61 protein-coding genes, 1 tRNA gene, 1 other RNA gene and 2 pseudogenes (1 of these 65 cut by a window edge) are annotated in these 56,212 nt (G+C 44.6%); 52 read left to right on the top strand and 13 right to left on the bottom strand.

All coding sequences use genetic code 11. The features are described 5' to 3' along the window. Window positions 1-2: 2 nt before the first annotated feature. The 13 genes from comGC to ADH27_RS10370 all read left to right on the top strand — a co-directional run bounded on the left by comGC (window position 3) and on the right by ADH27_RS10370 (window position 9,185). A complete protein-coding gene (gene comGC / locus ADH27_RS09150; protein WP_239681787.1) occupies window positions 3-278 on the top strand; it encodes a competence type IV pilus major pilin ComGC in 276 nt (91 codons plus the stop codon). Then, the gene (gene comGD / locus ADH27_RS09155) at window positions 247-672 is read left to right on the top strand and encodes a competence type IV pilus minor pilin ComGD (RefSeq protein ID WP_048717508.1); all 426 of its coding nucleotides are present in this window, start codon (window positions 247-249) and stop codon (window positions 670-672) included. Before comGC ends, comGD begins: the two co-directional genes overlap by 32 nt. Then, the gene (gene comGE, locus ADH27_RS09160; RefSeq protein ID WP_048717510.1) at window positions 638-931 is read left to right on the top strand and encodes a competence type IV pilus minor pilin ComGE; all 294 of its coding nucleotides are present in this window, start codon (window positions 638-640) and stop codon (window positions 929-931) included. The genes comGD and comGE overlap by 35 nt, the downstream gene beginning before the upstream one ends. Beyond that, window positions 915-1,367, top strand: a complete 453-nt coding sequence (gene comGF, locus ADH27_RS09165) for a competence type IV pilus minor pilin ComGF (protein ID WP_048717662.1) — start codon at window positions 915-917, stop codon at window positions 1,365-1,367. Before comGE ends, comGF begins: the two co-directional genes overlap by 17 nt. After that, a complete protein-coding gene (gene comGG / locus ADH27_RS09170) occupies window positions 1,333-1,779 on the top strand; it encodes a competence type IV pilus minor pilin ComGG (RefSeq protein ID WP_048717511.1) in 447 nt (148 codons plus the stop codon). The genes comGF and comGG overlap by 35 nt, the downstream gene beginning before the upstream one ends. Window positions 1,780-1,810: 31 nt before the next feature. Next, window positions 1,811-2,764, top strand: coding sequence for a class I SAM-dependent methyltransferase (locus ADH27_RS09175; RefSeq protein WP_048717514.1), 954 nt, complete (start codon window positions 1,811-1,813; stop codon window positions 2,762-2,764). Between the two features lie 48 nt (window positions 2,765-2,812). Then, window positions 2,813-4,009, top strand: a complete 1,197-nt coding sequence (locus ADH27_RS09180; RefSeq protein WP_048717516.1) for an acetate kinase — start codon at window positions 2,813-2,815, stop codon at window positions 4,007-4,009. A 153-nt stretch (window positions 4,010-4,162) separates the two neighbouring features. Further along, a complete protein-coding gene (locus ADH27_RS09185; RefSeq protein WP_239681788.1) occupies window positions 4,163-4,837 on the top strand; it encodes a CPBP family intramembrane glutamic endopeptidase in 675 nt (224 codons plus the stop codon). Window positions 4,838-4,995: 158 nt separating this feature from the next. Further along, window positions 4,996-5,952, top strand: coding sequence for a dihydropteroate synthase (gene folP, locus ADH27_RS09190; RefSeq protein WP_048717520.1), 957 nt, complete (start codon window positions 4,996-4,998; stop codon window positions 5,950-5,952). A gap of 16 nt (window positions 5,953-5,968) precedes the next feature. Beyond that, window positions 5,969-7,273: a bifunctional folylpolyglutamate synthase/dihydrofolate synthase gene (locus tag ADH27_RS09195; RefSeq protein ID WP_048717522.1), complete on the top strand. Its 1,305-nt coding sequence runs from the start codon at window positions 5,969-5,971 to the stop codon at window positions 7,271-7,273. Between the two features lies 1 nt (window position 7,274). After that, window positions 7,275-7,829, top strand: coding sequence for a GTP cyclohydrolase I FolE (gene folE, locus ADH27_RS09200; protein WP_048717524.1), 555 nt, complete (start codon window positions 7,275-7,277; stop codon window positions 7,827-7,829). A gap of 26 nt (window positions 7,830-7,855) precedes the next feature. Continuing rightward, window positions 7,856-8,692, top strand: coding sequence for a 2-amino-4-hydroxy-6-hydroxymethyldihydropteridine diphosphokinase (gene folK, locus ADH27_RS09205; protein WP_048717664.1), 837 nt, complete (start codon window positions 7,856-7,858; stop codon window positions 8,690-8,692). Window positions 8,693-9,029: 337 nt separating this feature from the next. Further along, window positions 9,030-9,185: a hypothetical protein gene (locus tag ADH27_RS10370; protein WP_193389731.1), complete on the top strand. Its 156-nt coding sequence runs from the start codon at window positions 9,030-9,032 to the stop codon at window positions 9,183-9,185. 109 nt (window positions 9,186-9,294) lie between these two features. On the opposite strand, the gene ADH27_RS09210 is transcribed toward ADH27_RS10370, so the two are convergent. Then, window positions 9,295-10,779: a DUF1846 domain-containing protein gene (locus tag ADH27_RS09210; RefSeq protein ID WP_006595123.1), complete on the bottom strand. Its 1,485-nt coding sequence runs from the start codon at window positions 10,777-10,779 to the stop codon at window positions 9,295-9,297. Between the two features lie 158 nt (window positions 10,780-10,937). After that, complete coding sequence (gene pepA, locus ADH27_RS09215; protein WP_048717526.1) at window positions 10,938-12,002, bottom strand: glutamyl aminopeptidase; 1,065 nt, start codon at window positions 12,000-12,002, stop codon at window positions 10,938-10,940. 146 nt (window positions 12,003-12,148) lie between these two features. Here pepA and ADH27_RS09220 point away from each other — a divergent pair, with 146 nt between their 5' ends. From ADH27_RS09220 to ADH27_RS09315, 20 genes are all read left to right on the top strand, one after another. Then, window positions 12,149-12,439, top strand: a complete 291-nt coding sequence (locus ADH27_RS09220; RefSeq protein ID WP_048717528.1) for a DUF4651 domain-containing protein — start codon at window positions 12,149-12,151, stop codon at window positions 12,437-12,439. Further along, window positions 12,436-12,753, top strand: a complete 318-nt coding sequence (locus ADH27_RS09225) for a thioredoxin family protein (protein ID WP_048717531.1) — start codon at window positions 12,436-12,438, stop codon at window positions 12,751-12,753. The genes ADH27_RS09220 and ADH27_RS09225 overlap by 4 nt, the downstream gene beginning before the upstream one ends. 14 nt (window positions 12,754-12,767) lie before the next feature. Continuing rightward, window positions 12,768-13,394 carry a YtpR family tRNA-binding protein gene (gene ytpR, locus ADH27_RS09230; RefSeq protein WP_048717533.1) on the top strand — a complete coding sequence of 209 codons (627 nt, stop codon included), beginning with the start codon at window positions 12,768-12,770 and terminating at the stop codon, window positions 13,392-13,394. Between the two features lie 238 nt (window positions 13,395-13,632). Continuing rightward, window positions 13,633-14,028 (top strand): single-stranded DNA-binding protein, encoded by a 396-nt coding sequence (locus tag ADH27_RS09235; RefSeq protein ID WP_006595118.1) that lies wholly within the window; start codon window positions 13,633-13,635, stop codon window positions 14,026-14,028. A 221-nt stretch (window positions 14,029-14,249) separates the two neighbouring features. Continuing rightward, window positions 14,250-15,236 (top strand): substrate-binding domain-containing protein, encoded by a 987-nt coding sequence (locus ADH27_RS09240; protein ID WP_048717535.1) that lies wholly within the window; start codon window positions 14,250-14,252, stop codon window positions 15,234-15,236. After that, on the top strand, window positions 15,236-16,555 hold the full coding sequence (locus tag ADH27_RS09245) for a sensor histidine kinase (protein ID WP_048717536.1): 1,320 nt from the start codon (window positions 15,236-15,238) through the stop codon (window positions 16,553-16,555). Before ADH27_RS09240 ends, ADH27_RS09245 begins: the two co-directional genes overlap by 1 nt. After that, entirely contained in the window at window positions 16,552-17,238 is a 687-nt protein-coding gene (locus ADH27_RS09250; protein ID WP_006595115.1) for a response regulator transcription factor, read from the top strand. Before ADH27_RS09245 ends, ADH27_RS09250 begins: the two co-directional genes overlap by 4 nt. Beyond that, a complete protein-coding gene (locus tag ADH27_RS09255) occupies window positions 17,235-18,542 on the top strand; it encodes an ABC transporter substrate-binding protein (protein WP_048717538.1) in 1,308 nt (435 codons plus the stop codon). Before ADH27_RS09250 ends, ADH27_RS09255 begins: the two co-directional genes overlap by 4 nt. A 134-nt stretch (window positions 18,543-18,676) precedes the next feature. Continuing rightward, window positions 18,677-19,117, top strand: coding sequence for a PTS sugar transporter subunit IIA (locus ADH27_RS09260; protein WP_048717540.1), 441 nt, complete (start codon window positions 18,677-18,679; stop codon window positions 19,115-19,117). Between the two features lie 17 nt (window positions 19,118-19,134). Further along, entirely contained in the window at window positions 19,135-19,629 is a 495-nt protein-coding gene (locus tag ADH27_RS09265; protein WP_006595112.1) for a PTS system mannose/fructose/N-acetylgalactosamine-transporter subunit IIB, read from the top strand. 62 nt (window positions 19,630-19,691) lie between these two features. Beyond that, window positions 19,692-20,534, top strand: a complete 843-nt coding sequence (locus tag ADH27_RS09270) for a PTS mannose/fructose/sorbose/N-acetylgalactosamine transporter subunit IIC (protein WP_048690546.1) — start codon at window positions 19,692-19,694, stop codon at window positions 20,532-20,534. Further along, complete coding sequence (locus ADH27_RS09275; RefSeq protein ID WP_048717665.1) at window positions 20,518-21,372, top strand: PTS system mannose/fructose/sorbose family transporter subunit IID; 855 nt, start codon at window positions 20,518-20,520, stop codon at window positions 21,370-21,372. The genes ADH27_RS09270 and ADH27_RS09275 overlap by 17 nt, the downstream gene beginning before the upstream one ends. A 102-nt stretch (window positions 21,373-21,474) precedes the next feature. Beyond that, window positions 21,475-21,768 carry a hypothetical protein gene (locus ADH27_RS09280; RefSeq protein ID WP_006595109.1) on the top strand — a complete coding sequence of 98 codons (294 nt, stop codon included), beginning with the start codon at window positions 21,475-21,477 and terminating at the stop codon, window positions 21,766-21,768. Window positions 21,769-21,895: 127 nt separating this feature from the next. Beyond that, window positions 21,896-22,180: a co-chaperone GroES gene (groES, locus tag ADH27_RS09285; protein ID WP_006595108.1), complete on the top strand. Its 285-nt coding sequence runs from the start codon at window positions 21,896-21,898 to the stop codon at window positions 22,178-22,180. Between the two features lie 23 nt (window positions 22,181-22,203). Beyond that, on the top strand, window positions 22,204-23,826 hold the full coding sequence (gene groL, locus ADH27_RS09290) for a chaperonin GroEL (protein WP_048717542.1): 1,623 nt from the start codon (window positions 22,204-22,206) through the stop codon (window positions 23,824-23,826). A gap of 1,084 nt (window positions 23,827-24,910) precedes the next feature. Continuing rightward, complete coding sequence (locus ADH27_RS09295; RefSeq protein WP_048717544.1) at window positions 24,911-26,173, top strand: ABC transporter permease; 1,263 nt, start codon at window positions 24,911-24,913, stop codon at window positions 26,171-26,173. A gap of 15 nt (window positions 26,174-26,188) precedes the next feature. Beyond that, on the top strand, window positions 26,189-26,821 hold the full coding sequence (locus ADH27_RS09300; protein WP_009731296.1) for an ABC transporter ATP-binding protein: 633 nt from the start codon (window positions 26,189-26,191) through the stop codon (window positions 26,819-26,821). Window positions 26,822-26,833: 12 nt separating this feature from the next. Next, on the top strand, window positions 26,834-28,210 hold the full coding sequence (locus ADH27_RS09305; protein ID WP_048717545.1) for an ABC transporter permease: 1,377 nt from the start codon (window positions 26,834-26,836) through the stop codon (window positions 28,208-28,210). Between the two features lie 70 nt (window positions 28,211-28,280). Then, entirely contained in the window at window positions 28,281-28,934 is a 654-nt protein-coding gene (locus tag ADH27_RS09310) for a response regulator transcription factor (RefSeq protein ID WP_048717547.1), read from the top strand. Then, the gene (locus ADH27_RS09315; protein WP_048717549.1) at window positions 28,931-30,256 is read left to right on the top strand and encodes a sensor histidine kinase; all 1,326 of its coding nucleotides are present in this window, start codon (window positions 28,931-28,933) and stop codon (window positions 30,254-30,256) included. The genes ADH27_RS09310 and ADH27_RS09315 overlap by 4 nt, the downstream gene beginning before the upstream one ends. Window positions 30,257-30,440: 184 nt before the next feature. Here ADH27_RS09315 and ADH27_RS09320 read toward each other — a convergent pair whose 3' ends face one another. Then, window positions 30,441-31,130 (bottom strand): ABC transporter ATP-binding protein, encoded by a 690-nt coding sequence (locus ADH27_RS09320; RefSeq protein WP_003011335.1) that lies wholly within the window; start codon window positions 31,128-31,130, stop codon window positions 30,441-30,443. 1 nt (window position 31,131) lies between these two features. Next, window positions 31,132-32,235 (bottom strand): ABC transporter permease, encoded by a 1,104-nt coding sequence (locus ADH27_RS09325; RefSeq protein ID WP_048717550.1) that lies wholly within the window; start codon window positions 32,233-32,235, stop codon window positions 31,132-31,134. A 203-nt stretch (window positions 32,236-32,438) separates the two neighbouring features. Here ADH27_RS09325 and ADH27_RS09330 point away from each other — a divergent pair. From ADH27_RS09330 to ADH27_RS09350, 4 genes and pseudogenes are all read left to right on the top strand, one after another. Then, a pseudogene (locus ADH27_RS09330) lies at window positions 32,439-32,957 on the top strand (carbohydrate ABC transporter permease); the annotation flags it as partial. 9 nt (window positions 32,958-32,966) lie between these two features. Continuing rightward, on the top strand, window positions 32,967-34,286 hold the full coding sequence (locus ADH27_RS09335) for a glycoside hydrolase family 32 protein (protein ID WP_048717552.1): 1,320 nt from the start codon (window positions 32,967-32,969) through the stop codon (window positions 34,284-34,286). A gap of 175 nt (window positions 34,287-34,461) precedes the next feature. Continuing rightward, window positions 34,462-34,932: pseudogene (locus ADH27_RS09975) on the top strand (transposase). An 86-nt stretch (window positions 34,933-35,018) separates the two neighbouring features. Continuing rightward, entirely contained in the window at window positions 35,019-35,282 is a 264-nt protein-coding gene (locus ADH27_RS09350) for a SemiSWEET family transporter (protein WP_048717558.1), read from the top strand. Window positions 35,283-35,515: 233 nt separating this feature from the next. On the opposite strand, the gene ADH27_RS09355 is transcribed toward ADH27_RS09350, so the two are convergent. The 3 genes from ADH27_RS09355 to ADH27_RS09360 form a co-directional block, all read right to left on the bottom strand. After that, window positions 35,516-35,588: transfer RNA gene (locus ADH27_RS09355), tRNA-Lys, on the bottom strand. A gap of 2 nt (window positions 35,589-35,590) precedes the next feature. After that, window positions 35,591-35,784, bottom strand: a non-coding RNA gene (gene ssrS, locus ADH27_RS10565) — 6S RNA. 66 nt (window positions 35,785-35,850) lie between these two features. Continuing rightward, window positions 35,851-37,122, bottom strand: coding sequence for a replication-associated recombination protein A (locus tag ADH27_RS09360; protein WP_048717560.1), 1,272 nt, complete (start codon window positions 37,120-37,122; stop codon window positions 35,851-35,853). 114 nt (window positions 37,123-37,236) lie between these two features. Here ADH27_RS09360 and ADH27_RS09365 point away from each other — a divergent pair, with 114 nt between their 5' ends. The 9 genes from ADH27_RS09365 to dtd all read left to right on the top strand — a co-directional run bounded on the left by ADH27_RS09365 (window position 37,237) and on the right by dtd (window position 45,304). Further along, entirely contained in the window at window positions 37,237-37,707 is a 471-nt protein-coding gene (locus ADH27_RS09365; protein ID WP_048717561.1) for a DUF3013 family protein, read from the top strand. 18 nt (window positions 37,708-37,725) lie between these two features. Beyond that, window positions 37,726-38,799, top strand: coding sequence for a site-2 protease family protein (locus ADH27_RS09370; protein WP_048717563.1), 1,074 nt, complete (start codon window positions 37,726-37,728; stop codon window positions 38,797-38,799). 23 nt (window positions 38,800-38,822) lie between these two features. Beyond that, window positions 38,823-39,365, top strand: coding sequence for a hypothetical protein (locus ADH27_RS09375; RefSeq protein ID WP_048717565.1), 543 nt, complete (start codon window positions 38,823-38,825; stop codon window positions 39,363-39,365). A 29-nt stretch (window positions 39,366-39,394) separates the two neighbouring features. Continuing rightward, a complete protein-coding gene (locus tag ADH27_RS09380; protein ID WP_048717567.1) occupies window positions 39,395-39,829 on the top strand; it encodes an NUDIX hydrolase in 435 nt (144 codons plus the stop codon). After that, window positions 39,826-40,299 (top strand): GNAT family N-acetyltransferase, encoded by a 474-nt coding sequence (locus ADH27_RS09385; RefSeq protein ID WP_048717569.1) that lies wholly within the window; start codon window positions 39,826-39,828, stop codon window positions 40,297-40,299. The genes ADH27_RS09380 and ADH27_RS09385 overlap by 4 nt, the downstream gene beginning before the upstream one ends. A gap of 137 nt (window positions 40,300-40,436) precedes the next feature. Then, window positions 40,437-41,387: a 50S ribosomal protein L11 methyltransferase gene (gene prmA / locus ADH27_RS09390; protein WP_048717571.1), complete on the top strand. Its 951-nt coding sequence runs from the start codon at window positions 40,437-40,439 to the stop codon at window positions 41,385-41,387. A 1-nt stretch (window position 41,388) separates the two neighbouring features. Then, window positions 41,389-42,138 carry a 16S rRNA (uracil(1498)-N(3))-methyltransferase gene (locus ADH27_RS09395; RefSeq protein ID WP_048717573.1) on the top strand — a complete coding sequence of 250 codons (750 nt, stop codon included), beginning with the start codon at window positions 41,389-41,391 and terminating at the stop codon, window positions 42,136-42,138. Window positions 42,139-42,389: 251 nt separating this feature from the next. Next, window positions 42,390-44,609 (top strand): RelA/SpoT family protein, encoded by a 2,220-nt coding sequence (locus tag ADH27_RS09400; protein ID WP_006595074.1) that lies wholly within the window; start codon window positions 42,390-42,392, stop codon window positions 44,607-44,609. Between the two features lie 251 nt (window positions 44,610-44,860). Next, the gene (gene dtd / locus ADH27_RS09405) at window positions 44,861-45,304 is read left to right on the top strand and encodes a D-aminoacyl-tRNA deacylase (RefSeq protein ID WP_048691599.1); all 444 of its coding nucleotides are present in this window, start codon (window positions 44,861-44,863) and stop codon (window positions 45,302-45,304) included. Window positions 45,305-45,597: 293 nt separating this feature from the next. Here the strand turns inward: dtd and ADH27_RS09410 are convergent, their stop codons facing one another. Beyond that, window positions 45,598-46,251 (bottom strand): metal-dependent transcriptional regulator, encoded by a 654-nt coding sequence (locus tag ADH27_RS09410; protein WP_048717575.1) that lies wholly within the window; start codon window positions 46,249-46,251, stop codon window positions 45,598-45,600. A gap of 140 nt (window positions 46,252-46,391) precedes the next feature. On the opposite strand from ADH27_RS09410, the gene ADH27_RS09415 reads away from it, so the two are divergent. Continuing rightward, window positions 46,392-47,417: a DUF3114 domain-containing protein gene (locus tag ADH27_RS09415; protein WP_048717577.1), complete on the top strand. Its 1,026-nt coding sequence runs from the start codon at window positions 46,392-46,394 to the stop codon at window positions 47,415-47,417. 109 nt (window positions 47,418-47,526) lie between these two features. On the opposite strand, the gene tpx is transcribed toward ADH27_RS09415, so the two are convergent. From tpx to ADH27_RS09435, 4 genes are all read right to left on the bottom strand, one after another. Next, a complete protein-coding gene (gene tpx / locus ADH27_RS09420; protein WP_048717579.1) occupies window positions 47,527-48,021 on the bottom strand; it encodes a thiol peroxidase in 495 nt (164 codons plus the stop codon). A gap of 87 nt (window positions 48,022-48,108) precedes the next feature. Further along, the gene (locus tag ADH27_RS09425) at window positions 48,109-49,041 is read right to left on the bottom strand and encodes a metal ABC transporter substrate-binding protein (protein WP_048717580.1); all 933 of its coding nucleotides are present in this window, start codon (window positions 49,039-49,041) and stop codon (window positions 48,109-48,111) included. Between the two features lie 11 nt (window positions 49,042-49,052). Beyond that, window positions 49,053-49,895: a metal ABC transporter permease gene (locus tag ADH27_RS09430; RefSeq protein ID WP_048717582.1), complete on the bottom strand. Its 843-nt coding sequence runs from the start codon at window positions 49,893-49,895 to the stop codon at window positions 49,053-49,055. After that, window positions 49,892-50,614: a metal ABC transporter ATP-binding protein gene (locus ADH27_RS09435; protein ID WP_048717584.1), complete on the bottom strand. Its 723-nt coding sequence runs from the start codon at window positions 50,612-50,614 to the stop codon at window positions 49,892-49,894. Before ADH27_RS09435 ends, ADH27_RS09430 begins: the two co-directional genes overlap by 4 nt. A 148-nt stretch (window positions 50,615-50,762) precedes the next feature. Between ADH27_RS09435 and ADH27_RS09440 the strand changes: the two genes are divergently transcribed. Next, the gene (locus ADH27_RS09440; RefSeq protein WP_048717585.1) at window positions 50,763-52,658 is read left to right on the top strand and encodes a M13 family metallopeptidase; all 1,896 of its coding nucleotides are present in this window, start codon (window positions 50,763-50,765) and stop codon (window positions 52,656-52,658) included. A 221-nt stretch (window positions 52,659-52,879) separates the two neighbouring features. Here ADH27_RS09440 and ADH27_RS09445 read toward each other — a convergent pair whose 3' ends face one another. Beyond that, window positions 52,880-53,656 carry a glycyl-radical enzyme activating protein gene (locus ADH27_RS09445; RefSeq protein ID WP_048717587.1) on the bottom strand — a complete coding sequence of 259 codons (777 nt, stop codon included), beginning with the start codon at window positions 53,654-53,656 and terminating at the stop codon, window positions 52,880-52,882. 129 nt (window positions 53,657-53,785) lie between these two features. Between ADH27_RS09445 and ADH27_RS09450 the strand changes: the two genes are divergently transcribed. The 4 genes from ADH27_RS09450 to ADH27_RS09465 all read left to right on the top strand — a co-directional run. Next, window positions 53,786-54,529 carry a DeoR/GlpR family DNA-binding transcription regulator gene (locus ADH27_RS09450; protein ID WP_048717589.1) on the top strand — a complete coding sequence of 248 codons (744 nt, stop codon included), beginning with the start codon at window positions 53,786-53,788 and terminating at the stop codon, window positions 54,527-54,529. A gap of 14 nt (window positions 54,530-54,543) precedes the next feature. Beyond that, window positions 54,544-55,515, top strand: coding sequence for a sugar-binding transcriptional regulator (locus ADH27_RS09455; protein WP_048717591.1), 972 nt, complete (start codon window positions 54,544-54,546; stop codon window positions 55,513-55,515). 166 nt (window positions 55,516-55,681) lie between these two features. After that, entirely contained in the window at window positions 55,682-56,005 is a 324-nt protein-coding gene (locus ADH27_RS09460; protein ID WP_048691622.1) for a PTS lactose/cellobiose transporter subunit IIA, read from the top strand. Window positions 56,006-56,018: 13 nt separating this feature from the next. Next, window positions 56,019-56,212, top strand: partial view of a PTS sugar transporter subunit IIB gene (locus ADH27_RS09465; RefSeq protein WP_013904534.1) — the 5' portion only. The gene runs 115 nt beyond the window's last position; 194 of the gene's 309 nt are visible here — the first part of the coding sequence; the start codon lies at window positions 56,019-56,021; its stop codon lies beyond the right edge, outside the window.

The raw sequence follows: 56,212 nt of genomic DNA on the forward strand, positions 1-56,212 counted from the left end.
TGATTGAAATGTTAGTTGTTTTGCTCATTATCAGCGTTCTTCTCTTGCTCTTTGTTCCGAACTTGACCAAGCAGAAAGATTCGGTCACAGATACAGGAAATCGAGCAGTCGTCAAAGTCGTGGAGAGCCAGGCTGAGCTCTATGAACTCAATCATCAGAATGAAAAAGCTAGTCTTTCTAAGCTAGTCGCAGAAGGACAAATCACTCAAAAACAAGCAGAAGCCTACCGTGCTCACTATGTGAAGAATGCAGGTGATCACCGTGCGGTTGCAGATTAAAGCTTTCACCCTTCTGGAGAGCTTACTAACTCTAGGTATCGTCAGTCTTCTATGTTGGTTGCTAGCTGGGTCAGTCCATCAAGCCTTTGGGCAGGTAGAAGAAACATTGTTTTTCTCGGAATTTGAACGGGTCTATCAGGAGACACAAAAGATGAGTATTGCAAAAGAGGAGAGAACTCTCCTTTCTATCGACCACGGTGGGGTTCATAGTCCCTATCAAGAATTACCGCTTCCAAAAGGGGTGGAAGTGGTCAGAGAGAAGCAACTGACCTTTGATCCAGCAGGAGGCAATTCAAGCCTGACCAAGATTCAATTTCAGACAGAGAAAGAGGTGGTGACTTATCAGTTGGCAATTGGGAATGGAAAAATTAAAAAATCGACGGCTCCCCGCTAGTCTCTTGTTAGAAGGACTGATTGCCTTAGCGATGTTTGGTGTCCTCACGACCCTTGTGCTGGGAGAGCTAGGGGACTCGCGACAGCAGCGCTTAGAAGAGTTGAGACAAGGAGAAGTCTTGCGAGTCGCAAAAATGGCGATCCAGACCAGGCAGGATCAATTGAACATCAATCAGGTCAGTGTCCAGGTGGAGAGGTCTGCCAAGTCCTTAAAGGTCTATCATGAAGGAAAGGTTGTGATTGCTGTTGAAAAGAACTAAACTGCCAGCCTTTACTTTACTGGAGGCCTTGGTTGCCCTGCTCGTCATCAGCGGTGGTTTATTGGTGTTTCAAGGATTGACAAGCCTCTTGCGTCAAGAACTTCAGTACCAAAGTCACATCAAGCAAGAGGAATGGTTGCTCTTTCAGGACCAGCTGGACATTGAATTGTCTCGTAGCCAATTTGAAGAGGTCAGAGACAACAAACTCTATCTTGTTCAGGATCAAAAACCCATAGCCATTGGACTGGCTAAGGGGGGAGATATCCGAAAGACAGATGCGACTGGCCGTGGCTATCAACCGATGATAGATGGAGTTGAATCCGCCTGGATTGAAAAAAGAGGAGATCTGGTGTCTATTCAACTGCGCTTTGAAGAAGGGTTAGAAAGGGAGGTGGTCTACCGTGTGGTGGAAAAGGATAAAAAAGAAGCAGATTGAGGCAGGGATCCTTCTTTATGCCCTTTTTATGTCGGCGGTTTTTAGTCTCTTGCTTCAGTTTTACCTGAACAGACAAGTGGCAGAGAGACGGATCCTCCTTGCTAGTCAGCACCGGATCCAGGCTTATGCACAAGCTCAATTGGCGATTGATACTTGGGATCGGGAAGAAAAAACCATGACCTTCTCAAATGGCCGAGTCGATTTGGAAGAAAAATCGGGCTTTGCCAACGTAACGAGTCACTTACAAGATGGGGGAAGCTGCCATTTCACCTTTGCTCTACCTCCTCGGGAAAAGAAAAAAACCGACAAGAAGGAAAAGGAGAAGCAGGCTCCAGATTCAGCCACAGACCACCCGACCAAGACTGAGGAAGAGAAGCCTCAGGCCTTCGAAAAGCATAGCGAAAACTCTTAAAATTTGATATGATTAAGAGATGGAGGAAAGCATGAATTTCGAAAAAATTGAGAAAGCCTACGGCTACCTATTAGAGAATACCCAAAATATCCAAAATGATTTACAGACCAACTTTTATGATGCTCTAGTGGAGCAGAATGCCATCTATCTGGATGGGCAAACAGAGTTGACTCTAGTGAAGGAAAACAACCAGCGCCTGAAGGACTTGAACTTAAACAAGGAAGAGTGGCGTCGTTCCTTCCAGTATCTTTTGATGAAGGCTGCCCAAACAGAGCCCCTACAAGCCAATCACCAATTTACACCAGATGGGATTGGATTTCTTCTGGTCTTTCTAGTGGATCAGTTGGCTAGTTCCGATCAAGTAGATGTGCTAGAAATGGGGAGTGGAACAGGGAACTTGGCCCAAACCTTGATGAACAATTGTCAGCGTTCGTTAGATTATTTGGGCTTGGAAATTGATGATCTCTTGATTGACCTTGCAGCTAGTATGGCAGAAGTGATGAAGGCGGATGTGAATTTTGCCCAAGGTGATGCCATTCGTCCACAAGTTTTGAAAGAGAGCGATGTGATTATCAGCGATTTACCTGTCGGTTATTATCCAGATGATGCCATTGCGAGTCGTTACCAGGTCGCTTACCCTCAGGGCCACACCTATGCCCATCATTTATTGATTGAACAATCGCTAAAATACTTAAAACCAGGTGGCGTCGCTATTTTTCTAGCTCCGAATGATCTTTTGACAAGCGAGCAGAGTCCTCTATTGAAACAATGGATGCAGGATCATGCTCAGGTCTTGGCCATGGTGACCTTGCCAGAGAACCTCTTTCGATCCGCCAAACTAGCAAAAACCATCTTTGTTTTCCGCAAGCAAGAAGAAGCGGAGGTCCAACCATTTGTCTATCCCTTGACCGATTTGCAAGATCAGGAAGACCTCATGAAATTCCGTGAAAGTTTTCAAAACTGGAATAAAGAAAGTGAAATTTAAACAAAATTTTGCTATAATAGGAGTGAAAACGCTTAAAGAGGTAAAAAAATGACGAAAACAATTGCAATTAATGCAGGTAGTTCAAGTTTGAAATGGCAATTATACCAAATGCCAGAAGAAACAGTTTTGGCAAAAGGGCTCATCGAGAGAATTGGACTTAAAGATTCCATTTCGACAGTAAAATTCGATGGTCGAGCAGAAAAACAGGTTTTAGATATTGAGAACCACACACAAGCGGTTAAAATCCTTCTCGATGATTTGATTCGTTTTAATATTATTGCTTCCTACGATGAAATCACTGGAGTAGGGCACCGTGTCGTTGCAGGTGGTGAGTACTTCAAAGAGTCTGCTCTTGTAGATGAAGAAGTCATTCAAAAGGTTGAGGAACTTTCTTTGTTGGCCCCATTGCACAACCCTGCCAACGCTGCTGGGATCCGTGCCTTTAAAGAATTGTTACCAGATATTACCAGTGTTGTTGTATTTGATACCTCTTTCCATACAACAATGCCTGAAAAAGCTTATCGTTATCCTCTTCCAACTAAATATTATACTGAAAACAAGGTTCGTAAATATGGAGCCCATGGAACCAGTCATGAGTATGTAGCCCACGAAGCGGCCAAGCTTCTTGGAAAACCAATCGAAGAGTTGAAATTAATCACCTGCCACATTGGGAATGGAGCCTCTATTACAGCGGTAGACAAAGGGATTTCTGTCGATACGTCTATGGGCTTCACACCACTTGGTGGCATCATGATGGGAACACGTACAGGGGATATTGACCCTGCCATTATTCCTTACTTGATGGAGAATACAGAAGACTTCAACAGTCCAGAAGATATCAGTCGTATCTTGAACCGTGAATCTGGTCTTCTAGGGGTGTCTGAGCTTTCTAGCGATATGCGTGATATTCACGAAGCCATGCGCAGTGGAAATGACAAGGCACTTTTGGCCAACGACATTTTTGTTGATCGTATTAAGAAATACATCGGTCAATACTTTGCTGTCTTGAATGGAGCAGACGCCATCATCTTTACAGCTGGAATTGGAGAAAATTCTAAGACGATCCGTGGACAAGTGATTGACGGGCTGACTTGGTTTGGTTGTGAGCTTGATCCAGAAAAGAATGTCTTTGGTGCAGAAGGCGATATTTCAACACCGGATGCTAAAGTGAGAGTCTTGGTCATCCCAACGGACGAAGAATTAGTCATTGCCCGTGATGTTGAACGCTTTAAAAACAAGGGATAAGACTTTTATTCTAAAAAAAACAAGAAAGAAGAGGCTGATTCGAAACGCCTCTTTTTTCTCTTGTGTGACTTCTACTTGGGCTTGCCTCAGTAGCTCATCTATGCTATACTAGAAAAATAGTTTGATAATCGAGGTAAAATAATGGAAAATTGGATGGAGAAAAAATGGGTTTCGAATAGTCTGTGGTTACTAATTGGAATACCGTTATTTATAGCGACTCAACTACCCATGGTCGCTTTGATCTTGGGGATTGAAAATGCTTGGTCAAATTGGACAATCAATAGTCTGGTCCTTGGGGTCACCATGCTCCTCGTCTATTTGCTTTGGTGGTTTATGAAATGGAGTCCACTTGATCCACTAGATTTTTCACGGATTAGAGGCAGAGATATTGGGCGAAATTTCCTTTATTTTCTCCTGTTGCTGGCCAATAATGCTCTTGGGGTCAATCTTCTACGACAGTTAGGAGAGGCGACGACAGCTAACCAAGAGACCATCCAAGGGGTGGCTTCCTTGGCCCCTCAGCTGGCAATGGGTTTGCTCATTGTTGTAGTGGCACCTTTAGGAGAAGAAATTATCTGTCGGGCTGTGATTCCCCGCTTAATCTTTAAGGGACACGAAAAAATTGGTTATTTGGTTGGGGCTCTTGTATTTGCCTATTTACACACACCAAGTAATCTTGGTTCCTGGGTCATCTATGGAGGTATGTCTCTCATCTTGACTTGGGTTGCCTACCGCTACAAACGAGTAGAATATTCGATTTTATTGCACTTTACCATGAATGCTTTTGCCTTTCTGATAACTATTCTGGTTTCTTTTCTTCCCGCTTAAAATATGGTAGAATGATAGGACCAATGGGTTTTATTCAGAAGCTTTGGTAAGCTACCAAAGAAGCATCTAGGCGCAGATAGAGACAAACTCGGAGGTTGGAAAGATTCTAACCTCTTTTCTATGCTTGGTTGGCTTTTCTTAGAAAGATGAAGGAAGATATGTCAAAGAGTGAATGGAGACAACTAGGCAAGGATCGGACTCTTCTATGTGGCATCCTCAATGTCACCCCCGACTCCTTTTCAGATGGTGGACGTTACCAAACGGTAGAAGGAGCTCTCGAGCAAGCTCGAAAGTTAATAGCAGAAGGAGCAAGCATACTGGATATTGGTGGGGAGTCCACACGTCCAGGGAGTCATTTTGTGGAAATTCAGGAAGAAATTCAGCGAGTCGTGCCCGTCATTGAAGCAATTCGAGCAGAGAGTGATATCTTGATTTCGGTTGATACTTGGAAGTCAGAGGTCGCTCGTGCAGCCCTAGCAGCTGGTGCAGACTTGGTCAATGATATCACGGGCTTGCTAGGAGATCCGCAAATGGCGAGGGTGATTGCAGAAGCTCATGCTGGAGCCATTCTTATGTTTAATCCAGTCATGGCTCGTCCTCATCATCCGAGTTCCGTCATTTTTCCGACCTTTGGTTTTGAGCCGGCCTTTTCATCAGAGGAGTTGGCGCAGTTTGAAGGTCTCTCTATTCAAGACTGCATGTGGACCTTCTTTGCTAAGAGCCTTGAGCGAGCAGAGGAGGCGGGATTGAGTCCGGATCAACTCTTCTTAGATCCTGGTATCGGTTTTGGCTTGACTAAACGGGAAAACCTCCAACTCTTGCAGGACTTAAAAAGCATTCATGCTAAGGGGTATCCAATCTTTTTAGGAGTCTCTCGGAAGCGCTTTGTGGTCAATATTCTGGAAGAAGAGGGATTTGAGACTGACCCTGAAACGAAAGAAGGATTCTATAATCGGGATTTGGCCTCTAGTCATTTGACGAGTGTAGCTGCCAGCCAAGGGGTAGAAATTGTGCGTGTGCATGATATCCCTCTTCATAAGATGGCGGTAGCTATCGGTAGTGCTGTCTACCAAGCCGATCAAGCGCAGGACCTTCATTTGAAACAATATCGCTAAAGAAAAGAGAAGAGATATGACAGTAGATCTCAGTTGGTTAGCCACTTATCGTTCTTCCGAGCCTCATTTTGGTTTGGAGCGAATGGAAGCCCTGCTGGCCTTGAGGGGAAACCCACACTTAGCCTGTCCTGTAATCCATCTAGCTGGGACCAATGGAAAAGGATCTACCCTAGCCCATTTACGGTCTTTACTAGAGGCAAAAGGGTTGCGGGTTGGTGTTTTCTCATCCCCCTATCTAGTTTCCTTTCATGAGCAAATCAGTATCAATGGGCTTCCCATTTCAGATCAGGATTTAGAGACTTATCTGTACCTCTATCAGGACTTGCTTGAAAAAAACAGTTCTGATCAGACCTTGCTGGGCTTAACTGAGTTCGAGTTGATGACCGTCCTGGCTTTTGATTATTTTGCAGCAGAAAAGCCAGATGTGGTCATTCTGGAAGTGGGCATGGGGGGCCGTCTCGATAGTACCAATGTTTGTCAGCCTATGTTGACAGCCATCACGACGATTGGCCTGGACCATGTGGCTCTCTTAGGGCCAGATTTGGCCTCCATTGCTCGAGAGAAGGCGGGAATCATCAAGGAAAAGATTCCGGTCCTGCTAGGCCGGATGGAACTGGAAGCTCAAGAAGTCATTGTGCAGCGGGCGAACTGCTTATCGGCACCAGTAGAGCTGTTAGGTCAGGACTTTTTAGTTAGCTACCAAGCGTCTTTGGTTGATGGGGAAGTTTTTGGCTATCGGAGCCAGTATCGGGAAGAAATGCAACTAAAGACAGGACTCATGGGACTGCATCAAGTCGACAATGCTGGGTTGGCCCTGGCTCTATGCGATACTTTCTGTCAAGAAAAGGGGCTCTCTTTCTTAAGTCGAGAAGAAATCCTCCAAGCTTGGGAAGGGGTCCAGTGGCCGGGTCGCCTAGAGGTTATTTCTAACCAGCCCCGAATCATTCTAGATGGTGCCCATAATCCGCATGCAGTAGCCCCTCTTGTAGCCACCATGAAAGAACGGTATGGACAGTTGGACAAACAAGTCTTGTTTACCTGTATCCAGACCAAGGCGATTGAGGAGATGCTGGAACTGTGGAGCGGATTGGAAAAGAGTCAATTAACCTTGACGACCTTTGAGGATTCACGCGCCTATTCCGTGAGAGACATGCAGGAAATAGCCCATCAAAAAGGCCTGCCTTATCAAGAATGGAAGGTGTTTTTAACCCATTATCTAGAAAAAAAATCGCAACAATCTGATCTCCTCTTAGTGACGGGATCCTTGTACTTTTTGGCTCAAGTGAGAGCCTTTCTAATCGAAGAAATCAGTAGGAGATGAAATGGATACAAAGAAAATTCAAGAAGCCGTGAAGATGATTATCGATGCCGTCGGTGAAGATGGAAGCCGTGAGGGCTTGCAAGAAACACCAGAACGCATTGCCAAGATGTACCAAGAGATTTTTGCAGGTCTCAACCAAACTGCGGAAGTCCACCTATCAAAATCTTTTGAGATTGTGGATAACAATATGGTGGTGGAAAAGGATATCTTTTTCCACTCGATGTGTGAACACCATTTCTTGCCCTTCTATGGCAAGGTCCACATTGCCTATATCCCAAATGGGCGCGTAGCGGGCCTCTCTAAGCTAGCTCGGACTGTGGAAGTGTACGCCAAAAAGCCTCAAATCCAGGAGCGCTTGACAGTGGAAATCGCGGATGCCTTGATGGAGTATCTGGGAGCGCAGGGAGCCCTTGTCTGGGTGGAAGCAGAGCACATGTGCATGAACATGCGTGGGGTGCGCAAACCAGGGACAGCTACTGTAACGACAGCAGCGCGTGGCTTGTTCGAGACAGATAAAGACTTGAAAAACGAAGCCTATAAACTGATGGGACACTAATCCCTAGATAAACTGAGGTGACGATGGTGGATCAATTACGGATCAAAGATTTGGAAATTTATGCTTATCATGGTGTGTTTTCCGCTGAAAAGGAATTGGGGCAGCGCTTTGTCTTGGATGTCTGTGTCGATTATGAGATGACAAAGTCTGCTCGGACGGGCGATTTGACGGCTTCAATCCATTATGGAATCTTAGCAGAGCAACTGACAGACTGGGTTCAAGCTGAGAAAATCGATTTGATTGAGACAGTGGCTTTTCAGCTTGTGGAGAAGATTTTTGCGACCTATGACTTTGTCAAAAAGGTTCGACTGGAGTTGAAAAAACCTTGGGCTCCAGTTCCTCTGCCTTTGGATACCTGCTCGGTCACGATTGAACGAGAAAAAAGACGGGCCTTTATTGGTCTGGGAACCAATATGGGCGATAAGGTACAACAGTTGGAGACGGCTGTATCTAGACTAGAAGAAAAGGGGCTTACGATTCTCCAAACCTCTTCTCAGATTGAGACAGCACCTTGGGGAGGGGTCGAGCAGGATAGCTTCCTCAACCAAGTCGTAGAGGTCGAAACTTGGTTTACGCCCCAAGACTTGATTGAGACCTTGCTAGGAATCGAACTAGAAATGGGTCGGGTCCGTGAGATCAAATGGGGACCACGGGTCATCGATTTGGATCTCCTTTATATGGAGGATTTGATCCTCTATAGTCCAGATTTGATTCTCCCTCATCCGTATGTGGCAGAACGGGCATTTGTCCTAGAATCCTTAAATGAAATTGCTCCTTACTTTGTGGATCCTGTCCAAAGAAAACAGATCCGACAATTGTGGGAGGATGTAAAGGAAACAAAAGGTAAACAAACTGTTTCTTAACATATAACAGCCTAAGTGATGCTGAAAAATACAAATGATCCATACTGTTAGGTTCATTCAAACATACAAACATACACAGAAACTTTCCGCTGTGAGAAAAGTGCTTGAAACACTAAAGTTTCAAGCACTCGGGAGTTTTGAAACTTTAGGTTCAAAACTAAGTCATGGAACTTCATAGAAGTTCGCTGACGTCCGTACTCACTTAAGGAAAGTTTCTAAGATGACTTTGTATTCATTCTAAGGTAGTTGATCCAATGGTCAACTACTTTTTTTACCTTGACAGGTTAATTGAGCAGGAGTATACTATGCATAAATAGATTAGGAGCAGGAGGGCGTCATGAAATCTTATCTTGTAAAATGGTTGATCGCGATTATCTTGGCTGTTTTTTTCCTTTGGTTGAGTTTGGAAACGGACTTACTGCCAAAAGAAGTGTATCCCCTTCTCCTTGTCCCGATACTGATTGTGGGCCTCTATCTTTTTAAGGAGAGGTAACTCTCCATCCAATTAAACTATGAAAAATCCCCTGGGTGCCAACTGGTTCAGGCACTCAGGGGATTTTTTGTATATGGAGCTAGGACCAACGGTCTAGCCTTGCTTTTCTTTATTTGCGGTACAAGCGATCGTATTGGTAAACTGGATCCATGGTCACATGAATGCCCAGTTTGCGAAGAACGTTCTTATCTTCGTCTGTCAACATGACTGTTGAATGGGCTTCGCTCCCTTTCAATCGACCCAATTCTTGCATGGCAAGATTTGCCTCTGGATGGTTCATGGCGGTAATGGCGAGGGCGATGAGGATTTCATTTGAGTGGAGGCGAGGGTTGCGACTGCCCAAGTGGTTGATCTTCAAGCCTTGGATTGGTTTCACATATTCTGGCTCAATCAACTTGGTTTCTTTATCAATATGGGCCAATTTCTTGATGGCGTTGATGAGAACAGCTGCCGTTGGACCAAATAAGTCAGAAGTCTTACCTGTCACGGTTTCTCCGTTCGGCAATTCCAGTGCCAAGGCAGGTTCACCGGTTTCTTCCTCTTTTTGACGGGCAAGGACGGTGACTTGGCGGTCTTTTGGTGAAATGCCTAAGTCATTCATCAAGAGTTCAATTTTCTTAATAGCTCCGTTTCCGACACGCTCTGCCTTCACATCTAGAATGGTTTGGTAGTAACGGCGGATAATTTCTTGCTTAGAGGCTTCAATCGCTGCGTCATTGTCCACGATGGCAAAGCCGACCATGTTCACACCCATATCTGTTGGGGAAGCGTAAGGAGATTCTCCAAGGATGCGTTCCAACATCCGCTTCAAGACAGGGAAGATTTCGATATCCCGGTTGTAGTTGACCGTTGTTTCGCCATAGGTTTGGAGGTGGAATGGGTCAATCATATTGACATCGTCAAGGTCTGCAGTAGCAGCTTCATAGGCCAAATTCACTGGGTGATGCAAAGGCAGGTTCCAAACTGGGAAGGTTTCAAATTTAGCATAACCAGATTTGATGCCATTTAATTGGTCATGGTACATGTTGGACATACAAGTCGCTAATTTACCAGAACCAGGACCAGGAGCTGTCACGACAACGAGATTACGGCTAGTCTGAATGTAGTCGTTTTTCCCCATTCCCTCAGGAGAGATGATGTGATCCATATCCGTTGGGTAGCCCTTGATTGGGTAGTGGAGATAAGAGGCGATGCCATTTTTTTCCAACTGCTTGCGGAAAAGGTCTGCAGCTGGTTGACCAGCATACTGAGTGATGACGACAGAGCCAACATAGATGCCCAATTCGTTGAATTTATCGATCAAGCGGAAGACCTCTTGGTCGTAAGAAATTCCTAGGTCACCACGCGCTTTTGAATGCTCAATGTTATTGGCATTAATAGCAATCACAATCTCTACTTGGTCACGAAGTTCTTGGAGAAGCTTAATTTTGTTATCTGGTTCATAACCAGGAAGGACACGAGCTGCGTGGAAATCTTCCAACATTTTTCCTCCAAACTCTAGGTAGAGTTTACCATCAAATTGGTTGATGCGCTCGAGGATGTGATCGCGCTGCAAATTCAAATACTTTTCGGAACTAAAAGCTTGTTTCTTCATTTAAACCTCCAATAAAGAAGCGAGGGTGATCTTTAGCGGTGCTCCGCCTTTCACATAGGGAAAGGGGAGTGCAAAAGAACACCCGTTGCAATATTCATTCAGTATTATATCAAAAAAACCCCAAAATGGGGGTTTAAAACAATTATTTTGGAAAAATATTAATAATTCTTAATTAAATCAACGGTTGAACGATCCAATTTTTTGACCAAGGCTTGAAGGAAGGCTTGGGCTTGAAGGAAGTCATCCATAGCGTAGAGGGTCTGGTGGGAGTGGATGTAGCGTGCGCAGACTCCGATGGTAGTAGATGGCACACCACCACTTCGTAAGTGGGCTACTCCAGCATCCGTTCCGCCTTTTCCACAGTAGTATTGGTACTTGATGCCGGCTTCTTCAGCGGTGGTGAGGAGGAAGTCCTTCATATTTGGCAACATGAGATGACCTGGGTCAAAGAAACGAAGGAGGGTTCCTTCTCCGATAGCTCCTTGGCCTCCGTAGACATCTGCCGCCGGAGAGCAGTCCACAGCCAGGAAGATTTCTGGATCAAACTTGGTCACAGAAGTCCCAGCACCGCGCAGTCCGACTTCTTCTTGGACAGTTGCTCCGACATAGAGTTCGTTTGCTAGGGCTTGTCCAGAGAGGGCTTGTGCCAATTCGCTGACCATCAAGACCCCATAACGGTTATCCCAAGCTTTGGAGATGATGTTTTTCTGATTGGCTGTTAAGATTGCAGTGCTTTCAGGGACCAAGGTGTCGCCTGGACGGATTCCAAAGCTCTCGGCTTCTTCTTTGTTGGCAAAGCCACCATCAAAGACAATATCCCCGATTGCTGGAAGGGCAGGACCGTTTGCGCCACGTGTCAAATGCGGAGGAACAGATCCAGAAATGACAGGGTAGGAATGGCCATCGCGTGTCAAAAGGGTGAAACGTTGGCTGCTGACCACCATAGGGTTCCAACCACCGATTTCCACCACGCGGAAGGTGCCGTCTGTCTTGATCTCACTGATCATAAAGCCAACTTCATCCATATGGCCTGCGACCATGATGCGAGGAGCATCAGCCGCTTCTGAGTGGCGTACCCCAAAAATGCTTCCCAAGCCGTCTGTGACCACTTCATCCACATGTGGGGTGATCTGTTTGCGTAGATAATCGCGAACAGGCGCTTCGTGGCCAGAGATGGCAGGAAGTTCTGTTACTTCTTTGATTTTAGAAAATAAATCAGTCATAAGTTACCTTCTTTCTGATTGTTATTTTATCACTTTTTTAGTCGAGATGGTAGTGGCAGTTGACGGGAATGAAAGCAGATCGTCATGATGGGGAGAACTATTCTCCTTCGTTGTCCCAGCTTGTATTTTGTGTTACAATATGAGGTATGAAAGCTAAAAAAATCATTTTATCCAGCCTTGCAGCAGCTAGTGCAAGTGCTCTTGCCCTTGGGGCCTATAAAATTGCCAAAGATCAAAAACGTCTGCGGACGCAAGAAGAGTTAGTCGCAGAAGTCCGTGAGCAAATGGAGAATATGGGGAAGATTGCGACCCTTTATGTGGAGCTCTATGAATCAAGCGAAGAGCGTCTGGTAGGAGGGATCATTTTTGAAGATGAGCGCCACTATCGCTTTGTCTATGAAGAGGGCCTCCTTCACTATGAAGAGGAAAAACTATGATCATTCCACAGTCTTTAGAGGAGTTAGCTAGCTACGTCAAGCAAGAAGGAAAGAAGGTTTTCTTCTTTTCAGCGGATTGGTGTGGTGATTGTCGGTATATCCAGCCCTTTTTGCCAGAGATTGAAGCGGAAAACCCTGGATTTACCTTCATTTTGGTCGACAGAGACCAGTATCTAGACCTGGCTAAGCTTTGGGATATCTATGGTATTCCGAGTTTAGTGGTCCTAGACAAGGATCGGGAACTGGGTCGTTTCGTCAATCGTGATCGCAAAACCAAGGCTCAGATTTCAGAATTTTTAGCAGGATTGAAGTAGGAGAAAGAGAAAGAATGATTGTAACCTATAATAAAGAACAAGTCGGCGATGTCTTAATGCTTACCTTGAAAAACAGTGGGGATGCCAAGTTAGCAGTAGAGCGCAAAGGCAAAGTAGCTCGTGTCTACCGTGAAGACAAGCAAGAAACCGTAGCCTGGAATATTTTTGAGGCTTCGACTTTCTTTGCCCTTGAAGGCAAGGGGCAAATTTTCTTGAGTGATGAGCAGGTTGCACGCCTCAATCAAGAATTACAGGCTGAAGGATTTGCAGAGGTCTTGGTCAATGACAAGGAGCCTAAGTTTGTCGTGGGGCAAATCGTGGAAATGGTGGCTCATCCAGATAGTGACCACCTCAACATCTGCCAAGTGGCTGTTGGACCAGACAAGACAGTTCAAATCGTAGCAGGTGCACCAAATGCGCGTGAAGGTCTCAAAACGATTGTAGCCCTACCGGGTGCCATGATGCCAGATGGCAGCTTGATTTTCCCAGGAGCCCTTCGTGGAGAAAAGAGTTTTGGCATGATGTGTAGCCCACGCGAATTGCACTTGCCAAATGCTCCACAAAAACGTGGGATTATCGAATTGCAAGATACAGAAGAGGTGGGAACTCCGTTTGACCCTGCCCGTCACTGGCAAGGATAAGAGAGTGGGACAGAAATCGGTAATTCGTCAGCATTCGATTTCGTCGTCCCACCTCCGCACAGTTGAGTAGGGCTGTAAAAGCTGATGAAATCAGCGTAGTAGAGCCCACTCAACCACTGCGTCTTGCTCGATAATCCAAAGAAAATTGAGAGGCTAGGACTTTTGTCCCAGCTTCTTTTTTATTTTCTTTCTCCAAATGGCTAAAAAACTACGAATTATATAAGTAGGAGGAAGAAATATGTACAATAAAGTAATTTTAATCGGGCGCCTTGTGGCTGACCCAGAGCTTCATAAGACCAGTACGGACAAGTCCGTTGCGCGTGCGACCCTGGCTGTCAATCGTCGTTACAAGGATCAAAATGGCGAGCGGGAGGCGGACTTTATCACTCTCGTGGTCTGGGGGAAATTAGCAGAGACCCTTGTCTCCTATGCCAATAAAGGGAGCTTGCTCTCTGTGGATGGTGAGCTTCGAACCAGACGCTATGAGAAGAATGGGACGACCCAATATGTGACAGAAGTACTCTGTCAAGGCTTCCAGCTCTTAGAAAGTCGTGCTCAACGAGCGATGCGGGCTAATGGAGCAGGAGGAGATTTAGCGGATCTCATCCTGGAAGAGGAAGAGCTTCCCTTTTAACTGAAGAGAACGGTGCAGCTGGTCAGTTGTGTCGTTTTTTCTTTTTCGAAACTTCTCACGGAAGTTGCAGGGGTAAGTCATCATATGGATTTATGAGTAAAACGCATTCATTTCCTAAAGACCTTCAAGCTCTTGATAAAAAATGCTATAATACAAGGTATTAAATACGAACAAAAAATCTTTATATAGTAGAATGGTTCGTTTTTTTAAGAGGAGAAGAGATGGGGTTAGAAGAGGAAGCTGTTCAAAAGAAACACAATCGAGTGATGATCTATACGATATTTTGGAGCCTGGTTTTTGTGGTAGTGGTCATCTATTTGAATGCTAGCCAACTAAAACCGGTAAAAGGGCAGATGCGGATTGGTGTGACCTACATGACCATGAACAATGAATTCTACCAAACACTGAATGCAGAGATTGAACGAGTGGCTGACGAAAAAGGGGATTTGCTTCTAGTTCGTAATCCAGAATTGGACGAGGAAAAACAAAGTCAGCAAATAGATTATTTTCGTCAACAAAAGGTCAATGTGATTGTGATTAACCCCGTCAAAGGAGATAGCCCTAAAATCATTGCTTCCCTGAAGCGAGCTCGAGAGGCAGGGATTAAAATCATTGCAGTGGATAGTCAGCTCAGCCATTTCACGGTGGATGCCAGTGTGGTGTCGGATAATTACCAAGCCGGGGTCTTGGTCGCCCAGCGCCTGATGAAGCAGAAAAATGAGGCGAAGATCCTACTCTTAGAGCATAAAGGGACGGTATCGGCAGAGCAACGGATCCAAGGGTTCTTAGATACCATTCAGTCGGATCCTGCCTATCAGGTCGTTGGGAGAGAAGAGACCCGTGGCCAAACGGAACTGGCCTTACCAGCTGTTTCCCAGGTCATTCAGGATGGTCTGGCATTTGATACGGTCGTGGCCTTAAATGATCGGGCAGCTATCGGAGCCCTAGCGGCCATCAAGGAAAACCAATTAGCTCAGCCGATTTCTATCTATGGAATCGATGGCTCTCCGGATATGAAAGTTTTGCTCTCGACGACGGATGATATCGAAGGGACGGTTGCCCAATCTCCTCTTAAAATGGGGAGACAGGTGATGCAAGTGATTGAGTGCATGAGGACAGGAAAAACCTACAAGGAACAATATAAGATTCCAGTAGAGATGATTGATAAGGATAATGTTGACCGATACGATGTCAACGGGTGGCAGTAATGACCAAACTTCGTGGCATTCGTTATAGTTTGATTTTATTAAAAATCATTAATTTTATCGCCATCTTGTTTAGCAGTTCCCTCTACTTGCATGCGACCAATTACATCATTGCCAAGGGGCAAGGCTATCAATTATTGGAACAATTAAGAGAAATACCGAGTTCCCCAGCTCAGAACTTTTGGATTTCCATTCTCCTCTTTGGAGGGATTCTTCTCATTACCTTTTATCGGATGCGCCCAGGGACACAGGAGTGGTCAGTTTTTGACAAGTGGAATATTCTAGAAATTTTACTGATGTTAGGTGTCATGATCTCCCTCAGCTTCTCCTACAATGGGATCATCCTCTTGGTATTTGCCGATATCTTTTATGGCTCCAAAGAGTTTAGCAGTTCCAAGGACAGGCGCTACTGGTTTGCCTTTATCCTTCTGAGTTTCATTGTCCTCCTTGTGACCAACTATGACATCCTCTCTCTCGTCGTGCAGTTGCCGTCGCTAGATACCTATATCGCCTTCTATCCTTCATCGATTCGGATGCTCATCCTATTCGCTAAAAATGCGCTAGCTTCCTTAAATATGGTTGTCTTTATTATTTCTCTTCTCTTTTACATTTTATCGGTAGTAGCAGAGCACCATCGAATCGAAAAAGAGTTAGAAATGGTGTCGCAAGTCAATACGGAATTAAATAGCTACATGGCCCTTTCGGAAAAGATTGCGGAGGACCGGGAGCGCAAGCGGATCGCACGGGAGATTCACGATACTCTGGGTCATGCCTTGACGGGCATTTCTGCAGGGATTGATGCGGTTGGGGTTCTGATTGATATTGATCCTGGTCGCGCCAAGACCCAGTTGCAATCGGTCTCTACGGTGGTACGAGATGGAATCAAGGACGTCCGGGGCTCTTTGAACAAGCTACGGCCAGGTGCCCTGGAGGATCATACCTTGAGGGATGCAGTTTTGAAATTGGTTCACGAATACCAAGCCATTTCCCACCTACAAGTCGATCTGACCTATGACTGGGATGAGGTGGATCTAGATGTCATGGTGGAGGATACTGTCTTTCGCGTGATTCAGGAGTCCATGACCAATTCTGTCCGCCACGGTCATGCCAGCCACATGCAGATTTCCTTTTTGGTGGAAGATGCCTATGTCATGATTCTCCAAGATAATGGGGTCGGCTTTGACCAACTGCAGGTCGGCTACGGCTTGAAGCAAATGCGAGAGCGGGTCTCTATCTTGGGAGGAAGGATCGAATTTGCCAATCGAAATGGCTTTTATACACGAATTGAATTGCCCAAAGAAAAAGGAGGAAATCTCTTATGATTAAAGTAATGATTGCGGATGACCAAGCGCTGATTCGCGAGTCGCTCCAAATTATTTTATCTGCTCATCAAGATATTCAGGTGACTTCTGCGGTAGCAGATGGCCACGAGGTGCTAGAGCGAATCCCCCAAGATCGACCAGATGTCGTACTGATGGATATTCGTATGCCCAAGATGGATGGCGTGATGGCGACAAAAGAAGTCAAGGAACGCTTCCCAGAGGTGAAAATCATCATTCTAACCACCTTCGACGATGATGATTTCATCTTTCGGGCTCTGAAATATGGAGCCTCAGGGTATTTGCTCAAAGGAGCTTCCACAGAGGAGCTCTACCAAGCCATCCAAATTGTCTACCATGGGGGAGCCATGATTAACCCCAATATTGCCAGCAAGGTTTTTCAGATTTTTTCTCAGATGGCTCAGAGCAATTACACAATCTCCGTTTCTGAAGAATATGTGAGCGACTTATCCCTGACCGAATGGCGGATCATCCAGCAGGTTGGTTTTGGGGAGTCTAATAAGGAAATCGCAGCCAAATTGTTCCTATCTGAGGGAACGATTCGGAATTACCTATCAACCATTTTGTCTAAGTTGAACTTGCGGGATCGGACCCAGTTGGCTATTTGGTCTGTTCAAAAAGGTGTGACCACTAAGGACTTTGGAACAGAAAGTGATAGCCGATGAAGAAAAAACGTAAGATTCGAGGCTCCAGATTGTTTCTAGGCTTGCTTTTGCTTTTTCTACTTGCTGGAGGGATTTGGTGGCAGCGTCAGCCTAAGCTTGTCCGCTTGGGGGTCTACGCTGGATCTAGCTGGGATGTGCCCACCCAAACGGAAGAAAAAGTCTTGGACCAAGCGATTGCTCGTTTCGAAAAAACGCATCCAGGGGTAAAGATTGTCTACGAAAGCGGGATTCCGAAGAATCAGTATGCGAGCTGGTTAGCCAATCAGATCCTCCATGGACAGGAGCCAGATCTATATATGGTATCCAGTACTGAGCTCCCGGTGTTAGCTGCGCGTGGGGCGGTAGAAGATTTGACCCCCTTGATGGACAAACAGGTCGATCCTTCTCATTTTTATCCAGTTGCCCTAGAAGCAGGTAAATACAAGAACCGTCAGTATGCCCTCCCATTTGAGAGCAATCCTGTTTTGATGTGTGTCAATAAAGATTTATTGGAAAAGGAAGGGATTGCTATTCCGAAAGAGGGGTGGACTTTGGAGGAATTTTATACGATTTGTCAAAAAGTGACGCGGGATACAGATGGAGATGGTGAGCTAGATCAGTTTGGAAGTACAGATTATACCTGGAGGGAGGCCTTGGCAGCTCATGGTGGCCAGCTTTTCCGTCAGGATAACATTAATCTGACGAGTAAAGAAATGAAGCGCTCGCTCTATTTTGTCGAAAAACTCGAAGCCCTTCATGGGAATTTCAATGTTACTTCTAAGGATTTTGATGAAGGCAAGGTCGCTTTTTATCCGATGACCTTGGCCCAGTACCGAACTTATAAACCTTATCCCTATCATGTTGCCAAATATTCAAATTTCACTTGGACCTGTATCCCTATGCCCGGGGCTTCTGGATCAACTCCGTCAACCTTAGTGGATACGTCCTTGTTTGCTCTGTCTTCTCGGGCCAGTGCTAGCAAGGAGGCCAAGGAATTCATGGAATTTTTGACCCAGGACCAGCAGGTCCAGCAGGACCTCTTCCGGCAGTCGCAGGGGACCTCTGTCCTCCCTTCGGTGGTCAATAGTTCGGAAAGTCGGGACCTTCTTAAAGCGGATGATTTCGGGGTTGATTCCTTGACGAATCGGACCCTGGACCAGATTATGAAAAAGGCTGTCCTAAGTACTCCTGGCAACCTGCCAACTGATATCTGGGATCGGTTGGATTATTTGATCCATAATGCTCTAAAAGCAAAGGATATTGATAATCAATTGCCTCAAATTCAAAAGATTATTGAGGAAATGCTTCGGGAGAAGTTTCGTTAAGAGCAACTAGGCATCTGTCAAGTGACAGATGTCATTTTTTTATTGACAGATGTCAACTTTTCTTTGTGACAAATGACAATAGTAAAACGCTTTCAAAAGCAATACAATAAGGTCATCATAAAGGAGGCGAAAGGATGAAGTATCTGGTATTGGTCAGTCATGGTGGACTGGCAGAAGGTCTGAAAAGTTCACTAGCTATGTTTGCTGGGGATAAGATCGATCAAGTGATTGCGGTCGGATTGAAAGAAGGCAAATCGGTAGATGATTTTGCGCATGATTTTCGTCAGGCGCTTTCCCCTTTGACAGATGAGGATTCTGTCTTAGTTCTAGCGGACATTGTAGGTGGCAGTCCTTTGACAACAGCGGCAATGGTGCTAGAGGAGCAAGGAAAGCTGGGTTCAGCCTTGATCTTAGGTGGAATGAACTTGACCATGGCTCTGACAGCTGTTGTGATGAAGGACATGATGGAGGGGGCTGATCTAGCCCAGGTGATTTTATCCGAAGCTTCCACTGCCTTGCAAGAATTTGCCCTTGCCCCGGTAGAGGGTGACGATGAAGAAGATGATGATATTTAACTAAGGGAGGTTAGAAAATGGTAGTATCATTTGTACGAATTGACGACCGTATGATCCACGGTCAAACAGTAACTCGATGGGCTAAAGAAAAGCCTTGTGATGGCTTGATCGCTGTCAACGACGCGGCGGCTTCTAATAAGGTCTTGATCCAAGCCTATAAAGGGGCTTCGGATAAGAAAACCTTTGTTTGGACCAAGGAAGCTTTCAAAGAAAAATCTGCAAAAGTAACGGAATCAGAAACTCGCTATTTCTTGATTACTAAGAACCCCATCGATATGAAAGAAATTTTGGTAGACCAAGGGTTTGTCCCAGGCGATGTCAAAGAAATCATTGTCGGTCCTGCAAATGACCGTCCGGGTGCTGTGAAATTGGGGAACAACCAATCCATCACCCAGGAAGAAGCAGAAGCCATCGAAGCCATTCAGGCTGCCGGCTACAAGGTGAAATTCCAGTTGCTACCAGATGTATCCATCGGTTACTGGGATGATTTCAAATCAAAATTCGGATTCTAGGGAGGGGAGTATCCTAGCTCTTCGTCACTAAACTATACTTACAAACAAAAGGAGCGTTTGTTATGACAATTTCATGGATTCAAGCAATCTTGCTTGGTATTTTCGCCAGCTTGTCTTCAATGCCTGGTATGGGTGGTTCCAGTATCGGGAACTATACACTTGGTCGTCCTCTGGTCGGTGGATTGATCTCAGGGTTAATCCTTGGAGATGTGACAACCGGTATCATGGTCGGGGTAGCCCTTCAGGTCGTATATATCGCCTTGGTTACTCCTGGTGGAACTGTATCTGCCGATGTACGGGCTATTTCTTATATCGGAATTCCTCTTTCCATCTTATTTGTTCATGCCAACAATATTACTGGTGAGGCAGCAATTGCAGCGGCAGCAGCCCCAATCGGTGCAGCCGTTGGGACTATCGGTACCGTTCTTTTCTACGGTACTGCAACCATGAACTTGCTTTGGCAACACATCGGTTGGAAAGCCGTTGAAGAAGGAAACTTCAAAAAACTCTACGCAGTGGACTGGGTTTACCCATGGATTTCTCACTTCCTCTTCTCCTTCCTTCCAACTATGATTATCACCAAATACGGTGAAAACATGGTGGATTTGATGAAACAATACCTTCCAATGGATGGTTACTGGATGAAAGCCCTCTTTACAGTCGGTGCCCTTCTTCCATGTGTCGGTATTGCCATCCTCTTGAAGCAAATCGTTACAGAAGTGAGAGACTTCATTCCATTCTTTGTTGGATTTACCTTGGCAAAATCTCTTGGCTTGAACTTGGTAGCGAGTGCGGTAGTTTCATTGATCTTTGCAGTGATCTACTATGAACTTGAAGTGATTAAAACAATGAAAGTCGTCCCTGCTGGAGCAAATGACTTTGACGATGATGAGGAGGATATCTAAGATGGCTGATAAAAAGAAAATTTCAAAGAAAACGCTAACCAAAGCATTCCATCATTGGTATTATGGTCACTTGACTTGTTTCTCTCAAGAACATATGCAAACCTTTGGGTATTTGACTTCGATGCTTCCAATCGTGGAAGAAATGTATGATTCCAAAGAAGAACAAAAAGAAGCTATGCAAACCTATACAGCCTTCTTCAACACGGAACCACAATTGGGATCATTGGTTGTAGGGATCACAGCTGGTTTGGAAGAAGCGCGTGCCAATGGAGAAGCAGTAGATGGCGAAACCATCAACGGGATGCGTGCTGGTTTGATGGGCCCAATCGCTGGGATTGGGGACTCCTTGGTTGTTGGGACCTTAATCCCTGTACTTCTCGGGATTGCCCTTGGGCTTTCTAAAGGCGGAAACATTGCAGGAGCTCTATTCTATATCGTCGTTTGGAACCTCTTGGTCTACTTAGGCATGCGTTTCGCCTTCTTCAAAGGGTATCACTTAGGGGACAAGGCTGTTGAATTCCTTGTAGGACCAAAAGGACAAGCCCTTCGTAAAGCGATTAGTGTGGTCGGTGGTATGGTCATCGGTGCCGTAGCAGCGACTTGGGTCTCTGTTACAACAGCCCTCGAATTCAAAAATGCTGACGGAGAAGCCTTCCTTAAAATCCAAGAAAAGATTGATGGTGTTTATCCAGGTCTCTTAACTGCTGTCTTTATCACTCTTTGCTGGTGGTTAATGGCGAAGAAGAAAGTCTCACCAAACAAGGTCATGCTTCTCTTAGTCATCATCGCCTTAGCTGGGGTAGCTCTTGGAATCTTTGATCCAGGTCTCAAATACTAAGAGAAAACTGGAAACAGTTTATTGCAACCGGAGCATTGAGAATGAAGTACGTGACCTCCTTTACGAATACTTCATTCTCAATTTTTATTGAAGGAGGCATCTATGCACACCAGACAAGAATTAATAAAGGGGTATGAGACGGAAATTCGCTACCAACGCCATATGTTGGAAAACTTGGGTCGCTGGTTTAGTGTGCTCTTTCTCATGGCCAGTATTGGTGGACTGCTGATTTATTTCTTTCACAAAACTTCTCTACTATTTTTGATCTTAGGTAGCTTGATAGCCCTATTTGGGCTAGTAGGGATGTTGCTAGTGGGCTATGGGATGTATCGTGGTCGAGCCAACTTGCAAAAAGTCATCCAAGCTTACCAACAAAAGTTGAATTTGGTTGGCTAAAAATCGAAAGCACTTCGAAGAGATTGAGGTGTTTTTTTCTTGACTATTTTTGACCAAGTGATACAATAGAAACATGAGTTAGCACTCGATATAAAAGAGTGCTAAAATACAGGAATGGAGGAACGATATGTTAAAACCATTAGGAGACCGCGTGGTCTTGAAAGTAGAAGAAAAAGAACAAACAGTCGGTGGCTTTGTCATCGCAAAAGCAAGTCAAGCTGAAACCAAAACTGCAGAAGTCATCGCTGTAGGTGAGGGGGTTCGGACCCTCAGTGGTGAGTTGGTAGCACCAAGCGTCAAAGTCGGTGATACTGTCTTGGTGGAAAATCATGCAGGCGTTGAAGTGAAAGACGGCGATGAGAAGTACACGATTGTTGGGACTGCGAGTATTCTTGCCATTGTTGAAGCCTAAAGAATCAGAAAGGAGAAAGATGTATGTCAAAAGAAATTAAATTTTCATCAGATGCTCGTGCAGCCATGGTCCGTGGGGTTGATATCCTAGCAGATACCGTTAAGGTGACCTTGGGACCAAAAGGCCGCAATGTGGTGCTTGAAAAATCATTTGGGTCACCATTGATCACCAATGATGGGGTGACCATCGCAAAAGAAATCGAATTGGAAGACCATTTCGAAAATATGGGTGCCAAATTGGTATCAGAAGTGGCGTCTAAAACTAATGATATCGCTGGTGATGGGACAACGACTGCGACTGTCTTGACCCAAGCTATCGTCCGTGAGGGGATCAAGAACGTTACAGCAGGAGCGAATCCAATCGGTATCCGTCGTGGGATTGAAGCAGCGGTTGCGACTGCTGTTGAAGCCTTGAAAAATAACGCCATTCCAGTTGCCAATAAAGAAGCCATCGCCCAGGTTGCGGCTGTTTCTTCTCGCTCTGAAAAAGTCGGTGAGTACATCTCAGAAGCCATGGAAAAAGTGGGCAATGACGGGGTGATCACGATTGAAGAGTCTCGTGGAATGGAAACAGAGTTGGAAGTCGTGGAAGGAATGCAGTTTGACCGTGGTTACCTCTCTCAATACATGGTCACTGATAATGAAAAAATGGTGGCAGACCTTGAAAATCCTTATATCTTGATCACCGATAAGAAGGTGTCAAATATCCAGGAAATCCTTCCATTGCTTGAAAATATCCTGCAAAGCAATCGTCCGCTCTTGATTATTGCGGATGATGTGGATGGAGAAGCCCTCCCAACTCTTGTCTTGAACAAGATTCGTGGAACTTTCAATGTCGTAGCTGTTAAGGCTCCAGGATTTGGGGATCGCCGTAAAGCCATGTTAGAAGACATCGCGATCTTGACAGGCGGTACTGTTATCACAGAAGATCTCGGTCTTGAGTTGAAAGATGCGACCATTGAGGCGCTCGGTCAAGCAAGTAAAGTGACAGTGGACAAAGATAGCACAGTCATCGTAGAAGGCGCTGGAAACCCTGAAACTATTGCCAACCGTGTAGCCGTGATTAAATCACAAATTGAAACCACAACTTCAGAATTTGACCGTGAAAAATTGCAAGAACGTTTGGCCAAATTGTCTGGTGGTGTTGCAGTCATCAAGGTCGGAGCGGCAACTGAAACGGAATTGAAAGAAATGAAACTCCGTATCGAAGACGCCCTCAATGCAACACGCGCAGCGGTTGAAGAAGGAATTGTTGCAGGTGGTGGTACGGCCCTTGCTAACGTTATTTCTGCAGTTGCAACCCTTGAATTGGAAGGGGATGAAGCAACAGGACGCAATATCGTGCTTCGTGCCTTGGAAGAACCTGTACGCCAAATCGCCCACAATGCAGGATATGAAGGGTCAATTGTTATCGATCGCTTGAAACATGCAGAAGTCGGAACAGGCTTCAATGCTGCAACAGGTGAATGGGTCAACATGATTGAAGCAGGAATTATCGACCCAGTGAAGGTGAGCCGTTCAGCCCTTCAAAATGCGGCTTCTGTAGCGAGTCTGATCTTGACGACCGAAGCAGTGGTAGCCAACAAACCAGAACCAGCTCCAGCAGCGCCAGCTATGGATCCGAGCATGATGGGTGGGATGATGTAACACACTTAGTCTAATGGATGCTGAAGCACCTCATTAGACTACGGCAAGCACTATGGTGCCTTGCCGAAGTGTCTTACTAAGAAAACAAAGAAGGCATTATCGGCCTTCTTTATTTTCTGTCGTAATCTGTGTGCTTGATTGAGGCTTTGCCTCTAATCATTTGACGCCAACCGCTATCAGGCGGTTTGGCTAAACGTCTTACTAGCTCAAAGGGAGGAAAGTATCGTTCCTCCCTTTTTCGCGTCGTAACCTATGTAACTGAAAGCACTATGGTGCCTTGCCGAAGTGTCTTACTAAGAAAACAAAGAAGGCATTATCGGCCTTCTTTATTTTCTGTCGTAATTTGTGTGCTTGATTGAGGCTTCGCCTCTAATCATTTGACGCCAACCACTATTGGGTGGCTTGGTTAAACGTCTTACTAGCTAAAAGGGGTTAGTAGAACCTTTTCAATTTTCGACTAATCATAGGACAAACGGGTTGCTTTAATCTCTTCTTTATGAAGAGAGGATACATATTTATATATATTGTAATAGTTTGTGAAATAAATTTAGCTGGAACCTGTTTTTTCTACAGATCGGTTTCCTTTCTTGACGAAACTAGGATTAATCCGAGGAGGATCAGAGCAGTCATTTGAGGTGCGGGTTTTTGTTTACATATAGTGAAATCACGGAGATGATACCCTTTGAAGCAGGTAGATAGATAGTAGATATTTTGAAGTAACCTGCCTGTTCGATATTTGGAATGAAATTGCAATACAAAATCCTTTATTTTGTAACAAAGATACGTTAAACTATAGGAAGTAGATAATTGTTCTACAATAGAGCAAGGGGGGAATACTTCCCACATACATGTCTAAAGACAAAAACTTGATCGAACAAATTAAAACTTTTTGATTCTTAATTTTTATCGACCTTTTTCATATTAAACTTTTTCATCCACCCCTTGCTAAGGCTCTTCCAGATTTTTCTGGGAGAGTTTTTTTCTATTTCATAAACATTTCACATTTCTCCTCTATAATGAAAGCAACAAATGATGAAAGCGCCCATATTGCATTGCTGTGGGCTTTGAAATGGAGGGTGAGCTCATGCTCTTACAACAGGCAATCGCCTATATTTCTCGAAAAAGAACGAGGAATCTGGTCCTCTTTCTGATTCTCCTCTTGATCCTCTCTTGCTTGTATTTCTGTTTTTCACTGATGCAAGTGGGAGGAAGACTGGAGGACCATATCAAGCAGTCGGCTGGGACCAGTTTTGCCCTGACCAGTAAGCAGGGGGATAGTCCCTTTGCGCTGAGGGAGGCTGAAAAGGTGCAGCGACTAGCTGGGGTAGGAGCCATGGTTCCTCAATATGAAAGTCCGGTTCGTATTCTTGGGAAAGAAGCGGTGACTGGGCAGCAGTCGGTGGAACGGGATGATCTGGGTCAGGAAGCCAAGCAAGCGCTAGGCGCTGTCTTTACCCAGAAGACAGACCAGCACCTGGATTTCCGCAGTGGTAGTTTCCAACTGGTGCAAGGCAAGCACTTATCCGACAAGGCTCGCGGCCAGATTTTGATCCACCAAGAGTTGGCTAAGAAGAACAAGCTAAAGGTCGGAGATTCCTTGACCTTATCCAGCTTTCAGATGGGAGAGACTCCTGCCAAAGAGCAAACCTTTGAAATCGTAGGGATTTTTTCAGGTAAGAAACAGGAAAAATTTACAGGAATGACCTCTGATCTGAGTGAGAATCAAGTCTACCTCCCTTATGAGGATGCGACTAAGCTTCTTGGTCTCAGTCAGCAAGAAGTGACCCAGGTCACCTTTGGAGTCAAAGATCCTGAGAAAATCGATGCCCTCTTGAAGCAAGTTAAAAGCTTGGATCTGGATTGGCAATCGCTACGCGTGGTCGAAGATCGCAAGGCCTTTGACCAGATGAAGGAATCCTCTCAGACCTTAGAAGGCCTGGTACGGATCATGATGATCGTCCTCCTGGTGACAGGAGCCGGTGCCCTATCGCTCTTACTCAGTCTCTGGACACGGGAGCGGATCCATGAAATCGGGGTGCTCTTATCCATTGGGAAGAGCAAGGGCCGGATCTTTAGACAGTTCCTCTTGGAGGTGGTGCTGGTATCCTTACTAGCGGTGATCCCAGCCTTTCTCATCGGACGGATGGTCAGCCATCGTTTCTTAGAGCAGTTTGTCGGAGAGACTGGTCAACAGCAGACCCTAGACTTGCTCAACCAAATCCCTCAAGGCCTTTCCTTAGGAATCGCCTATGCTAGCCTCTTGTGCTTGATCCTTCTGTCGCTCGGTGTAACTACCAGCATGATCTGGCGCAAGACCCCAAAAGAAATATTAACAAAAATGAGTTAAGGAGAAATGACACATATGTTAGAACTCAAGAATGTAGCCTATAGTTACCAAAGCTATAGTGAAGATATCCTCTCAAATGTGAACTATCAGTTCGAAAATGGGACATTTTACAGTATTATCGGTCAGTCAGGAACTGGGAAATCTACCCTCCTCTCTCTCTTGGCTGGTCTAGACAATCCCAAGAAGGGGCAGGTTCTCTTTGATGGGGAGGACATTCAGACCAAAGGGTCTAGCTACCACCGCAAGCACCATGTCTCCCTAGTCTTTCAGAATTACAATTTGATTGATTATTTGACACCACTTGAAAATGTCCGCCTGGTCAACAAACAAGCTGGGAAAGAGATTCTCTTGGAATTGGGATTGGACGAAACGCAAATCAAACGCAATGTCCTTCAATTGTCTGGAGGGCAACAGCAACGGGTGGCCATTGCGCGTGCACTTGTTTCAGAAGCACCTGTCATCTTGGCTGATGAGCCGACGGGAAACCTAGACGAACAGACAGCAGGTGACATTATTGCCATTTTGAAGAAGTTGGCCAAGGAGCGCCAAAAATGTGTCATCGTCGTCACCCACAGCAAGGAAGTAGCAGAGGCCTCCGATGTGGTCTTGGAATTGAGTCGTCGTAGCCTCGTTGAGAAGAGCAAGTAAGGAGGGAATGTTATGTTGCGCAATGCTTTTGCTTATATCACCCGTAAATGGCCCAAGTCTCTCTTGCTCTTTGCCATCATTCTCCTCATGGGGACCTTGAGCTTGATCGGACTCTCTATGAAGGGAGCGACCCAAAAAGCTTCATCGGAAAGCCTGGGATCCATCACCAATAGCTTCTCCATGCAGATCAACCGCCGGACCAATCCGGGAACCCCTCGGGGAGCGGGGAATCTCAGAGGAGAAGATATCGAAAAAATCAGCCAGGTAGAGGGGATCACTTCCTCCATCAAGCGGATCAATGCCATCGCAGATATCCTAGACCACGAGATCATTGAGACCGAAGAAACCCTGCAAAATCAATCTCCAGAGCGGGCTAAGCACTTCAAGAATACCTTGATGGTGACAGGGGTCAATGACTCTTCAAAAGAAGATAAGTTTGTCTCTGGTGCCTACAAGCTGGTCCAAGGGGAGCACCTGACTGATAAAGACAAAAACCAAATCCTCATGCACGAAGATTTGGCGAAAAAGAATGGCCTCAAGGTGGGCGATAAGGTACGTCTCAAGTCCAATCTCTATGATGCCGACAATGAAAAAGGGGCTAATGAAACCGTCGAAGTGACCATTAAAGGCTTGTTCTCAGGGAAAAACCAAGCTCCTCTAACTTACGCCCAAGAATTGTATGAAGATACACTCATTTCTGACTTGGATACAGCTGCCAAACTCTATGGCAATACTGTCCAAACAGCTACCTATGAGGATGCGACCTTCTTTGCAAAAGGGGATCAGGATCTGGATAAATTGATCGAAAAAATCAAAGCCTTGGATATCCCATGGAATTACTATGATTTGGTTAAGAGCTCTTCCAACTACCCAGCCTTGCAAAAATCTATCAGCAGTATGTTCCAAGTGGCGAACTACTTGTTTATCGGCAGCCTCATCTTTGCTAGTTTGCTCTTGACTCTTCTCCTTGTCTTGTGGCTCAATGCCCGTCGTAGAGAAGTGGGTATCTTGCTGGCTCTTGGACTTTCTAAGGTACAGATTGCGGGACAATTCGTGGCAGAATTGGTCATGATTTCCATTCCAGCCTTCCTCCTCTCCTATGGAGTCGCAGGTCTTCTTGCCAAAGCAGTGGGAGATACGGTGCTCAAAAACGTAACCAGTGGCATTGCCAAACAAATGGCTCAAGAATCCTCTGCAGCCAACCTTGGTGGAGGAGCTGAGGCGGAAAGCTTCAGTAAGACCCTGACAGATATCCATATGGATATCCAACCGAGCCAATTGTTGGTAATTGTTTTGGTCGGTGGGCTTCTCTTGATTCTCGTATCCATCCTTTCTTCACAATGGCTCTTGCATAAGAAACCGAAGGAACTCTTGGTGGATGTCGAATAAGAGATTGTTTCCTAAAATAGAAATAGGGTATAATAGGAGGTAGAAGTTTCTTAGATAAAAAGGAAAGTGTATGAAGATACTAATCGTAGAAGATGAAGTCCTGATTCGGGAAGGGATGAGCGACTATCTCATGGAATGTGGCTATGAGGTCTTTGAAGCAGGCGATGGGCAGGAGGCCCTGAACCTCTTTCACAGAGAAGCGCCGGATCTAGTCTTGCTGGACATCCAGCTTCCTATTCTCAATGGCTTGGAAGTGCTCAAGACCATTCGCAAGACCAGCTCAGTCCCTGTCCTCATGCTAACGGCCTTCCATGACGAGGACTATAAGTTGACAGCCTTTGGAGAGTTGGCAGATGGCTACCTGGAAAAACCCTTCTCCTTGTCCCTTTTGAAGGTCCGTATCGAAGCTATTTTTAAAAAGCTTCAACCTTCCCGGGTCTTCACCTATGGAGAGGCACGGGTGGATTTTGAGAGCTACACAGCCAGCCTAGCAGGCCAAGCCATTTCCATGAATGCCAAGGAGTTGGAAATCTTGGAATACTTGCTCCAGCATGAGGGCAAGGCCAGGACCCGCTCTCAGATCCTCGATGCTGTCTGGAAGGAGACGGAGGAGATTCCTTTTGACCGGGTGATCGATGTCTATATCAAGGAACTACGAAAAAAACTAGAGCTGGACTGTATCGTAACGGTACGCAATGTCGGCTATAAATTGGAGAGACCATGACCAAACGGAGTATCTTTGCAAAGATTTTTCTGATTACCTTTGCCCTTTTCAGTGGCTTAGTCATCCTTCTACATGCTTCGGTTTACTTTATTTTTCCATCGACCTATATCGAGTCCCAGCGTCAGGCGATTTTGAAGAAATCGCAAGCTCTGGCTAAGAGTTTCCAGGGCCAGGAAGAAGGGACCATTGAGTCAGTCATCGACCTTTATTCCAAGACCAATGATATCAAGGTGTCTATCAAAGGAAAACAAAAACAAAATGCCCTAGAGGTCAAGGATGACCTGCTCCTGAACCCTGATAGCCAGAACAATTCCCTGGTCATTGAAGAGCGAAAGATTCAGACCAAGGAAGGGAAAGACTTGACCTTGCAATTCTTAGCGACTGTTGATTCGCAAAAGGAAGCGCGGGACATCAGTCTGGGCTTTCTTCCCTATAGTCTCCTTGCTTCCTTTGTTCTGTCGTTGATTGCCTCCTATCTCTATGCCCGCATGATTTCTGCTCCGATCCTTGAGATCAAGCAGATGACCAAGCGGATGAAACGGCTGGATCGGACAGCCAGTCTTCCCATTCATTCGCAGGATGAGATTGGCGTTCTCAAGCAACAGATCAACGACCTCTATCACCATCTTTTAGAGGTGATCGACAATCTAGAGCAGCAGAAACAGGAAAATCTGAAGTTGGAGCAGATGAAAGTCGAATTTCTAAGAGGGGCTTCGCATGAGCTCAAGACTCCTCTGGCCAGCTTGAAGATTATCCTAGAAAATATGCGGGATAAGATTGGCCGCTACAAGGACCGGGACCGCTACCTGGCGGTCTCCCTCGATATTGTCGATGAGATGAACCAGATCGTCCTAGAAATCCTGTCCCTGTCCTCTGTCCAAGAATTGGCCGGAGACAAGGAATGGATCCAGCTGGATCAAGTTTTAGAGCAGATCCTCGACCAGTACAAGGTCTTGGCTCAATCCCGCTCGCTCACGATTGACAATCAGATCTCAGCTAAACCAGTCTATATGGACCCAGCGATTCTGAAATTGGTCCTCTCAAATGTCATCAGTAATGCCGTCAAGCATTCGGATGCGGGTGGAGAGATCCAGCTCCGTCTCGAAGAAGAAGGGACGCACTTGGCGATTGAAAATACCAGCCAGGAAATGGTAGAGACCGCCGAACTGCCAATGACCGCTAGCCGTCAGAAGAAGGAAGGCGGTCTGGGACTCTTCGTGGTCCAACACTTGCTAGACCATGAAGAACTGGCCTATCAATTTGATAAAACGGCTATGGGCTTGCGCTTCCGTATGGAACTGCCCAAAGATCCACAAGAATAAAAAGAGGCTGGGACAAAAGTCCTAGCCTCTCAATTATTTTTGGATTGTTTAGCAAGACGCAGTGGTTGAGTGGGCTCTACTACGCTGATTTCATCAGCTTTTACAGTCCTACTCAACTGTGCGGAGGTGGGACGACGAAATCGAATTCTAACGAATTACCGATTTCTGTCCCACTCTCTTGTATTTAATCAACCTTTTCTACCTTTAGCAATTGGCCGTGTTTTAATTCATAAATGGTATCCACATAGGTCAGGATGGAGCGGTCATGGGTCACCATGATGGCGCTCTTGTTTTTGGATTTGACTTCTTTCTGGATCAACTGGGCGATTTCTTGCCCTCGATCTGGGTCTAGGCTAGCCGTTGGTTCATCGGCCAAGATGACCTGTGGATTTCCGATGAAGGCCCGAGCAATGGCTGCACGTTGTTTTTGTCCACCGGACATCTGATTCGGATATTGGTGGTAACAAGCTTCGATGCCCAGATCTGCCAACAAGGCTTTGACCTCCTCTTGGCGTTTTTTCTTGTCCTTCTCCCCTTTTAATTTGGCCACCAGTTCTAACTGGTCACCGATTTTCATATAGGAGAGGAGCTGGTGATCTTGAAAGATAAAGCCGAGCAATTCCAGCCGTTTTTGCGTCCACTGGCCTTGGTTGAGGCCGGTCAAGTCTTGGCCAGCGATAGAAATCCGCCCCTCGTCCGCTGATAAGAGTAAACCAGCGATAGCTAAGAGAGTGGATTTACCGGATCCTGAAGGGCCCAAGATCGCGACAAATTCGTTGGGTTCGACGCTTAAATTCAGCTGGTTGAGGACATGGTGCATCTGGCTACCATCGGCGTAGGATTTTCTGATATTTTCTAATGCAATAATGGCCATCTTATTCTCCATTTCCACCAATGACTTCGATTGGATCTACTTTTTTGATTTTGACAAGGGACAAGGCACCACACAAAATAGAGGTCAGGATAAAGCTAACCGAGATGGTGAGATTGTCTTTCAGGGTCATAAAGGAAGGGACGCTATTAGGTAAAAATGGTGCCATTATGGTTGCTAAGCCAAGTCCCAGCAACACTCCGATGAGGGAGATAATGGTGAGCTGGGATAGTTGGACATAGGTAATCTGGCTCATGGACATGCCAATAGCCTTCAAGACGCCGAACTGTTTCAACTTCTGCAGGGTCAAGATATAGAAGAAGACCCCAAGGATAGCAGAAGAAGCGAGTAAGAGCACCCACGTAATCATCCGTAGCGTCAGGTTTTGAGCCTTGTAGCCAGGGATTTTATCGATCACTTGCTTCTTATCCGCCACCATTAAGTTGCTGGCTAGATCGCTAGAAGGGATGTCTTTCTTAGTCACAAGGGTTTGGGCTTGCCATTGATAGCTTGGATCTGTCTTTTGCCGCATGCCTGTGTAGGTATCCGAGCTGATAAAACCAATCTCGCTGTAGCCGTATTTGGCATTTTTCGCGAAGGCCACGACCTTGAGTTTTTGCTTAGAAGTTTTGTCAATCACGTGATCGCCGACTTGGATCCCTTCATCCTCTTTGAAAGAATGGTCCAGAATGACCTCGTTTTTCTTTAGGTCGGAGATCTTGAGGTCTGTATCTTCCATGATTGGATTGAGGATTTCTTCTTCGTTGTGATCGGTCGCGAAGTAGGTGATATCCAGAGTATTGGAATCCTCTGTTTTTGAGACGGTTGCCCGCTGGATGGACAAGCCCGAATAGTCCATTCCCTCTATCTTTTGGACCTCATCTAAATCTTTCTCCGTAATGGTTGAGAAGGGGATAATCCCTTCTGAGTCCGTCGAAAGGATGTAGTGTAGCGACCCATAGTTATCGATTTGAGCTGATACCGAACGGCCCAGTCCATTTGTCAGACCGGACAAAAACACCACCATAAACATGAGGATGGTAATGAGAAGTTCAATCAGGATAAACTTCTTGGGTTGGTATTTAATTTCATTCCATGCGATTTTCATATTCGTTCTCCTTTTAGCACGGAGGTGCTCAAGTAGCTTGGCACCTAAACATACTCTACCATCATACCACAAGTGGAGGGATAATATGGGGATGGTGTTTGGGGAAGGGGAAACGGATGTAAAAAGTGCGAGTTCAAAATTTTCAGCCTGTATCACCTTGACAATTCTTGTTAAAACTTGTAGAATGCAAAGGTACTAAGAACCTTTTAAAGTGGTTACTTGCTTTATTTATTATTCCAGTAGAAACTGTGTTAATTCCACAATTTACCATTATCAATTCCTTAGGTTTGGTCAATAATCGTCTTGCGGTTATTATTCCAGGATTGGCGAGTGTATTCAATATTTACTTATTTAGGAATTTCTTTATTGCAATTCCGGAAGGAATTCTCGAGTCTGCAAAGATGGATGGAGCAAGTATCGTTAGAATTTTCTTTAGAATTATGCTTCCAATGTCTAAATCTGCAGTTGCCACAGTTGGTGTTTTGTCATTTATGTCAAGTTGGAATGATTATATTTGACCATTGATGGTTTTGACAGATTCTTCTAAATTTTCAATGCAGGTTGCAATTACAACTACAACTATTAATACAACTCAACCAGTTTATATCAATCAGGTAATGGTTGTATTAACTATTTCAACGATTCCGTTAATTTTGGTCTATGTTATCGCTCAGAAATATATTGTTCAAGGTCTGGGTGGTTCCGGAACGGGAATAAAATAGGATATACTTATGATAAATAAAAAATTTACAGTAGAAAAAGCCAATCGTTTTATAGCAGAAAATAAACATCTGGTCAATACACAATATAAACCTGAGGACCACTTTTCAGCTGAGATTGGTTGGATCAATGATCCGAATGGATTTGTCTATTTTCGTGGAGAATACCATCTCTTCTATCAATTTTATCCTTATGATAGTGCTTGGGGGCCAATGCATTGGGGACATGCTAAAAGTAAGGACTTGGTGACTTGGGATCACTTGCCGGTTGCACTTGCACCTGACCAAGACTACGACCGCAACGGTTGCTTCTCAGGCTCAGCTATTGTCAAAGACGGTCGTCTCTGGCTCATGTATACTGGTCATATTGAGGAAGAAACTGGTGTCCGTCAAGTGCAAAATATGGCATTTTCAGACGATGGGATTCACTTTGAAAAGATTGACCAAAATCCAGTTGCGACAGGAGCAGACTTGCCAGATGAATTAATTGCCTCTGATTTCCGTGATCCAAAACTCTTTGAAAAAGAGGGACGCTATTATTCAGTAGTTGCTGCCAAACATAAAGATAGTGTGGGCTGTGTCGTTCTACTAGGGTCCGATAACCTAGTAGAGTGGCAGTTCGAATCCATCTTTTTAAAAGGAGTAGAACATCAAGGCTTTATGTGGGAATGTCCAGACTACTTCGAGTTAGATGGAAAAGACTGCATTATCATGTCACCAATGCGTTATCAACGTGAGGGTGATTCTTACCACAATATCAATTCTTCTGTTTTGGTAACAGGTAAAGTAGACTGGGAAGCTAAACAGTTCATTCCAGAAAAAGTAGAAGAAATCGACCATGGTCAAGATTTCTATGCACCACAATCATTAGAGGATGATCAAGGTCGTCGTATTATGATTGCATGGATGCAGACATGGGGTCGTACCCTTCCAACCCATGACCAAGGCCACAAGTGGGCATGTGCCATGACCTTACCGCGTGTACTTCGATTGAAGGATGGGAAATTATTTCAAACTCCTATCAAGCATGGGGACCATCAGATTCAAATTGATGGTGATCAGCGTTATCGTTTGGGAAGCGATACAGATTATGTAGAGTTTGGTTATGATAGCACTGCCAAGCAAGTCTATATCGACCGTAGTCATCTGGCTCAGAAAATCCTCGGTGAAGAGGAAGAAGATACGAGCCGCCGCTATGTAGATGTAGAGGCTAAAGAATTGGAAGTATTTATTGATAAAAATTCCATCGAGATTTTTGTCAATCAAGGTGAAGCCAGCTTGACAGCAACCTATTACTTAACAGTGCCAGCTGAGCTAACCCGAATCGATTAAAAATTAAGTTATTTCTCCTAAAGAAAAAGTTCTCTTTCTATGAATGTGGAAAGAGATTTTTTTGTTTGAATGGATAGTAGAGAAAGGGTAGTGTAAAATAAGTTGTGTAAACACAAAAAGGAATAAATCCGTTATAGTAGAGTTGCAACACATTACTAGAAAGAGATTTATTCCTATGACTCGATTTACCACAGAATTGCTTAATTTCCTAGCTCAAAAGCAAGATATTGATGATATTTTTCGTTCTTCTCTTGAAACAGCTATGAATGCCTGCTTCAAGCAGAGCTATCAGCCTTTTTAGGGTATGAGCCCTATGAAAAAGTAGGCTATAATTCTGGGACTAGTCGTAATGGAACGTATTCATGGAAATTTGAAACCAAATATAGGAAAGTCATGGAAAGTCTGGAGAATCCGGATAATCTTTTAACTTTTTATCAGTTTCCCTACCAGATTTGGCACAGCCTTTATTCGACAAACCTCATTGAGTCTCTTAACAAAGAAATCAAACGTCAAACGAAAAAGAAGGTTTTTTTTCCTAACGAGGAGGCTCTGGACCGTTACCTAGTATTATAATTTCAAGCAAAGTCAGCGAATCCGTAAAGGGTTTGGCCAATGTTCTGACACACTTGAAAGCTTATTTGATTAAAACTTCATAACTCTACTAGAGTTTTTACACATAATTATTGACAGTATTTTTCCTTTCTGAGATAATAAAACGTCAGGAGGTATTATATGTCTAAACAAAAAATTAATCGCTTTGTCGGATCTATTGGAGCTTTTATTGGGATTCTTGTCTTTATTGCATATATTCCACAAATTATCGCTAACTTACAAGGAGAAAAAGCTCAACCATTCCAACCACTATTCGCATCAGTTTCTTGTTTAATTTGGGTAATCTATGGTTGGACAAAAGAACCTAAAAAAGATTGGATTCTCATCATTCCCAATGCAGCGGGAGTGATATTAGGTGGTTTAACTTTTATTACTTCTTTATAAAAATTATATAAACAAAACCAGCAACTTCATAAAAAAGTTGCTGGTTTTGTTCTGCCTATTGCATGAATTTGTAAGAATTTTTCATATTGAAAGTAATCAAAAATATTGAAATATAGCTGATTTTCGGGAGGTGCTTTTAGGTAATTTCAATGAAATGATTTAAAAATGGGGCAAATCAGTTATAGACAAGCAAAAAAGCCTTGTAAATCAAGGCTTTTTCCTGTTAATTTAGATGCCCCCTGCAGGGCTCGAACCTGCGACCCATAGATTAAGAGTCTACTGCTCTACCAACTGAGCTAAGGAGGCAAAAAAAAGCTGTATTGGTGCCGAAACTTCACGGTTTGTATTGAACCCGCGCAATTAAGCAGGTGGGCAACTTGCTCTAACTGAAGCTGCTTCCGCGTGATACGGCCTGCATGCTGTTAGAAGTCCTTTGTTTCCCTAATAATACAAAAAATAGTCGGTCAACACTTAAGTGTGAAGTCGTACACCACAGCGTTTCTATATGTATATGATACCATATTTCAAAAAAATTTCAAGGGAAAATCTCAATTTTTTGGAACCGATATCACCTTTTCTTGAGTTGATCAATCTTCTCTTTTGTCGCCCCTAGGGCTCGCTCGTATTTGCCATTTTCATTTGGAGTGAAATAAGAGGCCCCCTTAAGCTTGTCTGGTAGGTAGTCCTGTTGGACCCAATTGCCAGGATAATTGTGGGGATACTTGTAGTCTTGGGCATTTCCCAAGGTCTTGCTTCCGGCATAGTGGCCATCTCGTAAATGGCGGGGGATAGGAAGATTGCCCGATTTCCGGAGGTCAGCCAAGGCCTTATCCATAGCCACATAGGCTGAGTTGGACTTGGGCGAGAGTGCCAGATCAATGACGACATTGGCGATGAGGATGCGGGCTTCGGGGAAGCCGATGCGCTCCGCTGCCTGAAGGGCTGTCACCGTATGGATCTGGGCATCTGGATTGGCCAGGCCGATATCTTCGTAGGCAATAACCGTCAAACGACGGGCTAAGCTGGGTAGATCGCCCGCTTCGATCAAACGTGCGGCGTAGTGGAGACTAGCATCGACATCAGATCCGCGGATGGATTTTTGAAGAGCAGAGAGGACATCGTAGTGGCCGTCTCCGTCCTTGTCCATAGTGATATAGCTCCGTTGGAGGCTGTTTTCCATGATGTCGAGACTGATGTGGCGAATGCCATCCTCCCCTTCCTTGGTAGAGAGGACGGCCAAATCGAGAGAATTATAGGCAGAACGCAGGTCTCCATTGGTCGAAGTAGCGATGAAATCCAAGGCCTCCTCATCGAGGGTCACAGGGAAGTCAAAGCCTCGCTCGGGATCGCTCAGCGCCAATTGGATTGCCTCTTTGACCTGTTCATTGGTCAAGGATTCCAGCTCAAAAATCTGCACCCGACTGCGAATGGCAGGCGTCACGGAGAAGAAAGGATTTTCAGTTGTAGCGCCGATCATGATGACCAGACCGCTCTCCAATAAAGGCAGGAGGAAGTCTTGCTTGGTCTTGTCCAAGCGATGGATCTCGTCCAAGAGCAAGACTAGGCCACCTGAAAACTTGGCTTCCTCTGCGATCTCTTGCAGGCGTTTTTTGCTATCGACGGTTGCATTGAAGGTCCGAAAGGCATACTTGGTCGTGCCCGCGATGGCAGAAGCAATACTGGTCTTGCCAATCCCTGGAGGACCATAGAGGATCATGGACGAGAGACGATTGGCCTCCACCATGCGGCGGATGATTTTCCCCTCCCCGATGAGGTGCTCTTGGCCGATGACCTGGTCGATGGTTTTGGGGCGCATGCGCAGGGCGAGATTGTCCGGCATGAGGGTCTCCTTTCTAGCTTTGTCTCCTTTAAAAGAGGCAGTTTTTATGGTAAGATTGTAGTAACTATTGTATCATATTCCGCTCTAAGAGTGGGAAATTAGAAAGAGGACACGATGTCTAAATATGGATTTTTGGATGTTTTAGAAGAGGAAATGGACAAGGTCTTTCCCTTTGACTTTGAGATCAATTGGGATAAGAAAAATCATGCGGTAGAAGTGGCTTTTCTCTTGGAAGTGCAAAACACAGGAGGAGTTGCCTTGGTCGATGAGTCGGGGGAGGAGTCTGACGAGGATATCTTCTTTGAAGAAGCCGTCATCTTCTACAATCCAGCCAAGTCGCATGTGGAAGAAGATGCCTATTTAACGGCGATTCCTTATGAGCCGAAAAAAGGCTTGTCTCGGGAGTTTCTAGCTTATTTTGCGACCTTCCTAAAGGATACAGCCGAGCTGGCCTTGGATGACCTCATGGATTTCTTAGCAGACGAAGAAGCAGAGAGCTTTGAGATCGTCTGGAACCAAGAAGTCTTTGAAGAAGGCAAAGTCGGCCTAGAAGAAAGCACCTTTTACCCTTATCCGAGATATTAGAAACGAGTGGGAGAGTTAATGAAAAAAATTGGGACCTACCTGGTTTACGGCCTGTCCTTTCTTCTCTTGATGGGGGCTTTTGCCTTGGGGACGATCGCCTTTACGGATTTAGGCTTTCAACTGGTTTTTGTACCGGGCTATCTCTTCACTTTTGGTAGCATGTATCTCATTTTCATTCTCCATGAACTGGGGCATGCTTTTTGTGGCTATCTGACGGGCTATCGCTTCGTTGCTTTAGGCTTGGGAAGTTTCCTCCTGACTAAAAAAGCAGGGAAGTTTCGTCTTAGCTGCACGGCAGTTCTGAAAAATGTCGGCGCCCAGTATATTGGACTAAAAGAGGATGAAAGTGACCAACGAATGATTTTGATGCTTTCAGGTGGGATCTTGGTTCATTTGACCTTACTTATCTTATCCATCCTCTTTGGAGTTCTGACACAGAGTTGGTATTTTGCAGGCACATGGATTTGTCTCAATCTCTCCTTCATTTTGACCAATGTTCTCCCCCTTGGGATTACAGATGGAGCCAAAATTTTAGAATTGATGCGCCATCCTGAAAATGTAACCTATGCTTATCTAGGACTGCGCCATTCTGCTCAGACCCTGCTAGCCCCAGAAGACTACGACCTAAAAGACTTTGTTGGGCCTGTCCCTGAGGAGGCGCGAGGAGGCTTTGTGGAGGGTGCCTTAGCCCTTCAGGGAGAAGTCTTGATCCTAGAACGCGATCGAGAGGCGGCTAAAGAGCACTTTCAGGCTTTACTGGAGAGGGCAGATAACCCGATGATTCAAACGGCCGCCCAGTTGTCCCTACTGCATATCGCCTTGTTGGAAGGTGATCATGAGAAAGCAGAGGAATACGCGTCCATTCGACGAGTCAAGTCTTTTTTGTCGATGAAATTGACCAATATACAGGCGGTCCAAGCCTGGTATCAATTTAAGGTCAAGAAAGATTTGGCCCAGACACACAAGGCGATCAAGCTTGCCAGACAGAAGATGGATGTGAGTCGCATGCTGCGGGATGAGAAAGCTTATTACCAGCAGTGGTTAGATGAGTTGGAACAAGCCATACAGGAAGAAGAGACTCAGGTGAGCTGAGAAATAGGAAAGGGAGCTGTCCGATGCTTCAGAAATTTAAGCGGTTATTTAGTAAAAAATCCCAAAAATCTCAAGAACGTGAGTCGATCCTTCCCCGCAATCGCTTTGCGGATTTAGATTTTGAGCGAGTATTGAAGTCAGGAACTCGTTGTTGTGTTGATGAAGATGGGCACTATGTTGACGATGGTAAAATCACATTATTTGAATTTTCTATAGACTTTGCAGAATTTGAGTTCATAGGTGATTTCAAAATTGAGGAGGAAGATCAGTTTAAGCAACTATTAGCTCGTTTGAATAGTTTTGACAATGCCATTCAGTCCCATTTGGAAAGCGAGTTGCAACAACCTATCCCTCAGTTTGCCAAGAATCTCGGCTATACTCAGAAGAGATGGGAGAAAACCTTTTACTTCCATCCTTGGATATTAAGTTTTGAGGAAAACCCGCCTAATCTTCGCTATGTTGCAGATTATGTAAATGATGAGTTTACGGTTTATTTTGCTAAAAAACATGGCAGATGGCAAGCATACTGGGATGCAGAGTGCCAAAAGGTGATTGAAGAAGGCTAGCTAGGTTATGATAAGAAAAGGTCATCATCATGGAATTATTGGATAAACACTTGGATTTTACGGGTTGTAAGATTGCTTTGATTTGTGATGGGCGAATTTTGACCATCTTACGCGATGATAAACCAACTATTCCTTGGCCTAATCTGTGGGAGTTACCAGGAGGTGGCCGCGAAGGGGACGAGAGTCCTTTTGAGTGTGTATCGCGTGAAGTTTATGAAGAATTGAGCATCCAACTATTGAAAGATGACATAGTTTGGTCTTGGATCTACCCCAGCATGTTAGATGAGAACAAAAACTCCGTCTTTTTAGTTGGGAAATTGACACAGGAACAGTTTGACAGTATTGTCTTTGGAGACGAGGGACAGGGCTATAAGTTAGTGAGACTTGAAGAGTTTTTGGCGTCAGATCGGGTCGTTCCCCAATTACAAGAACGAGTGAGAGATTATGTGGAGAAAAGTTTATGATAACACTTGAGAAAGCAGGAGCAGAGGATTTAGAAACCATTATTGCCATTCAAAGAGCCAGCTTTAAGGCTGTCTATGACAAATACCAAGATGAATACGATCCTTATCTGGAGGACCGTGAACGAATTAAGTGGAAACTAGTCGAACGTCCCAATGGCTATTACTACTTTGTGAAAGAAAACGAAGATAAAATCGGATTTCTTCGAATTCAGACCAATGACGAGTTAACGGAAGCTTGGTTGGGGACCGCAGCGATTCTGCCTCCGTATCAGGGAAAAGGGTATGGATCTGAAGGATTACGCTTGCTAGAAGAGGAATTTTCAACCGTTAGACAATGGGATTTGTGTACGGTGTTACAGGATGCAGGCATGGTCGCCTTTTACGAGAAGAATGGCTACCATCAAACCCATATCGAGCCTGAAAAAGAAGGCATGGATATGGTCTACATGAAAAAATTGATTGACAAATAGAAAGGATGGTTCAGTTAAATTTCTAAACTGAACTCGCCCTAAATACTGTGCCAAAAAGATAAACTTCTCTTAGACAAAAACGTCTTCAGAGAGTTTCCTATTTTGGCTTTGTGTTTTACGGGCTTGGTATCTTAATAATGGAAACATGGCAAGAGTTAAAAGTTACAGTCAAGCGTGAGGGAGAGGAGTTGGTTTCCAATCTCTTGATCGAGTTAGGTGCCCAAGGGGTAGCAATTGAAGATAGCATGGACTATGTGGGCAACGTCGATCGCTTCGGTGAGATTTTCCCTGATGTCGAGCAACAAGAAGAAATCGTGGTGACAGCCTACTATCCGGATACGGTTGATGTGGTAGCGGTTGAAGCGGATTTGCAGGCTCGTTTAGCAGAATTGACAGACTTTATGGATCTAGGAGAGGTCAAGATGGGAACGACTGCCTTGGCTGAGGAAGACTGGGCAGACAACTGGAAGAAATACTATGAACCAGCTCGCATCACTCATGACTTGACCATTGTGCCGTCATGGACGGACTATGAGGCGACGGCGGGAGAAAAGATTATCAAGCTGGATCCTGGTATGGCCTTTGGAACTGGGACCCACCCAACAACCAAGATGAGCCTCTTTGCCTTAGAGCAGGTTCTTCGTGGTGGTGAAACAGTACTAGATGTGGGGACTGGTTCAGGAGTCCTTTCTATTGCTAGTTCCCTTCTGGGTGCCAAGGAAATCTTTGCCTATGACTTGGATGATGTGGCAGTTCGCGTTGCTCAGGAGAATATTGAACTCAACCCTGGCATGGAAAATATCCATGTAGCCCCAGGTGATTTGCTTAAGGGGGTGGAGATTGAAGCAGATGTTATCGTGGCCAATATCTTGGCGGATATCCTTATCCATCTGACAGATGATGCTTATCGCTTGGTCAAGGATGAAGGCTATCTCATCATGAGTGGCATTATCAGGGACAAGTGGGACATGGTGCGTGAGTCAGCAGAAGCGGCTGGATTTTTCCTTGAAACCCACATGATCCAAGGGGAGTGGAATGCCTGTGTCTTCAAGAAGACCAAGGATATCTCTGGTGTGATTGGAGGCTAGCATGCAACAGTATTTTGTAAAAGGTTTGGCTAGCTCACCTGTCACTATCGAGGATAAGGAGACCAGCAAGCACATGTTTCAGGTCATGCGCTTGAAAGAAGATGACCAGGTGACCCTAGTCTTTGATGATGGGATCAAGCGTTTGGCGCGCGTGGTCAATGTGGAGGCTCGTCAGTTGGAGCTAATCAAAGAATTAGCTGACAATGTGGAACTGCCAGTCCAAGTGACCATTGCCTCTGGCTTTCCCAAGGGAGACAAGCTGGAGTTTATCACTCAAAAAGTAACAGAGCTCGGTGCTAGTCAAATTTGGGCCTTTCCTGCCGATTGGTCAGTTGCCAAGTGGGATGGCAAGAAATTGGGTAAAAAGGTTGAAAAACTAGAAAAAATCGCCCTTGGAGCAGCAGAGCAAAGCAAGCGGAATCTTGTCCCAAGCATTACCCTTTTTGAGAAAAAGGCAGACTTTCTAGCCCAACTCGACCAGTTTGACCGCATCGTGGTGGCCTATGAAGAGTCGGCCAAAGAAGGCGAAAGCGCTGCTCTTGTACAAGCTGTAAGTGGTCTTGAAAAAGGGAGCAAGGTTCTCTTTATCTTTGGTCCAGAAGGAGGTCTCTCACCTGCTGAAATTGAAAGTTTTGAAGCTAAAGGAGCAGTCCTTGCAGGCCTTGGGCCTCGTATCCTACGAGCAGAAACCGCACCACTCTATGCCCTCAGCGCAGTGAGTGTTGTCACAGAATTAATGAAAAACGCGTGAAGGTAGATCTTCACGCGTTTCTTTTATATCTTATTTTATTCAGAATTTATTCGTTTTCTTATTTTTTATATATTACAAATTAATGGATTTTTTATAAAAAATGGAGTATTTGTATAAAAAGGGAGCCTACGTTCGGGCTTTCTGGCTGATAGTGCTGGAAAGCTCCTCAAATAGCATGAAAGTCAATCGGACTAGTTTTCATATAGAGCTAAAAGTGATAGAATAGAAGGCAAGAAAGTGGAGAAAACTAGATGCCGAAAGAAGAACCTTTAACAGGGGGCCAGGTTATTGCCCTTACCAAAAAATACTTGTCGGGAGAGGATGTTGCATTTGTAGAAAAAGCTCTCCTTTATGCGGTCGACTGCCATAGTGGGCAATTCCGTAAATCAGGTGAACCCTATATCATCCACCCTATTCAAGTTGCCGGCATTTTGGCAAAATTGAAGTTGGATGCTGTGACCGTTGCCTGTGGTTTTTTGCACGATGTTGTCGAGGATACAGACGCGACTCTAGATGATCTAGAGCGCGAATTTGGACATGATGTCCGAGTGATTGTCGATGGAGTGACCAAGCTCGGGAAGGTCAAATACAAGTCCCATGAAGAGCAGTTGGCAGAGAACCACCGCAAGATGCTCATGGCCATGTCTCAAGATATCCGTGTCATCTTGGTCAAGCTAGCAGACCGCCTGCACAACATGCGGACTTTGAAGCATTTGCGCAAGGACAAGCAAGAGCGGATTTCCCAAGAAACCATGGAAATCTATGCGCCACTAGCCCACCGTCTTGGGATTTCCAGCGTCAAGTGGGAATTGGAAGATCTATCCTTCCGTTATCTCAATGAAGTCGAATTCTACAAGATTTCCCATATGATGAAGGAGAAGCGTCGCGAGCGGGAAGCCTTGGTAGAAGAAGTCGTCCAAAAGATCGAGTCCTATGCGGCGGAACGCCACCTCTACGGGAAAATCTATGGTCGTCCTAAGCATATCTACTCCATCTATCGCAAGATGCAGGATAAGAAGAAACGCTTTGATGAAATCTATGATTTGATTGCCATTCGCTGTATCCTGGAATCACCGAGCGATGTCTATGCCATGCTGGGCTATATCCACGAGTTGTGGAAGCCTATGCCAGGCCGTTTCAAGGACTACATCGCCAATCGGAAGGCCAATGGTTACCAGTCCATCCATACCACTGTTTACGGACCAAAAGGTCCCATCGAGTTCCAGATCCGTACCAAGGAAATGCACGAGGTTGCTGAGTACGGGGTTGCGGCACACTGGGCTTATAAGAAAGGAATCAAGGGCCAAGTCAATAGCAAAGAATCGGCTATTGGGATGAACTGGATCAAGGAGATGATGGAACTCCAAGACCAGGCGGATGATGCCAAAGAATTTGTCGATACGGTCAAAGAAAACTATCTAGCCGAAGAGATTTATGTCTTTACCCCAGATGGAGCGGTTCGTTCTCTTCCAAAGGATTCTGGACCGATTGACTTTGCCTATGAGATTCATACCAAGATCGGGGAAAAAGCGACTGGTGCCAAGGTTAATGGCCGTATGGTTCCTTTGACTACCAAGCTGAAAACGGGTGACCAGGTTGAAATCATCACCAATCCAAATTCATTTGGACCAAGTCGTGACTGGCTCAATATCGTCAAGACCAGCAAGGCCCGCAATAAGATCCGCCAATTCTTTAAGAACCAAGACAAGGAACTCTCGATCAACCGTGGACGAGAGTTGCTCATGGCCCAATTCCATGAGCATGATATGATTGCCAACAAGTTCATGGATAAGAAGCACATGGACAAGGTCTTGCAAAAGACCAGCTACAAGACCGAAGAGGCCTTGTTTGCGGCCATCGGTTTTGGAGAAATCGGAGCCATCTCTGTCTTTAATCGTTTGACGGAGGAAGAGCGTCGAGAAGAGGAAAAGGCCAAGGCGCGTGCAGAAGCTGAGGAGCTGGTCAAAGGCGGCGAAGTCAAAGTTGAAAACAAAAAAGACACCCTCAAGGTCCGTCATGAAGGTGGCGTGGTCATCCAAGGAGCTTCTGGTCTCTTGATCCGGATTGCTAAATGTTGCAATCCCGTGCCAGGAGATACAATTGTCGGCTACATTACCAAAGGACGTGGGGTTGCTATTCACCGTCAAGATTGTATGAACCTGCGGGCCCAAGACAACTACGAGCAACGCTTGATAGACGTCGAGTGGGAAGACAATAACACGACCAAGGATTACATCGCCCATATCGATATCTACGGCCTCAACCGTGCAGGTCTTCTCAATGATGTCCTTCAAGTCCTCTCTAATACGGCTAAGATGATCTCAACTGTCAATGCCCAACCAACCAAAGATATGAAATTTGCCAATATCCACATTTCCTTCGGGATTCCAAACCTGTCTATGTTGACAACGGTTGTGGATAAGATTAAGAGTGTGCCGGAGGTGTACTCTGTTAAGCGTACCAACGGCTAATCTTCTGCGAAAATCGACTTCATACTGCGTTAGTTTCAACTGGCCTAACTACAGTTATGCCTGCGTCTCACTGCCTTGTCTGATGTCGATTTTCTTTGAAGATTGAGAAGCGTGGTTAGAATTCATTTATTGCTTGGTTAGCTCGCCTCGCCGTACTTCAGTACTGTCTTCGTCTCACTGCCTTGTCTGATGTCGATTTTCTTTGAAGGTAGCAGTGAATGCTCAATAGATTGTTAAAATAGGATAATAAGATGAAATTAGTAATTCAACGGGTCAAAAGGGCCTCGGTTTCTATTGACGGTCAAGTTTATAGTCAGATTCAAGAAGGACTTCTTCTCTTGGTGGGAGTGGGGCCTGAGGATGACCAGAAGGATTTGGAGTATGCGGTGCGCAAGGTCACCCAAATGCGGATTTTCTCGGATGAAGAAGGGAAGATGAACTTATCTGTCAAGGATATTCAAGGAGAAATCCTCTCGATTTCTCAATTTACCCTCTTTGCCCAGACAAAAAAAGGCAATCGTCCAGCCTTTATCGGGGCAGCCAATCCAGAGATGGCCAGCCAGCTCTACGATGACTTCAATGATTTGTTAGAAAAGGAAGTCCCTGTCAAACGAGGGGTCTTCGCTGCAGATATGGCAATCGAACTCATCAATGATGGCCCGGTGACCATCATCCTCGATACGAAAAATCCATAGAAAAACAAGCCCTTGATTAAAGGGCTTGTTTGAATGTCGACAAATTATTTTTTACTTAGGATAGCTGAATAATTTTTCAAAAAAAACCTTATATTACTTTGAGTTGTCGAAGTAAATCCGAAACTTTCCGCCGTGAGAAAAATGCTTGAAACATTGTTGTTTCAAGCACTCGGGAGTTTTGAAACCTTAGGTTCAAAACTAAGTCATGGAACTTCGTAGAAGTTCGCTGACGTCCGTACTCACCTAAGGAAAGTTTCTAGGAATACTATTTCTTCAATCTGACATGCTCTTAATCAAAGAGCATATTTTTCTATGTAAAGTTGTTGGGCAATCAGATGATTGATCTGGATGTCTTGGTCTTTGATCTGGAGCTGATAGAGGCCGGTGTAATCATCATAGCCTTTGAAGAGAATGACATCTCCAATGGTCAGCTGGATCTGGTCTAAAAAATTCAGCAATTCAAAGCTATCCTGGACTCTTCGCAAACGATAGGTTCCCGGTTCGCTGACATCACTCAAACGGTCCTGGTAAGCCTCGATGAGAAGTTTTCCTTTGGGTGGAATGGTTCCTCCATGGGGGCAGGTTTTGGGAGTGTCTAACATCTGGTCAAGTTTATCGATAAAGCGGTCGGAGACAGTATGTTCGAGCACTTCAGCCTCTTCATGGACTTCTTCAGTCGTATAGCCCAGTTTTTTGAGCAAGAACACTTCAATCAAGCGGTGCTTGCGAAAGAGATCGGAAACCGTTTGGAGGCCGAGCTTGGTTAGCAGATAGCCGTGGGTCTTGTCCTTGATGAGGAGATTCTCCGAGATCATGCGTTTGACCATCTCAGTCACGGCTGGAGGCGAAACCTGCATCCGGGCCGCAATCTCTTTGTTACTAATTTTTTCATGTTGCGTGCCGATTTCATAGATGCACTTGAGGTAATCTTCTTTATTTGGTGTCATAGGGTCCTCTTTTCTTCGCTTCTTCTAGTATATCAAAAAAAGCGCGAAATGGCTTGGCCAGTGGATAGGAATTGTCTGGGAGGGAGAAAGATGATAGTATAGAAGCATAAACCGAGAACAATATGGAAAGGAGGGTGCAAATGCAGCGACAGGAATTGGAAAAACTGGGCTGGACGACCAGAGGTCTCAGCTACTTAGAAGAACGACTGCAGTCTTGCGAAGATGAAGCAACAAGGCAAGACTCTTACCGCTCTGTCTTCGTCTTTGCCAGTCCTCTTTTCCAAGAGATGTGGCAGAGAGAACTGCAAGGGTTGACGGAAGGCCGTGCCCAGGCCCTCTTAAGAGGGGTCATGCACCTCTGTCTCATGCCACGGGATTTATCGGGAACCTGTGAGGAGACTGCCTTCTTACTGAAGCGGTTCTGGCCAGATTGCCCGCCTCATTCGTCTTTTTGGTCCTCTTTTTCAAGAGTGGTTCAAGTAGCATTTGCTCAGGATCCATTAGCCAGCAAAGCAGGAGATCAGCTCTTAAAACGACAGGTTCACCAGTTTCGCTATCTGCTCTCTGCCTACCAGGCCCAGTGGATTCGGGAGCATTATGCCAGAGCGGGGCAGACTGATGAAGAGGCGCTACAAGCTTACTTGCAGGAGACAAAAGGGATCAAAATCGATGCTTATGCAGCAGCTCGTCTCCATAATAAGGTCTATGTGGATCAAGATGGCCAACTTGCTTTCCCATCTCGTGCTCAGGCCCAGTTGAATTTTAAGGTATTGCTCAACTTTCATACAGAGTATATCCTGGATCAGGGTGGCCAGTTTCTCAACGAAGTGGATCCGTATCAGATTTCTGAAAATGGCATTGTCAATGGAGCCAGTTTCAACTATGGCTTAGCCAAAGGCCATACCCATAAGGACTTGGATATCGATCCCGTTAAACCGTGGGATCCAGCTTTTCGCAAGAAGGTTCTCTATCAGCAAGGTGTTCGCTATCTAGCTCCGAAGAATGATCGCAGTATTGAAGGCTACTGGAGTCGGAAGGGAACCTTTGCACAAGGAGGCAAGAGCTATAAGCAACAAGTAGCAAAGCGCGTGCGGAGTTTCCTCAGAGGCATCCCACGCTTACGCTGGCGACTTTTACTCAAGAATGGGCTCCATCGGATTTTATAGTAGTCCTCTTTCGGATTGAAGAAAAAGGCCTCTTAGAAACTCACCTAAGGAAAGTCTCTGAACAGATTTTGTAGATAAAGTAAAAAGAGGTCCTAGACCTCTTTTTACTTTATCCAAGTGCTTTGACGGCTTCGATTGCCGCGTCGTAATTGGGTTCGCTGTTGATGTTGTCTAGGTATTCGACGTAAGTGACCTTGTTGTCTGCATCTAGGACCAAGACAGCGCGTGCGAGCAAATGCCATTCATTGATCAAGAGGCCATAGGCTTTTCCGAAGGAATGGTCGAAGTAGTCTGAGATCATGATGGCATTTTCGATCCCTTCAGCAGCACACCATTTACCTTGAGCGAAAGGAAGGTCGACAGAAACTGTCAAGACCACAGTGTCCTCCATGTCAGAGAGGGCCTGGTTGAAGTGACGTGTTTGAGTAGAACAGATACCTGTGTCAATGGATGGGATCACACTGAGGACTTTTTTCTTGCCAGCAAAATCAGCCAAAGATTTTTTCTCCAAGTTAGGAGTGGTCAGTGAAAAGTCATGAGCAGTATCGCCAACTTGAAGTTGAGATCCGGTAAAGGTAACAGGGTTTCCTAAAAATGTTGTCATAGCAAAGACTCCTTTTTTCTTTTCGTTGTACATCAATGAAGGGGGAAGAGCCACTGATTTGTTTGAGAATCTAATCAGTTTGGAATCTTATTTGTTCAGACCTTCTGCGATTTTCTCTAAATTCCATTTCATCATGCTGTAGTAGCTGTCGCCTTCTTCCCCTTCTTTGGCAATTGAGTCAGTAAAGATCTTTGCAAAGATAGGGATATTGCTATCCTTAGACACAGTTTTCATAGGACGCTCATCGACACTGGATTCGACAAAGAGGGACGGTACTTTGGTTTGACGCAATTTCTCTAGTAGCGTTTTGATTTGTTCAGGTGTCCCTTCTACTTCAGTGTTGATTTCCCAGATATAGGCAGATGGGACGCCGTAGGCTTTGGAGAAGTACTTGAAGCAACCCTCACTGGTTACGATCATCTTCTTCTCTACTGGGATGTTATTGAATGCTTGCTTGGCTTCTTGGTCTAACTTACTTAGTTTTTCAGTATAGGCTGCTAGATTTTTTTCGTAGAAGTCCTTGTTTTTTGGATCTTTGGCGATTAATTGTTTGGCAATGTTTTTAGCGTAGATGATTCCATTTTCGAGATTGAGCCAAGCGTGAGGGTCTTCTTTTCCAGCTTGGTTTTGGCCTTCTAGGTAGATGACCTCTACGCCATCGCTGGCAGCGAAATAGTCCTTGTTTTCTACTTTATTAGCATTTTTGACCAATTTGGTAAACCAAGCATTGCCACCCGTTTCGAGGTTGATCCCATTGTAGAAGATCAGGTCTGCTTGTGAAGTTTTTTTGACATCTTCTGGGAGTGGTTCGTATTCGTGGGGATCTTGGCCGACAGGGACAATACTGTGGAGCTCGATTTTGTCCCCAGCGATATTTTTGGTGATATCTGCGAGGATGGAGTTGGTGGTAACCACCTTCAATTTATCAGATGAGGACTTAGAAGAAGAGCCTTTGCTACAGGCCAACAGGCCAAATAAGAGCGCCACAAAGAGGGCGAGGACAGAAGCGATTTTTTTCATGTGTTTCTCCTTTAATGAGGTGAAAGAGCGTGCTTATTCTTTCTCTGCTTAGGAGCGATAAAGAAGCTGATGAGAAAGAAGATGGCAGAAGTGAGGACGATACAAGACCCGACAGCGATGTTGAAACTGTAGCCAATAAAGAGTCCTAGGATAGAGGCTAGGGCACCTAATCCGGATGAAAGGAGCATCATGGACCATAGGCTATTGGCATAGAGGTAGGCTGTCGCAGCAGGTGTGATGAGCATGGCGACAATGAGAATGGTTCCGACACTTTGCATAGCAGTGACAGAAACCAAAGTCAAGAGCACCATGAGGAGGTAGTGATATATCTTGACCCGGACGCCCATGGATTGAGCCAGAACGGGGTCAAAAGAAGTGAGCAGTAGGGGACGAAAGAGCAGGACAATCACCAGTAAGACTGCCACCCCAACACCGATGGTTATCCACATATCCTGGTCTTGCACGGCCAAGATATTTCCAAAGAGGATGTGGAAAAGGTCGGTGGAACTTTTAGCGACTCCGATCAGAATGACTCCTAAGGCGAGGAAAGAAGAAAAGGTAATCCCAATTGCAGTGTCGCTCTTGATGATGGAGTTGCTCTTGATATAGGTGATGAGGATGGAAGCTAATAGCCCAAAGGCAATGGCGCCAATAAAGAAATTGATGCCCAGGATAAAGGACAGAGCCACCCCTGGAAGGACTGCGTGCGAGATGGCATCTCCCATAAGAGACATGCCTCTTAAAATAATGAAGCATCCAACAGCTCCAGCGACAATCCCGATGGCAATAGCTGTAATCAGGGCATTTTGTAAGAAGTGGAATTGCTGTAATCCATCGATAAATTCTGCAATCATCCGACGCCACCTCCTATAAAGAGTTCATGCCCATAGGCTGCATGCAGATTTTCCTTGGTAAAAGTTTCCTCTGTTTTCCCAAAAGCGATCAGCTTGCGGTGAAGGAGGAGGACCTGGTCAAAATAAGCTGGGACCTTGCTGAGGTCATGATGGACGATCAGAATGGTCTTGCCTTCTTTTTTCAAGGTCTGAAGGGTCTGCATAATGATGTCTTCGCTGACAGAGTCAATCCCTGCGAAGGGCTCATCCAAAAAGATGACATCCGCTTCTTGGACCAAGCAGCGGGCGATCAGGACCCGTTGGAATTGCCCTCCCGAAAGCTGGCCGATCTGGCGATCCGCTAGATCAAGAAGATTGACAAGTTTCAAGGCATTTTCTACTTTTTTCAGATCCTCTTTGCCTTTTCTCTTGAAGATAGAAAGATGGGGGTAGAGGCCCAGTGAGACACACTCCCGCACCGTGATGGGGAAGTGGAAATCAATAGCGGATTTCTGTTCGACGTAGGCCACTCGTTGAAGAACTTGGCCGAGGTCCTTTTGATCGAGCTGGACCTTTCCCGAATGGGGGAGAAGTCCTAGCATGGCCTTGATTAGGGTTGATTTCCCAGCTCCGTTGGGCCCAAGAATTCCTAGGATAGTTGGACCCTGGATGGTGAGGGAAAGATCCTCCAAGGCCAGTGTTTGCTGGTAGGCAACACTTAGATGTTCAATTTGAATCATGATTTTACTCCTTTACCATTAATATACATAAATAAAAAAATTAAGTCAAGTTAATTTTTAAAATAATTTAGGTTAAATCTCTTGTAATCATTGAAAAATAGACCTATTTTTGATAAGGTTATTAGAAAAGAATGAAAGCGAGAAGATCATGGTACGTTTACAAGATGATTTTTATGATTACGTCAATGGGAAATGGGCTGAGACAGCAGTGATTCCTGATGACAAACCGTCAACCGGTGGTTTTATGGACTTGATCCAAGACATCGAAAACTTGATGTTGGATATTACCGGAAAATGGCAACGGGGAGAAGAGCTACCTGAAGACAGCATTCTGCAAAACTTCGTCAAATACCACAAAATGGTGGCAGATTTTGATGCGCGGGAAGCAGCCGGTGTGGCTCCAGCTATGCCTTTGATCAATGAAATCAAGGCCCTTTCTTCCTTTGAAGACTATACCAGCAAGTTAGGCACCTATGAACTAGCTGGCAAACCAAATCTCTTGCCATTTAGCGTATCACCAGACTTTATGAATGCCCAAATGAATGTCTTGTGGGGAGAAGCACTCGGTTTGATCTTGCCTGATACGACCTACTATGAAGAAGGCAATGAAAAAGGCCCAGAGTTATTGGCTGTTTGGCGTCAAATGGTTGAAAAGCTTTTAGCAAAATTTGATTTCTCAGAGGAAGAAATCAAAGATATCCTGGATAAGGTGATTGCGGCCGATGCAGAATTGGCCAAATATGTCTTGTCAAACGAAGAAAAATCCGAGTACAACAAACTCTACCATCCTTATGAGTGGGCAGATTTCAAGGCCTTGGTTCCAGAATTGCCACTCGATACCTTCTTTACAGAAGTGATCGGGCAAACGCCAGATACTATCATTGTTCCAGAAGAGCGCTTCTGGAAGGAATTTGCGCCAAAATTCTACTCAGCAGCCAACTGGGAAACCCTTCATGCCAAGTTGAAACTCAGTGCAGCTCTTTCTTGGACGTCTTTCTTGACTGAAGAAATCCGTGTCTTATCTGGTGAGTATAGCCGTACGATTACAGGGACACCAGAAGCACGTCCGAAAGAAAAAGCCGCTCTGGCCTTGGCGGAAGGGCCTTATAGCCAAGCGCTTGGACTCTGGTATGCGGGCGAAAAATTCTCACCAGAAGCGAAAGCAGACGTAGAGCATAAAGTAGCGACCATGATTGAGGTTTACAAGGATCGCTTAGAAAAAGCGGATTGGCTCGCTCCTGAAACTCGTGAAAAAGCCATTGTCAAGCTCAATGTCATCACACCACATATCGGCTACCCTGAAAAATTACCAGAAACGTATGCCAAAAAGATCATCGACGAGAGCAAGACCTTGGTGGAAAATGCTCAAAAATTGGCTCAAATTTCCATCGAGCATGTCTGGAGCAAGTGGAACCAACCAGTCGATCGGAGCGAGTGGCACATGCCAGCTAATATGGTCAATGCCTACTATGATCCGCAACAGAACCAAATCGTCTTCCCAGCAGCGATTCTCCAAGCACCTTTCTATGACCTTCACCAATCATCATCAGCTAACTATGGCGGAATCGGTGCAGTCATTGCCCATGAAATCTCCCACGCCTTTGACACCAATGGTGCTTCCTTTGACGAGCACGGTAGCTTGAAAGACTGGTGGAAGCCAGAAGATTATGAAGCCTTTACCGCTCGGACTCAAAAAGTTATCGATCAGTTCGAAGGTCAAGACTCATACGGTGCCAAGATCAACGGGAAATTGACCGTTTCTGAAAACGTGGCAGACCTTGGAGGTATTGCTGCAGCCCTTGAAGCGGCGAAGAAAGAAGTAGACTTCTCAGCAGAAGAATTCTTCACCAACTTTGCTCGCATCTGGCGCATGAAAGCTCGGACAGAGTACATGCAACTTCTCGCCAGTGTTGATGTCCACGCACCAGGAAAACTCCGTACCAATGTTCAATTACCAAACTTTGACGAATTCTTTGAAACCTTTGATGTCAAAGAAGGTGACGGCATGTGGCGTGCACCAGAAGACCGTGTGATTATTTGGTAAATTAAGATAGGAGAGACGATTCGGTTTACCGAAACTTCCTGCAGAAAAATAGGAAATCAATGCCGCATTCCATGAATGCCAATTGATTTATCTTTTTTCCAAAGGAAGTAGTCTCGACTTCAATTAAGCAATTTGATTTTCTCGATGCTCGTGAAAGAATAAGAAATCCCCAAAGCCAAGTTTCAATCTACTGAAACTAGCTTTGGGGATTTTTGAGTGGATTAGAAATAACAGTGAATGTCATGATCTAAAAAAACTTGCTGATAGTCATATAAATCTTCTGGATGCAGAGCCTTTATTCCTTCCATTTCATAGCGACGTCCTAAAAGCTTGTATTTGTTTTCTCCAAACTGGTGAAATGGGAGAAGTTGTACTTCATCGATGTTAAGCGAATTAAAAAGAGAAGCAAATTCTTCAGCATCGTTTAAAGAGTCATTGAAATTAGGAATGACTGGAATACGTAAAACGATTGTTTTGTTTTGAGCAAAGGCATAATGAATATTTTTAATAATCAGATGATTGTTGACTCCGACAACCTTCTTATGTTTAAGTGTATTGTAATGTTTAAGGTCTGTATAAATAAAATCAACATACTGAATGAGATCGACAAATTTCTCATGTTCAACAAAAGCTGTCGTTTCGATTGCAGTATGAAGTCCAACTTCTTTCGCAGCTTTTAAGATAGCTTTGGCAAATTCAAATTGAGCAAAGATTTCTCCACCAGACAGGGTAAGGCCACCACCAGATTCTTCATAGAAGTCAACGTCTTTTAAGACATCATCTATGATTTCTGTGACTGTTTTTTCTTCTCCCGTGATAGTTTCCTTTTTAGTAACAGCATCTAACATTTTTTCAGGATTTGCACGCTGGGATTCAGGATTGGAGCACCATGGACAACGCAGGGGACATCCTTTTAGAAATACAGTAGTTCGGATGCCAGGGCCATCATGGATACTAAAGTGTTGGATGTTAAAGATAATGCCACGATTTTGTTCCATATTTTGCTCTCCTATCAATCTAGTAAGTCTATTATACATTATTTAAGAAACTAATTCAATTACGAACGAAAGTTTATTTTGTTTTGAATTCACTCAGAAATTTGCTAAAATAGAGTAGAGGTAAAAACAATGCAACGTTTAGATGAAATATTGAAATTAGTATCGGAGTTTGAAAAGATAGATGTCAATAGCTTGTCGGAGAAATTACAAGTCTCTAAAGTAACCATTCGAAAGGATTTGGACAAGCTAGAATCAAAAGGATTATTGCATAGGGAGCATGGCTATGCAGTTTTAAACAGTGGAGATGATATCAATGTGCGATTGTCCTTTCAATATGATACCAAGAAAAGAATAGCCCGGGAGGCCGCTAAATTAATTAAGGATAACGACACGGTTCTGATTGAATCAGGCTCTACGTGTGCCTTGCTAGCAGAAGAAATTTGCCAAACAAAAAAGAATGTCAAGATTGTGACAAATTCTTACTTTATTGCAGATTATATTCAGGAATATGATTCTTGTAAAATCATCCTACTTGGTGGTGAATTTCAAAAAGAATCGAGAGTGACTGTAGGTCCGCTTTTGAAAGAATTAATCCGCTCGTTTAGAGTTCCCTTTGCTTTTGTAGGGGTAGACGGATATGATGACGAACTTGGCTTTACTGGGAAAGATATGATGAGAAGTGAAGTTGTTCAAGCTATGTCCGATGTTTCTAAAGAAGTGATTGTCTTAACAGATTCAAGTAAATTTGGGAAATGTGGAACTGTCAGACGATTTGCACTTTCACAAGTTTCGAGAGTCATAACAGATAAGAATATATCTCAAGAAGCGAAAGAAAAACTTGAGGATTCGCAAACGATTTTAACTTTAGTATAAGAAGGAGAAGCCAATTGAAAGATGAACGGAAAAAGTTACTTGCTAAATTAGCCTACCTATACTATGTTGAAGACAAAAGTCAATCGCAAATCGCAGCAGAAACTGGAATCTACCGTACAACTGTTAGCAGAATGCTAGCAGAGGCCAAGAAAGAGGGCGTAGTAAAAATTGAAATTGAAAACTTTGATACTCGCCTCTTCCATTTAGAAAATTATATCAAACAAAAATATGGCTTAAAAGCTATCGAGATTATACCGAATCTAGTTGATGAGCCTCGAGAAAGCCTTGAAAAGCGACTGGCGCAAGCAAGTGCGGTCATGCTTCGTAATTTGATTGAAGATGGAATGACAGTCGGATTTTCATGGGGCAAGTCTCTCAGATTAATGGTAGAACAAGTTGGAACGAAGCGCTTGGATGGTGTTCAATTTTATCCTCTAGCTGGAGGTCCCAGTCATATCCATGCTCGCTACCATGTCAATACGCTGATCTACAGTATGGCGAGTAAATTTCATGGGGAATGTCATTTTATAAACGCGAGTGTCATTCAAGAAAATTCTGAGGTGACGGAAGGCATCTTATCTTCTAAGTATTTTGAGGATTTGAAAGCTAGTTGGCGTTGTTTGGATGTTGCGGCTGTAGGGATTGGTGGCTATGCAGATAGCAAGAATCCTCAGTGGTTTGATATGCTGACATCAAATGATTTTAAGAAATTGGAGTCAGAACATGCTGTAGGAGAAGTATGCTGTCGTTTCTTTGATCAAGAAGGTATCCCAGTTTATCCTGAATTACAGGAAAGAACAATATCAATCACATTAGAGGAATTGAGAAAGGTACCAAACACCATCTCTTTGGCCTACGGTGATCAGAAAGCAAAAGCAATTTTATCGGTTTTGAAAGCCAACTATATCAATCATTTAGTCACAGATGAAGCAACGATCTTAAAAGTCTTAGAATTAGATGGTGATCAGCAATTTACTAAAAAATAGGACAGCAGGAATGCGGTCCTTATTTTTTTGAGTCAAAAAGCACAAATGTGCAAAAATCAAAAACAACAATCAAATGTTGCGATTTTTATTGACCGGCAAAAATATAAATGGTATATTGACAATAGAAAAAGCGCTTTCAGTAGATTGACAAAGGAGTGTAGTGCACATGGAAATAATTGTTGCAGACCAAATTATTATGGGATTGATTTTAAATGCGGGTGATGCTAAACAGCATATTTACCAAGCTTTATCATATGCTAAGGAGGGCGATTTTACATCTTCTGAAGGCGAAATTGCAAAAGCAGATGCAGCATTGCTAGAAGCGCATAACCTGCAAACACAATTTTTAGCCCAGGAAGCAGGTGGGACAAAGACAGATATTACAGCTCTGTTTGTGCACTCACAAGATCACTTAATGACTTCAATCACAGAGATTAACTTGATTAAAGAAATGATTGACTTACGTAAAGAACTTTCAGCGAAACAATAAGGAGGAAAAGAAGATGAAAATTGGATTGTTTTGTGCAGCAGGATTTTCAACAGGAATGTTGGTAAATAATATGAAGGTGGCGGCTAAGGAATTAGGGATTGATGCTGAAATCGATGCCTATTCTCAAGCGAAATTAGCAGATTTTGCCCCAGAAATCGATGTCGCATTGTTGGGCCCTCAAGTAGCTTATACTTTGGATAAATCAAA

This window comes from Streptococcus sp. 343_SSPC (genome assembly GCF_001072385.1).
In the GTDB taxonomy this organism is placed as follows: domain Bacteria; phylum Bacillota; class Bacilli; order Lactobacillales; family Streptococcaceae; genus Streptococcus.

Coding starts and splice junctions, on each gene's coding strand:
- comGD (WP_048717508.1), top strand. CDS start 247: ATGCAGGTGATCACCGTGCGGTTGCAGATTAAAGCTTTCACCCTTCTG.
- comGE (WP_048717510.1), top strand. CDS start 638: ATGGAAAAATTAAAAAATCGACGGCTCCCCGCTAGTCTCTTGTTAGAA.
- ADH27_RS09175 (WP_048717514.1), top strand. CDS start 1,811: ATGAATTTCGAAAAAATTGAGAAAGCCTACGGCTACCTATTAGAGAAT.
- ADH27_RS09180 (WP_048717516.1), top strand. CDS start 2,813: ATGACGAAAACAATTGCAATTAATGCAGGTAGTTCAAGTTTGAAATGG.
- ADH27_RS09185 (WP_239681788.1), top strand. CDS start 4,163: ATGGAGAAAAAATGGGTTTCGAATAGTCTGTGGTTACTAATTGGAATA.
- folP (WP_048717520.1), top strand. CDS start 4,996: ATGTCAAAGAGTGAATGGAGACAACTAGGCAAGGATCGGACTCTTCTA.
- ADH27_RS09195 (WP_048717522.1), top strand. CDS start 5,969: ATGACAGTAGATCTCAGTTGGTTAGCCACTTATCGTTCTTCCGAGCCT.
- folE (WP_048717524.1), top strand. CDS start 7,275: ATGGATACAAAGAAAATTCAAGAAGCCGTGAAGATGATTATCGATGCC.
- ADH27_RS10370 (WP_193389731.1), top strand. CDS start 9,030: ATGAAATCTTATCTTGTAAAATGGTTGATCGCGATTATCTTGGCTGTT.
- ADH27_RS09210 (WP_006595123.1), bottom strand. CDS start 10,779: ATGAAGAAACAAGCTTTTAGTTCCGAAAAGTATTTGAATTTGCAGCGC.
- pepA (WP_048717526.1), bottom strand. CDS start 12,002: ATGACTGATTTATTTTCTAAAATCAAAGAAGTAACAGAACTTCCTGCC.
- ADH27_RS09220 (WP_048717528.1), top strand. CDS start 12,149: ATGAAAGCTAAAAAAATCATTTTATCCAGCCTTGCAGCAGCTAGTGCA.
- ADH27_RS09225 (WP_048717531.1), top strand. CDS start 12,436: ATGATCATTCCACAGTCTTTAGAGGAGTTAGCTAGCTACGTCAAGCAA.
- ytpR (WP_048717533.1), top strand. CDS start 12,768: ATGATTGTAACCTATAATAAAGAACAAGTCGGCGATGTCTTAATGCTT.
- ADH27_RS09235 (WP_006595118.1), top strand. CDS start 13,633: ATGTACAATAAAGTAATTTTAATCGGGCGCCTTGTGGCTGACCCAGAG.
- ADH27_RS09240 (WP_048717535.1), top strand. CDS start 14,250: ATGGGGTTAGAAGAGGAAGCTGTTCAAAAGAAACACAATCGAGTGATG.
- ADH27_RS09245 (WP_048717536.1), top strand. CDS start 15,236: ATGACCAAACTTCGTGGCATTCGTTATAGTTTGATTTTATTAAAAATC.
- ADH27_RS09250 (WP_006595115.1), top strand. CDS start 16,552: ATGATTAAAGTAATGATTGCGGATGACCAAGCGCTGATTCGCGAGTCG.
- ADH27_RS09255 (WP_048717538.1), top strand. CDS start 17,235: ATGAAGAAAAAACGTAAGATTCGAGGCTCCAGATTGTTTCTAGGCTTG.
- ADH27_RS09260 (WP_048717540.1), top strand. CDS start 18,677: ATGAAGTATCTGGTATTGGTCAGTCATGGTGGACTGGCAGAAGGTCTG.
- ADH27_RS09265 (WP_006595112.1), top strand. CDS start 19,135: ATGGTAGTATCATTTGTACGAATTGACGACCGTATGATCCACGGTCAA.
- ADH27_RS09270 (WP_048690546.1), top strand. CDS start 19,692: ATGACAATTTCATGGATTCAAGCAATCTTGCTTGGTATTTTCGCCAGC.
- ADH27_RS09275 (WP_048717665.1), top strand. CDS start 20,518: ATGAGGAGGATATCTAAGATGGCTGATAAAAAGAAAATTTCAAAGAAA.
- ADH27_RS09280 (WP_006595109.1), top strand. CDS start 21,475: ATGCACACCAGACAAGAATTAATAAAGGGGTATGAGACGGAAATTCGC.
- groES (WP_006595108.1), top strand. CDS start 21,896: ATGTTAAAACCATTAGGAGACCGCGTGGTCTTGAAAGTAGAAGAAAAA.
- groL (WP_048717542.1), top strand. CDS start 22,204: ATGTCAAAAGAAATTAAATTTTCATCAGATGCTCGTGCAGCCATGGTC.
- ADH27_RS09295 (WP_048717544.1), top strand. CDS start 24,911: ATGCTCTTACAACAGGCAATCGCCTATATTTCTCGAAAAAGAACGAGG.
- ADH27_RS09300 (WP_009731296.1), top strand. CDS start 26,189: ATGTTAGAACTCAAGAATGTAGCCTATAGTTACCAAAGCTATAGTGAA.
- ADH27_RS09305 (WP_048717545.1), top strand. CDS start 26,834: ATGTTGCGCAATGCTTTTGCTTATATCACCCGTAAATGGCCCAAGTCT.
- ADH27_RS09310 (WP_048717547.1), top strand. CDS start 28,281: ATGAAGATACTAATCGTAGAAGATGAAGTCCTGATTCGGGAAGGGATG.
- ADH27_RS09315 (WP_048717549.1), top strand. CDS start 28,931: ATGACCAAACGGAGTATCTTTGCAAAGATTTTTCTGATTACCTTTGCC.
- ADH27_RS09320 (WP_003011335.1), bottom strand. CDS start 31,130: ATGGCCATTATTGCATTAGAAAATATCAGAAAATCCTACGCCGATGGT.
- ADH27_RS09325 (WP_048717550.1), bottom strand. CDS start 32,235: ATGAAAATCGCATGGAATGAAATTAAATACCAACCCAAGAAGTTTATC.
- ADH27_RS09335 (WP_048717552.1), top strand. CDS start 32,967: ATGATAAATAAAAAATTTACAGTAGAAAAAGCCAATCGTTTTATAGCA.
- ADH27_RS09350 (WP_048717558.1), top strand. CDS start 35,019: ATGTCTAAACAAAAAATTAATCGCTTTGTCGGATCTATTGGAGCTTTT.
- ADH27_RS09360 (WP_048717560.1), bottom strand. CDS start 37,122: ATGCCGGACAATCTCGCCCTGCGCATGCGCCCCAAAACCATCGACCAG.
- ADH27_RS09365 (WP_048717561.1), top strand. CDS start 37,237: ATGTCTAAATATGGATTTTTGGATGTTTTAGAAGAGGAAATGGACAAG.
- ADH27_RS09370 (WP_048717563.1), top strand. CDS start 37,726: ATGAAAAAAATTGGGACCTACCTGGTTTACGGCCTGTCCTTTCTTCTC.
- ADH27_RS09375 (WP_048717565.1), top strand. CDS start 38,823: ATGCTTCAGAAATTTAAGCGGTTATTTAGTAAAAAATCCCAAAAATCT.
- ADH27_RS09380 (WP_048717567.1), top strand. CDS start 39,395: ATGGAATTATTGGATAAACACTTGGATTTTACGGGTTGTAAGATTGCT.
- ADH27_RS09385 (WP_048717569.1), top strand. CDS start 39,826: ATGATAACACTTGAGAAAGCAGGAGCAGAGGATTTAGAAACCATTATT.
- prmA (WP_048717571.1), top strand. CDS start 40,437: ATGGAAACATGGCAAGAGTTAAAAGTTACAGTCAAGCGTGAGGGAGAG.
- ADH27_RS09395 (WP_048717573.1), top strand. CDS start 41,389: ATGCAACAGTATTTTGTAAAAGGTTTGGCTAGCTCACCTGTCACTATC.
- ADH27_RS09400 (WP_006595074.1), top strand. CDS start 42,390: ATGCCGAAAGAAGAACCTTTAACAGGGGGCCAGGTTATTGCCCTTACC.
- dtd (WP_048691599.1), top strand. CDS start 44,861: ATGAAATTAGTAATTCAACGGGTCAAAAGGGCCTCGGTTTCTATTGAC.
- ADH27_RS09410 (WP_048717575.1), bottom strand. CDS start 46,251: ATGACACCAAATAAAGAAGATTACCTCAAGTGCATCTATGAAATCGGC.
- ADH27_RS09415 (WP_048717577.1), top strand. CDS start 46,392: ATGCAGCGACAGGAATTGGAAAAACTGGGCTGGACGACCAGAGGTCTC.
- tpx (WP_048717579.1), bottom strand. CDS start 48,021: ATGACAACATTTTTAGGAAACCCTGTTACCTTTACCGGATCTCAACTT.
- ADH27_RS09425 (WP_048717580.1), bottom strand. CDS start 49,041: ATGAAAAAAATCGCTTCTGTCCTCGCCCTCTTTGTGGCGCTCTTATTT.
- ADH27_RS09430 (WP_048717582.1), bottom strand. CDS start 49,895: ATGATTGCAGAATTTATCGATGGATTACAGCAATTCCACTTCTTACAA.
- ADH27_RS09435 (WP_048717584.1), bottom strand. CDS start 50,614: ATGATTCAAATTGAACATCTAAGTGTTGCCTACCAGCAAACACTGGCC.
- ADH27_RS09440 (WP_048717585.1), top strand. CDS start 50,763: ATGGTACGTTTACAAGATGATTTTTATGATTACGTCAATGGGAAATGG.
- ADH27_RS09445 (WP_048717587.1), bottom strand. CDS start 53,656: ATGGAACAAAATCGTGGCATTATCTTTAACATCCAACACTTTAGTATC.
- ADH27_RS09450 (WP_048717589.1), top strand. CDS start 53,786: ATGCAACGTTTAGATGAAATATTGAAATTAGTATCGGAGTTTGAAAAG.
- ADH27_RS09460 (WP_048691622.1), top strand. CDS start 55,682: ATGGAAATAATTGTTGCAGACCAAATTATTATGGGATTGATTTTAAAT.